This is a genomic window from Microvirga mediterraneensis (assembly GCF_013520865.1).
GTDB lineage: Bacteria > Pseudomonadota > Alphaproteobacteria > Rhizobiales > Beijerinckiaceae > Microvirga > Microvirga mediterraneensis.
In genome coordinates, this window is sequence record NZ_JACDXJ010000001.1 from 566,646 (window position 1) to 624,316 (window position 57,671).

Annotated in this window: 47 protein-coding genes and 4 tRNA genes (1 of these 51 only partly in view); 21 read left to right on the plus strand and 30 right to left on the minus strand. The window is 65.4% G+C overall.

What is annotated here, in order from left to right; genetic code table 11:
* Positions 1 to 533 precede the first annotated feature (533 nt).
* Both H0S73_RS02615 and H0S73_RS02620 read right to left on the minus strand, forming a co-directional pair.
* Positions 534 to 1,316, minus strand: a complete 783-nt coding sequence (locus H0S73_RS02615; RefSeq protein WP_181050696.1) for a DUF4145 domain-containing protein — start codon at positions 1,314 to 1,316, stop codon at positions 534 to 536.
* Positions 1,317 to 1,371: 55 nt separating this feature from the next.
* Entirely contained in the window at positions 1,372 to 2,025 is a 654-nt protein-coding gene (locus H0S73_RS02620; RefSeq protein ID WP_181050697.1) for an 8-oxoguanine DNA glycosylase OGG fold protein, read from the minus strand.
* 538 nt (positions 2,026 to 2,563) lie between these two features.
* Here H0S73_RS02620 and H0S73_RS02625 point away from each other — a divergent pair.
* From H0S73_RS02625 to H0S73_RS26045, 3 genes are all read left to right on the plus strand, one after another.
* Positions 2,564 to 2,639: transfer RNA gene (locus H0S73_RS02625), tRNA-Ala, on the plus strand.
* 334 nt (positions 2,640 to 2,973) lie between these two features.
* A complete protein-coding gene (locus H0S73_RS02630; RefSeq protein ID WP_181050698.1) occupies positions 2,974 to 4,830 on the plus strand; it encodes an ABC transporter ATP-binding protein in 1,857 nt (618 codons plus the stop codon).
* A gap of 688 nt (positions 4,831 to 5,518) precedes the next feature.
* Positions 5,519 to 6,646: a calcium-binding protein gene (locus H0S73_RS26045; protein WP_181050699.1), complete on the plus strand. Its 1,128-nt coding sequence runs from the start codon at positions 5,519 to 5,521 to the stop codon at positions 6,644 to 6,646.
* A 185-nt stretch (positions 6,647 to 6,831) separates the two neighbouring features.
* Here the strand turns inward: H0S73_RS26045 and H0S73_RS02640 are convergent, their stop codons facing one another.
* On the minus strand, positions 6,832 to 7,140 hold the full coding sequence (locus tag H0S73_RS02640; protein WP_181050700.1) for a hypothetical protein: 309 nt from the start codon (positions 7,138 to 7,140) through the stop codon (positions 6,832 to 6,834).
* A 329-nt stretch (positions 7,141 to 7,469) separates the two neighbouring features.
* On the opposite strand from H0S73_RS02640, the gene H0S73_RS02645 reads away from it, so the two are divergent.
* Positions 7,470 to 8,204 (plus strand): hypothetical protein, encoded by a 735-nt coding sequence (locus H0S73_RS02645; RefSeq protein WP_181050701.1) that lies wholly within the window; start codon positions 7,470 to 7,472, stop codon positions 8,202 to 8,204.
* A gap of 76 nt (positions 8,205 to 8,280) precedes the next feature.
* On the opposite strand, the gene H0S73_RS02650 is transcribed toward H0S73_RS02645, so the two are convergent.
* Both H0S73_RS02650 and H0S73_RS02655 read right to left on the minus strand, forming a co-directional pair.
* Positions 8,281 to 8,565 carry a hypothetical protein gene (locus H0S73_RS02650; RefSeq protein WP_181050702.1) on the minus strand — a complete coding sequence of 95 codons (285 nt, stop codon included), beginning with the start codon at positions 8,563 to 8,565 and terminating at the stop codon, positions 8,281 to 8,283.
* A 217-nt stretch (positions 8,566 to 8,782) separates the two neighbouring features.
* Positions 8,783 to 9,355, minus strand: coding sequence for a PRC-barrel domain-containing protein (locus H0S73_RS02655; protein WP_181050703.1), 573 nt, complete (start codon positions 9,353 to 9,355; stop codon positions 8,783 to 8,785).
* Positions 9,356 to 9,597: 242 nt separating this feature from the next.
* Between H0S73_RS02655 and H0S73_RS02660 the strand changes: the two genes are divergently transcribed.
* Positions 9,598 to 9,864 carry a hypothetical protein gene (locus H0S73_RS02660; protein WP_181050704.1) on the plus strand — a complete coding sequence of 89 codons (267 nt, stop codon included), beginning with the start codon at positions 9,598 to 9,600 and terminating at the stop codon, positions 9,862 to 9,864.
* A 37-nt stretch (positions 9,865 to 9,901) separates the two neighbouring features.
* On the opposite strand, the gene H0S73_RS02665 is transcribed toward H0S73_RS02660, so the two are convergent.
* The 14 genes from H0S73_RS02665 to aceA form a co-directional block, all read right to left on the minus strand.
* Complete coding sequence (locus H0S73_RS02665) at positions 9,902 to 10,240, minus strand: hypothetical protein (protein ID WP_181050705.1); 339 nt, start codon at positions 10,238 to 10,240, stop codon at positions 9,902 to 9,904.
* Between the two features lie 386 nt (positions 10,241 to 10,626).
* The gene (locus H0S73_RS02670; protein ID WP_181050706.1) at positions 10,627 to 11,022 is read right to left on the minus strand and encodes a YbaN family protein; all 396 of its coding nucleotides are present in this window, start codon (positions 11,020 to 11,022) and stop codon (positions 10,627 to 10,629) included.
* A 64-nt stretch (positions 11,023 to 11,086) separates the two neighbouring features.
* Positions 11,087 to 12,385, minus strand: a complete 1,299-nt coding sequence (locus H0S73_RS02675) for an amidase (protein ID WP_181050707.1) — start codon at positions 12,383 to 12,385, stop codon at positions 11,087 to 11,089.
* A 166-nt stretch (positions 12,386 to 12,551) separates the two neighbouring features.
* Positions 12,552 to 14,666 (minus strand): HWE histidine kinase domain-containing protein, encoded by a 2,115-nt coding sequence (locus tag H0S73_RS26225; protein WP_181050708.1) that lies wholly within the window; start codon positions 14,664 to 14,666, stop codon positions 12,552 to 12,554.
* A 24-nt stretch (positions 14,667 to 14,690) separates the two neighbouring features.
* A complete protein-coding gene (locus H0S73_RS02685) occupies positions 14,691 to 15,740 on the minus strand; it encodes a sensor histidine kinase (RefSeq protein WP_181050709.1) in 1,050 nt (349 codons plus the stop codon).
* Positions 15,741 to 15,748: 8 nt separating this feature from the next.
* Entirely contained in the window at positions 15,749 to 16,198 is a 450-nt protein-coding gene (locus H0S73_RS02690) for a response regulator (protein ID WP_181050710.1), read from the minus strand.
* Positions 16,199 to 18,439, minus strand: a complete 2,241-nt coding sequence (locus tag H0S73_RS02695; RefSeq protein WP_181050711.1) for an ATP-binding protein — start codon at positions 18,437 to 18,439, stop codon at positions 16,199 to 16,201.
* On the minus strand, positions 18,436 to 19,002 hold the full coding sequence (locus H0S73_RS02700) for a biliverdin-producing heme oxygenase (RefSeq protein WP_181050712.1): 567 nt from the start codon (positions 19,000 to 19,002) through the stop codon (positions 18,436 to 18,438). Before H0S73_RS02700 ends, H0S73_RS02695 begins: the two co-directional genes overlap by 4 nt.
* On the minus strand, positions 18,999 to 19,754 hold the full coding sequence (locus H0S73_RS02705; RefSeq protein ID WP_181050713.1) for an ABC transporter permease: 756 nt from the start codon (positions 19,752 to 19,754) through the stop codon (positions 18,999 to 19,001). Before H0S73_RS02705 ends, H0S73_RS02700 begins: the two co-directional genes overlap by 4 nt.
* Positions 19,751 to 20,689 carry an ABC transporter ATP-binding protein gene (locus H0S73_RS02710; protein WP_181050714.1) on the minus strand — a complete coding sequence of 313 codons (939 nt, stop codon included), beginning with the start codon at positions 20,687 to 20,689 and terminating at the stop codon, positions 19,751 to 19,753. The genes H0S73_RS02705 and H0S73_RS02710 overlap by 4 nt, the downstream gene beginning before the upstream one ends.
* Positions 20,686 to 21,852, minus strand: coding sequence for an ABC transporter permease (locus tag H0S73_RS02715; RefSeq protein ID WP_181054216.1), 1,167 nt, complete (start codon positions 21,850 to 21,852; stop codon positions 20,686 to 20,688). Before H0S73_RS02715 ends, H0S73_RS02710 begins: the two co-directional genes overlap by 4 nt.
* A 415-nt stretch (positions 21,853 to 22,267) precedes the next feature.
* On the minus strand, positions 22,268 to 23,182 hold the full coding sequence (gene osmF, locus H0S73_RS02720) for a glycine betaine ABC transporter substrate-binding protein OsmF (RefSeq protein WP_181050715.1): 915 nt from the start codon (positions 23,180 to 23,182) through the stop codon (positions 22,268 to 22,270).
* A 288-nt stretch (positions 23,183 to 23,470) separates the two neighbouring features.
* Complete coding sequence (locus H0S73_RS02725; protein WP_181050716.1) at positions 23,471 to 23,680, minus strand: DUF4170 domain-containing protein; 210 nt, start codon at positions 23,678 to 23,680, stop codon at positions 23,471 to 23,473.
* Positions 23,681 to 23,718: 38 nt separating this feature from the next.
* Entirely contained in the window at positions 23,719 to 25,038 is a 1,320-nt protein-coding gene (gene aceA, locus H0S73_RS02730) for an isocitrate lyase (RefSeq protein WP_181050717.1), read from the minus strand.
* A gap of 187 nt (positions 25,039 to 25,225) precedes the next feature.
* Between aceA and H0S73_RS02735 the strand changes: the two genes are divergently transcribed.
* Entirely contained in the window at positions 25,226 to 26,659 is a 1,434-nt protein-coding gene (locus H0S73_RS02735; protein WP_181050718.1) for a helix-turn-helix domain-containing protein, read from the plus strand.
* A gap of 3 nt (positions 26,660 to 26,662) precedes the next feature.
* On the opposite strand, the gene H0S73_RS02740 is transcribed toward H0S73_RS02735, so the two are convergent.
* On the minus strand, positions 26,663 to 27,403 hold the full coding sequence (locus H0S73_RS02740; RefSeq protein ID WP_181050719.1) for a glutamine amidotransferase: 741 nt from the start codon (positions 27,401 to 27,403) through the stop codon (positions 26,663 to 26,665).
* 307 nt (positions 27,404 to 27,710) lie between these two features.
* Between H0S73_RS02740 and H0S73_RS02745 the strand changes: the two genes are divergently transcribed.
* The 7 genes from H0S73_RS02745 (at position 27,711) to H0S73_RS02775 (ending at position 40,169) form a co-directional block, all read left to right on the plus strand.
* Positions 27,711 to 28,136 (plus strand): response regulator, encoded by a 426-nt coding sequence (locus H0S73_RS02745; RefSeq protein ID WP_181050720.1) that lies wholly within the window; start codon positions 27,711 to 27,713, stop codon positions 28,134 to 28,136.
* A gap of 174 nt (positions 28,137 to 28,310) precedes the next feature.
* Entirely contained in the window at positions 28,311 to 31,946 is a 3,636-nt protein-coding gene (locus H0S73_RS02750; protein WP_181050721.1) for a FecR domain-containing protein, read from the plus strand.
* A 64-nt stretch (positions 31,947 to 32,010) separates the two neighbouring features.
* On the plus strand, positions 32,011 to 33,924 hold the full coding sequence (locus H0S73_RS02755) for a CHASE2 domain-containing protein (protein WP_181050722.1): 1,914 nt from the start codon (positions 32,011 to 32,013) through the stop codon (positions 33,922 to 33,924).
* 189 nt (positions 33,925 to 34,113) lie between these two features.
* Entirely contained in the window at positions 34,114 to 35,001 is an 888-nt protein-coding gene (locus tag H0S73_RS02760) for a cation diffusion facilitator family transporter (RefSeq protein ID WP_181050723.1), read from the plus strand.
* Between the two features lie 217 nt (positions 35,002 to 35,218).
* The gene (gene trpS, locus H0S73_RS02765) at positions 35,219 to 36,262 is read left to right on the plus strand and encodes a tryptophan--tRNA ligase (RefSeq protein WP_181050724.1); all 1,044 of its coding nucleotides are present in this window, start codon (positions 35,219 to 35,221) and stop codon (positions 36,260 to 36,262) included.
* Between the two features lie 343 nt (positions 36,263 to 36,605).
* Positions 36,606 to 38,303: a methyl-accepting chemotaxis protein gene (locus H0S73_RS02770; protein ID WP_181050725.1), complete on the plus strand. Its 1,698-nt coding sequence runs from the start codon at positions 36,606 to 36,608 to the stop codon at positions 38,301 to 38,303.
* Positions 38,304 to 38,477: 174 nt separating this feature from the next.
* Positions 38,478 to 40,169, plus strand: coding sequence for a methyl-accepting chemotaxis protein (locus H0S73_RS02775; RefSeq protein ID WP_181050726.1), 1,692 nt, complete (start codon positions 38,478 to 38,480; stop codon positions 40,167 to 40,169).
* Positions 40,170 to 40,669: 500 nt separating this feature from the next.
* Here the strand turns inward: H0S73_RS02775 and H0S73_RS02780 are convergent.
* From H0S73_RS02780 to hemC, 7 genes are all read right to left on the minus strand, one after another.
* Positions 40,670 to 40,744 (minus strand) — tRNA-Gly (locus H0S73_RS02780).
* Between the two features lie 23 nt (positions 40,745 to 40,767).
* Positions 40,768 to 40,843, minus strand: a tRNA-Ala gene (locus H0S73_RS02785).
* A 114-nt stretch (positions 40,844 to 40,957) separates the two neighbouring features.
* Positions 40,958 to 41,033 (minus strand) — tRNA-Thr (locus H0S73_RS02790).
* A gap of 79 nt (positions 41,034 to 41,112) precedes the next feature.
* Positions 41,113 to 42,708: a heme biosynthesis HemY N-terminal domain-containing protein gene (locus tag H0S73_RS02795; RefSeq protein ID WP_181050727.1), complete on the minus strand. Its 1,596-nt coding sequence runs from the start codon at positions 42,706 to 42,708 to the stop codon at positions 41,113 to 41,115.
* Positions 42,709 to 42,723: 15 nt separating this feature from the next.
* Positions 42,724 to 44,394: a hypothetical protein gene (locus H0S73_RS02800; protein ID WP_181050728.1), complete on the minus strand. Its 1,671-nt coding sequence runs from the start codon at positions 44,392 to 44,394 to the stop codon at positions 42,724 to 42,726.
* Positions 44,395 to 44,566: 172 nt separating this feature from the next.
* On the minus strand, positions 44,567 to 45,265 hold the full coding sequence (locus H0S73_RS02805; protein WP_181050729.1) for a uroporphyrinogen-III synthase: 699 nt from the start codon (positions 45,263 to 45,265) through the stop codon (positions 44,567 to 44,569).
* Positions 45,262 to 46,188: a hydroxymethylbilane synthase gene (gene hemC / locus H0S73_RS02810; protein ID WP_181050730.1), complete on the minus strand. Its 927-nt coding sequence runs from the start codon at positions 46,186 to 46,188 to the stop codon at positions 45,262 to 45,264. The genes H0S73_RS02805 and hemC overlap by 4 nt, the downstream gene beginning before the upstream one ends.
* A 120-nt stretch (positions 46,189 to 46,308) precedes the next feature.
* Between hemC and tsaD the strand changes: the two genes are divergently transcribed.
* The 6 genes from tsaD (at position 46,309) to H0S73_RS02840 (ending at position 53,399) form a co-directional block, all read left to right on the plus strand.
* Positions 46,309 to 47,364: a tRNA (adenosine(37)-N6)-threonylcarbamoyltransferase complex transferase subunit TsaD gene (gene tsaD, locus H0S73_RS02815; protein ID WP_181050731.1), complete on the plus strand. Its 1,056-nt coding sequence runs from the start codon at positions 46,309 to 46,311 to the stop codon at positions 47,362 to 47,364.
* Between the two features lie 16 nt (positions 47,365 to 47,380).
* Positions 47,381 to 48,376, plus strand: coding sequence for an NAD(P)H-dependent glycerol-3-phosphate dehydrogenase (locus H0S73_RS02820; RefSeq protein WP_181050732.1), 996 nt, complete (start codon positions 47,381 to 47,383; stop codon positions 48,374 to 48,376).
* A 70-nt stretch (positions 48,377 to 48,446) separates the two neighbouring features.
* Complete coding sequence (locus H0S73_RS02825; protein ID WP_181050733.1) at positions 48,447 to 48,860, plus strand: EVE domain-containing protein; 414 nt, start codon at positions 48,447 to 48,449, stop codon at positions 48,858 to 48,860.
* Between the two features lie 288 nt (positions 48,861 to 49,148).
* Positions 49,149 to 51,107 (plus strand): acetate--CoA ligase, encoded by a 1,959-nt coding sequence (gene acs, locus H0S73_RS02830; RefSeq protein WP_181050734.1) that lies wholly within the window; start codon positions 49,149 to 49,151, stop codon positions 51,105 to 51,107.
* Positions 51,108 to 51,293: 186 nt separating this feature from the next.
* A complete protein-coding gene (locus H0S73_RS02835; RefSeq protein WP_181050735.1) occupies positions 51,294 to 51,800 on the plus strand; it encodes a L,D-transpeptidase in 507 nt (168 codons plus the stop codon).
* A gap of 213 nt (positions 51,801 to 52,013) precedes the next feature.
* On the plus strand, positions 52,014 to 53,399 hold the full coding sequence (locus tag H0S73_RS02840; protein ID WP_181050736.1) for an MFS transporter: 1,386 nt from the start codon (positions 52,014 to 52,016) through the stop codon (positions 53,397 to 53,399).
* Positions 53,400 to 53,409: 10 nt separating this feature from the next.
* Here the strand turns inward: H0S73_RS02840 and H0S73_RS02845 are convergent, their stop codons facing one another.
* The 3 genes from H0S73_RS02845 to H0S73_RS02855 all read right to left on the minus strand — a co-directional run bounded on the left by H0S73_RS02845 (position 53,410) and on the right by H0S73_RS02855 (position 55,675).
* Positions 53,410 to 53,730: a heavy metal-binding domain-containing protein gene (locus tag H0S73_RS02845; RefSeq protein WP_036346496.1), complete on the minus strand. Its 321-nt coding sequence runs from the start codon at positions 53,728 to 53,730 to the stop codon at positions 53,410 to 53,412.
* 176 nt (positions 53,731 to 53,906) lie between these two features.
* Complete coding sequence (locus H0S73_RS02850) at positions 53,907 to 54,950, minus strand: aldo/keto reductase (protein WP_181050737.1); 1,044 nt, start codon at positions 54,948 to 54,950, stop codon at positions 53,907 to 53,909.
* Positions 54,951 to 55,015: 65 nt separating this feature from the next.
* Positions 55,016 to 55,675, minus strand: coding sequence for an arylesterase (locus H0S73_RS02855; RefSeq protein ID WP_181050738.1), 660 nt, complete (start codon positions 55,673 to 55,675; stop codon positions 55,016 to 55,018).
* Positions 55,676 to 55,740: 65 nt separating this feature from the next.
* Between H0S73_RS02855 and H0S73_RS02860 the strand changes: the two genes are divergently transcribed.
* On the plus strand, positions 55,741 to 56,439 hold the full coding sequence (locus tag H0S73_RS02860; RefSeq protein WP_425488170.1) for an ABC transporter ATP-binding protein: 699 nt from the start codon (positions 55,741 to 55,743) through the stop codon (positions 56,437 to 56,439).
* 13 nt (positions 56,440 to 56,452) lie between these two features.
* Positions 56,453 to 57,671, plus strand: the beginning of a protein-coding gene (locus H0S73_RS02865; RefSeq protein WP_181050740.1) for an ABC transporter permease. 1,370 nt of this gene lie beyond the right edge of the window; the window shows 1,219 of its 2,589 coding nt (coding positions 1–1,219); its start codon is at positions 56,453 to 56,455; its stop codon lies beyond the right edge, outside the window.

A 57,671-nucleotide genomic window follows, 5' to 3' on the forward strand; every position in this document is an offset into this window, starting at 1 on the left:
TACGCTTTCCACAAAGCGAGGACAGCTTCGTGATTGAAGTCGAAAGACAGCATTGGTGCTCTGTGGCCACTCACAACACCATCTCGATCGGGCCGTTGCCTCGCTAGCGCCGATCGACCCCGCCAGCGTAGAGATACAGGAAGCGGCACGTAAAACGGAGACAGGCTGACGCCCCGTTACCTTCAGAGGTTGTGCTAACGAGGAGTGTTTATCGGGACGTGGATCAAACCCGGAGACACACTTTTCCCGTGACAGGGAAAGTGTGTCTTCAAACATGGATCAAATACTTGGATCCCAATGATGATCCTAATAACATACGTTCCCTCTAGAATATGCGAAGCAACGGCCGCAAAGCGGCCGTTTCACTAACGTGAAGGCTCAAGCCAAAGTTGATACCAGCAAGCCCAAGGCTCCTAATGAGAGTCGATCTCCAGGCCTTGATGTAGCTAGTTTATCAGCGGTTTCCGCTTGGTTCACTTCGTTCACCAAGTTTCACTCGCTTCGCTCGTTCAAAGTTCCAGTCTTACCAGGATCTATTGATCACGACGTTCAATGGACTTCCTGGCACCTTCAGGAAGTCCATTGAACATGGAGTCGATCTGATTAGGTTGGGTAATCATCTGATCGACTATCAAGTTCACAAGACCGAATAGCTTGACCGCTGTTTCCCGATCATCTCGAAGGTCAACCTGTCCAGGGTGAACGGCATTGTTCCCGATCACACGGACGATATCTAATGCTTGCTGGATTCGTTGATTCAGTCCCTTTTTCACCAATGAGGCAATATCCTCATTGATGTTGTCTCCCTTCTCGCCAAGATGCTTTAAGAGCCGTTGAATGGCGAGACGGAGGAGTGCCGCCGCTCCCCGTGGTGAGTGTTCGACAATGATTGCGGCTTCTTCAAAGTCAGCCCTTACGTCTGATGGTAGATCCTCACTCGGAGCGACTGACAACTTTACATCAGGGTAGGTGATCCTGTCCCCGACCCATACGGTAATCTCTCGACAGCTAAAGCACCTACTAGCCCAAAGATTGTGGAACTCATCTCGTGGAAATGTTGATGAGTCGTGTTTCTCTAAGAAAGGCCGTTTGGATCGAGATTGTTCAAGCCATTCCAGAAGCTGTTGCTTCCTTTCTTCGCTAAACTCTAAAGAGTGTCGGACAGTATCGGAAGTCTTTTCATCGGCTATTCGAGGACGAACGGTGCGTTCAAAAGGCTCCGCCCAAAGCTTGAGCCATTGCTGATGGGCTAATGCACCACAGTGAGGACAGTTGAAGGAATCAGCCCCTAAAGTAGGAGGCGTATGTTTACTCATCGCTTCACACCCTGAAAGCGTACTGGCTTGATGGAATTGGGCACTGATGTGGCATTCAGTTCAAAGCGAAGATAGAGCGTTCCACGTCTACGGCTCTCCAATCTCGCCTCACACCTTTGGCCTCGGACCAAGTGGCCCCCTTGGCGTTCAGTTCCGCCGCTTTGTCGATGCAAAACTTACACCATGACGTGTAAGCATTACCCTTTGATCTGGTATAGCCAAGACCCACATTCACGACTCTGGATCCCCACGTGCTATCGAGTTGAGCAAGCCGAGTGATCTTCTCACCAATTTTGCTGTCGTAGATCACAGCCTGTCTAGGGTCGAGAAACATCAGAACTTTAGAGGCAAAGGACATACCCAGGTATGGAATGTCCATCAATGCTTTGAGGGCTTGATCGAGTCGCCCCTCCTTCAGGTGAGTGCGCCCGTTTCGGATAGCTATTTCTAGCGTACTCATGGAGGGCTTCGGCCTTCCAGACTTGCCATCTACCATCCACTTGGTTCGAGCAAGGGCAAACCCATTTGGGCCTTTCTTTGGATCCGAACCGGCGTAGTTACCCCAATAAACGACGGACAGGACACCATGGAGGTTGTCCTCGAAGCTATTGGCCCACAGTAGTTCCGAGTGGAACGTGTCGAGTGTGTGCCGATCCGCCGACGGGATGAGGGAGAAATCTTTGGTAAGTGCCAAATTGGCATAACGCAATGAAGCTACGCCTTTATCGGGTGACCGAACGAGACGGGCCGGGGGATAGGCGTAACAGCCTCTTGCCCTCTCCCACTCGAGTATCCCCCATCTTTGGATGTCCATCTCTACGCCCCAGACACTGACTACCTCTGTGTAATGTAGTTCGGAGCGTGCCTATCGGTCCAGCTTCACTCACCCGTACTAAGATTACAATTTGCCACAGTTCTTGCCACACTCGTTGTGGCAAGCCTCCAAACCGGGAAGCTCTGATCGGCTCCCGATAGCTTTGTGTGATCGAAGGAATCGGGTAGTGTCAGCGCTGTGATGAACTGACTTGTTTAGAGGGGTAGAGGTCCGAAAGTCCTAGGCGCATGGGAAACCTGTCGGGGGATCGGCTTCGCTCATGTAGCGATTGAAGCGGGGCTGAACAACCCATAACCGCTTCGACCCATGGCCGAATCCCGCCGGAAAGCCCTCCCCCGCCCCGCACGGGCCGATTGACAGACCGAAGCCGAGAGGCCTAAAACGTCCGCCACTTGGCTCGATTCAATCGACCGGGGCTGTAGCTCAGATGGGAGAGCGCTGCAATCGCACTGCAGAGGTCAGGGGTTCGAATCCCCTCAGCTCCACCAAGGCCCTCTAAAAGAGCGCCTTTACTAAAAGCCGCGCGCGATCAAGAGCTTACGCTTCGCCGTGGAATACCGCAGTGGTATACACGGAGACCTAAACGACGCGGCTGATCTCCCTGGACTGAACTGCCAGCCAACTTCGCCGAGCTTCAGGGATCGCCCGCTCTGCATCGCTCGGGCCATGTCGCAGCCGAGGGCCGTCATGCCCTTGGACGAAGCGGAGTCGGCAGGGCAATGCCCTGCCCGCCTGCCCATGCCGTCGAGAACGACCCAACCTCCTGCAATCACGCCCCCATAGCCATGGTCGAGGAGGCCGTGAGCTCCCATCTTAAGGGCGATGGCCGTTTCCGTTTTTCCCTCAAGCCGTCCCCTGCGCGAGCGGGTCGGCGCCTTGCGTCATATCCCGTCTCTGTTTCGTCTTGTCTGGCAGTCAAGCCCAAGGCTCACGATCGCCAGCTTCGGGCTGCGGCTGGCCCGTTCAGCTCTGCCCATTATGGTCCTTTATATCGGCAAGCTCATCATCGATGAGGTCGTAGCCCAGCCCCAGCTTCCATCGCCGGGCGTAAGCCTCGGCGATTGGATCGGCAGCGGCCGGCTTGATGGTCTCGGTGGGCTGGTCCTTCTGGAGCTGCTCCTGGCCATCCTTGCCGATCTCCTCGGGCGAGCCAGTACCCTTGTCGACAGCCTCCTGTCCGAACGGTACAGCAACTTCGCCAGCATCCGCCTGATGGAGCATGCGACGACGCTCGATCTCGAGCAGTTCGAGAGCAGCGACCAGCAGGACCGATTGGAACGAGCCCGCCGTCAGGTGACCGGGCGAACGACCCTCCTGACCCAGATCTTCGGGCAGATCCAGGATGTGCTCACGGTCCTGTCGCTCGCCGCCGGCCTGCTCGCCTATGCACCGTGGCTCATTGTGCTGATCATCCTGGCGCTCGTGCCCGCCTTCGTCGGCGAGGTGCATTTCAATGCGCAGGGCTATCGGCTCAACTACTTCCGCACCCCGGAACGGCGCCAGCTCGACTACATCCGCTATCTCGGCTCGAGCGTCGAGACCGCGAAGGAGGTCAAGCTCTTTGGTCTCAATGCCTTCCTGGTCGAGCGCTTCAGAGGATTCGCGGACCGGATGTATGCCGACAACCGGCGGCTTGCGATCCACCGGGCCGCATGGGGCACGCTCTTCGCTGCCCTCGCATCCAGCGCCTATTACCTGGCCTATGCCCTGATCGTCTGGAAGACCGTTCGGGGAGAGTTCAGCATCGGCGACCTGACGTTCCTGTCCGGTTCGTTCCTGCGCCTGCGCGGTCTGCTCGAGGGATTGCTTCTGGGCTTTTCCCAGATCGCCGGGCAGGCGCTGTACCTGGAGGATCTGTTCTCCTTCTTCGATGTCCGCCCGAGCATCGCCTCGCCGCCCGACCCGCGGCCGTTTCCACAGCCGCTGCGCTCGGGGATCGTGTTCGAGAACGTCGGCTTCCGGTATCCGGACTCGGATCACTGGGCGGTCCGCCACCTGAGCCTGACGCTGAGAGCCGGAGAGGTCGTGGCCCTGGTCGGAGAGAACGGCGCCGGCAAGACCACGATCGTGAAGCTGCTTGCGCGTCTCTATGACCCGACGGAGGGGCGGATCCTTCTCGATGGCCATGATCTGCGCGAATACGATCTGACCGACCTGCGGCGCCACATCGGCGTAATCTTCCAGGATTTCGTGCGGTTTCACTTCACGGCTGGCGAGAACATCGGAACGGGCCAGATCGAGGCGACCGACGATCGCAACCGGATCCGGCAGGCGGCGGAGCGCAGCCTCGCCGACCGGATCATCCAACGCCTGCCTCGAGGCTATGACCAGCCGCTCGGCAAGCGGTTCCGGGAGGGGGCGGACCTGTCTGGGGGCGAATGGCAGAAGATCGCCATCGCCCGCGCCTACATGCGGAATGCCGAGATTCTCATCCTGGACGAGCCGACAGCCGCTCTCGACGCCCGCTCGGAATACGAGGTCTTCCAGCGGTTCCGGGATCTCAGCCTCGGGAAGACAGCGGTTCTGATCTCGCACCGGTTCTCGACGGTGCGAATGGCGGATCGGATTCTCGTTTTGGAGAACGGGCAGGTTGTCGAGGCCGGTTCGCACGAACAGCTCGTTGCCTCGGGAGGGCGCTACGCCGAGCTGTTCGAGCTGCAGGCCTCCGGCTACCGCTGAAAGCGCCGTGGTTCACGGCGGCCCGCAATCCCCGGGTCCGAGCATGGCCTGAATGTCGACGAGGGTTCTCGCGCGGGTCGGATTGCCTGCTCCTGCCGGTAAAGACATGGACGATGGCCTGTGCCACGCGCACCCGAACCGGGAACCGCGACGGCCTGGATCCGAGGACATTGCGTTTGAATGCAGCCCCCTACCGCCGTCGGACGCGATGCGAGGCGTCAGGGGGCTATCATGGCGGCGGCCACTATGGTGGCCGCATAGGCCGACAGGGTGACGAAGGGGACGAGCACTGTTGCAACCACGGCGAGGCCAAGGGACGTCTTGAGGGTTTGCATGAGGGGGCTCCTTTGGGGTTCGGCCTCAAGACTGCGGTCAGAAAGCTAACCCGCAGTTAACCTTGAGCATAAAATCAGGCGGCCCTTCGATGCTGCGCCTGCGGCAAGTCCTTCCGTGGCTCCCGCGCCCCCCGGAACGAGGCCCCCCCTGCGGGCCTCCCCCATGAGCCGACGATCACCGGCTGCGACGGGCGACGGATCGAGACGTCGGCATCCGTCAAGACGCCTGAAGCCGTTCCCCGGAGAAACCCTTCGATGATGATCGATGGAACTGCGAGGCGATCAACGATGTTGATGATTTCGCCGTCCCTGTCGCGGCCTCGGGATCGCCGAGTTGTTGAGGGAATTAGTCAATGCCCACTGTTATCGCCATCGAAGCCAAGCCCGTCGAGTTCGAGAACGTCGACAGCAATTTTCTTCACCTCTACCTCGTCAAGACCGAAACCGACGAACAGGGGCGTGTCCTATCCGAGAAAGTGATCCGAGGCTCCGTCAAGAACAACGACGACCTTCGAACGATTGCCGGCGCGGATCTCGCATCCTCCCCGGACCGGCGCGGCTCCGACACCCCCGAGGAGCGGCATCGCAAAGTGCTCGATCTCGGCGGACGTGATGCCAACGATGTCTGGCAGGTCATGGTCCAGCATGCTGCCAACATCGATAAGGCCGGCCTGCGTTACAGCTATGACATTGCCAAGGCTCTTCCCGGGTATGATCTCAACAGCAACTCGGTGATCGCATCCGTGCTTCATTCCGTGGGCCTGGATTTCAGCACGAGCCTCCCGAGCGACGTGAGCCGATCCGAAGTCCCGCTCTACGGCCAACTCAAGTACATGAATGTCGACGACGCTCTCTTCGGAACGGCGGGCAGCGACCAGATTCTGGGTGGTGTTGGAAACGACCGACTGTATGGTCGTGACATCAACGACCGCCTCTATGGAGAAGACGGCAACGACCGTCTTCACGGCGGGAACGGCGACGATCTTCTGAGCGGCGGCAGCGGCAACGACAACCTGGACGGCGGCGACGGCAACGATAGGCTCGATGGCGGGAGCGGCAACGATCGTCTCTATGGCAGCTTCGGCGACGATGTTCTGAAAGGCGGGAGCGGCAACGATCGTCTCTATGGCGAGTCGGGTGCGGATACCCTGAGCGGCGGTTCGGGAAAAGACGCCTTCATCTACAACACGCTTCCGAAAGTCGCCGCGGATGTGGACACCATCCGGGACTTCTCGGTTGCCGATGACACGTTCTGGCTGAACAACAAGGTGTTCACGGGCCTGGGAAGCGAAGGCCGGTTGAAGTCTTCGGCCTTCTGGACGGGAACAGAGGCCCATGACGCAACCGACCGCCTCATCTACGACCGTGCCAACGGCGTCCTCTATTACGATCAGGACGGTACCGGCGCGGCGGAGCAGACCATGGTGGTCAAGCTCTCCGCAGGCCTGAAGATGACCAGCCTGGATTTTCTGGTGACCTAACGCAGCGGACCTAAGACTGGACCGACTGTTGGGTCCGAAACGGCGCATTCAGACGTCCCAGCCGACTGATCTTCGGCTGGGACGTTTGTTGTTGCGGCGCGATGCGTCTCACATCCCTCGACAGCCCATGCGCTGCGTTCGGCATGAATTCCGGTCTGCGTCAGGCGTTCCTATCGGCAGCCGTCTCAAGCGCCGCGGCTCTCCAGGTAAACTTTCGCGGCCTTGATGGCGGCGTCGCATTGGGTCGATGTGCCGCCGAGGATCTCTTCGGGCGCGGTGCGGCCGGTCCAGACGTCGAACGTGGCCTTGACGACCCAGAGCGGGTCGGCGACCGCCCGGTCGGCCAGCTTCGGCAGTGAAGCCTCCGCGCAGGTTCGCACGTCGGCGATGACCGCCTGAGGGGCGCGGATCTGGGCCAGGCGTTCGTTCATGTCCGCCTGGAGCGGATCGACGATCAGCACGCTGACGATGGAAGCCAGGAGTTCTTGAAGCATTCTCAACCTCTGCGCCGGCAGTCGGATCGGAAAAGATCCGACATCACGCAAAGGCCGGCACGGCTCGCGTCAGAGGGGCCCGGATCGGGGTCATTCTAGGATTTAAGCATGGCAGGGCGTCGTTCAAGGCTGCGCCGCCCAGTTCGCGCGCCTGCCGGAGGATTAGGGCATCAAGGCTCATGAATTCACGAGAATCCTTAGATAAGACAACATTCCCCTGCGACCAAAGGTACTTACCCGACCGGATGCCGGAGCCTCAAAGTTGCCTGGATTGACCTTGTATGACCCGAGCATGTCTCAAACGATTTGCGGATCGGATCACCAGCCTCATGAGCAGCCCGCCTCAGCGTCGAAGTGAGTTCACCTTTCCCTGGTCCGTCGATCACCAACCGCAAAACGGCCTCATCGAAAAACTCGAGCAGTTCCAAAGGCTGAGTCTTCTGCGCTGGCGCTTTCTCGAGACGTGCAGGCAGGCGGCGCGTCCGAGGCTTGCGCATGCCGCCGCCATGCTCGACCAGACGGTTCTCGCCACGACCCTGATCGTGATGCCCAGGATACTGGTCGCCTGGGATAGGCTTCGGCCGATTCTGGCCTCTCACTCGCGAGCACTTCTGCCGTTCCTGCCGATCGCCAGCGAAGAGGAGGAGGCGCTGGCAGCCGATCCGGCCTGGGATCTCCTCGCCGAGTTCCAGACGCTTGCCCCGGACCAGCAGGACAAGGCGGCCCGGAATCTCGCGCTCCTGTGGGACCATTTCGAGCACATGTTCGGAGGCCTGAGCGGCTTCCTGGCGGAGCCGGTCATCGAACAATCCATCTACCTCGACAAGCTCATGACGGCTTCGCGGCGAATGAGGCTGGCCCGCGGGTCGGAGGTCGCCTTCCACTATGTCACGGTCGAGCTGATGCGGCTCTACGTCTCTTACCTGCAGCTCCGACGGTCGGACCGGGCCGCTCTGGCTCTGGCCGCCCATGTGGTGGCGCTGATCAGCCGTGGGCGCATGGTGACGCCCGCGATCACGTCCGGGGTGGAGTTGAACCGGACGCCGCATGCTCGGGCGGCGTAGCGCCCCCATGAGATCATGCGAAAGGCCCGAGAGACTCATGCTCCTCTCGGACCTTTCGCGGATCTGATCGTGAGACTTAACGGCAGCGGCGAATGCGGCGGGTGACGGTATCGCCGTCGTCGTTCTCCTCGCGGATCACCACGGTCCGGCAACGGTCGATGCTGCCGGTCGACAGGTCATCGCGGTCGTAGACGCGGCGGCGCTCGATGTAACGGCGCTCGTAACGGTCACGATCGGGTCCGACGCGGACGCTCGGGCCGTCGGGGCCGATGCCGAACTGTACTTGAGCAGATGAAGGCGTCGAGACGACGACGCTCGAACCGATCAAGGCGGCCGCCAGGAGCCAAACTGACTTCTTCATCATTCCATCTCCACGTATTGTCGCTGGGAAGAAAACGCGTTACTTCGCTTTACGTTTCATGGAATGAATTCGAGGGCGCTTCATCCTTACAGGGTATGGCAAAACGAAGGCATTCTTGAAAAGAACTACGACCAATGGCTGGTATCGTGGGCGAATATGCATCCGGCGCGGTCGTCAGGCCGATAAGCCGGTTTGTGCCTTCACTTGCGTGGCCATCTTAGATCGGCCCTCTCGGGATATCGTGCCAGTAATCCCGCAATTCCTGCTCACGCTTGCGGTCGGGCCAGACCTGGTCGTCGCCGTAGAAGGCGGGCGCCCCCCGGACCTGGGCCTCGGTCACGTCGGTGCGATAGCCTTCGAGATCCTTGTCGTAGGACAGCTTGTCCCAAGGGATCCTATGGTGGTGCACCCCAATCCCTAGGAAGCCGCCGAAGGTCATGTCGACATAGAGAACTTTTCCGCTCACCTTCTCGATCAGCAACCGCTTGATGGTGCCGATCTGCGTGCCCCGCGGATCGAAGACGGCGGTGCCTTCCACGCGGTCGCTCTCGATCACCGGGTGCCAGGCCGCCGTACGGTTGATCGGCCCCCAGAGATAGAAGCCGTTCTCGATGATCCCCGCGGCCACGACCGCCCGGCTCACGTCGAGATTCCATTCATCGTCGGGGCCGATCCGGTGGTCGAGAACCCAGGGCCCCTGATCGGTCGGCAGGTTCTCGCCCGCCTCGTCGTCAGCGAAGCCACGCAGCTCGGGAGTCGTGCTGGACCGGAACACATAATAGGTTCTCATGAGCGCCTCCCATCCAACAGGAATCGCTGCGAGCCCCTCATGGCGGCGAGCGCCAGTGAGGCAATTGCAAGTTCAACCTCAAGGACTTGAGCCCGGTTCCTCGCACCTGCGAAAATCCGCGCGGATGCACCCTTTTGCCGCGCGCTTTACGGCGTTGGAGCGCCGGACTTTCGGTGGTAGGCTGCTTCTCATCAGGCAAGACGCGCTTTCGGAGTCCAGGGAAAGAACCAGCGGTGGCAGACTTGGCAATATCCTTGCTCGTCGTTCTGGCCGGCGCCGTCGGGATGCTCCTGCTGCTGCTCACATGGTTCGGCGGCAGAACCATCACGCCGGAGATCGAAGACGATCTCGATCCTATTCTGGGCGCGCGGGATCCCGTGGCGATCTACGAATCCCATGGCCCTTTCATCCCCATGCCCGCACATCTGAAGACCAGCGATCAGATGGTGGATTGGATGACCAAGGAACTTCCCAAGCTGACGGCTGAAATCGCGAATCCTCGCGCGTGACATCGCATGCTGCAGTGCCCGGGAATCAGGGCGATCGTCAGTCGCAGCGGCGGACCCGCCGCGTCACGGTGCGTCCCCAATCATCCTCCTCGCGAATGATGATGTTGCGGCAGCGGCTCTCATAACCACCGTAGCGGCGCTCGTCACGCAGCGCATCCCGACGCCCCTCCTCATAGGCGCGGGCGCGATCCTCCTCGCGCCGCTCGCGCCAGCGTTCGCGACGTTCGTAACGCTCCTGCTCAGGGTCGCGCACGCCAAACTGCGGACGACCATCAGGCCCGATACCGAACTGGAACTGAGGCTGGGCCAGGGAGGGAGACGCAACGAAAAGACTCGAGCCCATTGTGGCCATGGCCAGGAAAACGATTTTTCTCATCGGATAAAGTCCTGTTCAACAATCGCATTCCAACGCCCGCCCATAACCGCGGTTCCAAAGGAGAAACCGTAAGCCCGCCAGTGATTGCCCAAATAAAAGGGAGAAACGATAAAGTTTCAGGGGAACATCAAAGCTGAAGCCAGCACGCTGACAGCATAGGCCATGGCGACCAGAAGCGGCGCAAGCATTGCGGCGGAAGCGAGCAGGAAAACTGACAGGCTGAGGCTGCGCATGATCTGGCTCCTTCAATCGTGCAGCTTGCAGCCTAACCGGAACCTGGGCCGGAACATGGCACAACCTTGGCCAAACATGACAAGTTCTGCACAGACAAGGCATTTATATAGCCTTGCAGCACATAGATTTTCTTTCGAATATCGTTTGGAAATCTATCGGTCCGGTGTTCCCGTGAACAGGACATCCGCGTCGGCACGCGGCGTCGGACGTGTTGCGATGTAGAGTGCGACTCCGCCCATAATGGCCGCGAGAACAACGGGCAGAATGCGGCTTTCCGTCAGCCACAGGATCAACGCATAGGAGAGAGCAAGCGTCGTCAGCGCATAGATCTTGGCGTGGCGCGGAATGGCCCTCTGATCGCGCCATGTGGTCAGCAGAAGCCCGAAGCGGGGATGGTTGTAGAGCCTTTCGGCCAGGGCGGGATTCGAGCGGGCGAAGCACCAGACCGCCAGGAGCACGAACGGCGTCGTCGGCAGGACCGGCAGGAAGATGCCGACGATGCCGAGCGCGAGGCTCGCATAGCCGAGGCAGAGGAAGAACAGGCGCATCGTCGTGTCTCTCGCCGGACGGATCGGAATGGGGATAACGCGCCGCTCTCCGGATTCGTGCCGCTTACAGCCCCTGAGACAGCATGGCCTCGACGCTTGCTGCGATATCCAGGAGACGCCGGTCGTGACCGTGGCGCGCCACGAGCATGAGGCCGACGGGACGCTCCGTGCCGGGGACCGGCAGGGAGATGCCGGTGAGATCGAACTGGTTGCCGAATGTCGTGTTGCGCAGGATCAGGTCGTCGGTCTTGTTGTAGAGCTTGATGTCGGCCTCCAGCGGGGCGATCAGAGGGGCCGAGATGGCGGTGGTGGGCAGCACCAGCACGTCGATCGTTGACAGGCGCTCGTCCATCGCGGCGATGAGGGCGCGCCTGCGGCGCAGCATGCGGATATAGATCGGCGCCGGCACCTTGCCGCTGCGCGCGATCCACCAATGGACGCGCGGGTCGATCTCCGCGACCTTGGCCTCGAGCCAATCCGCATGAACCTCGGAGGCTTCGATGGACGCGATGGAGCCCGTGACGATGGTCTCCGCCATGGCTCCGAGCAGATCCTCGATGCCGTGATCGACGATTCCTGCACCGGCGCCCGACAGACGCTTCAACGCGGCCTCGAAAGCCCGCTCCACCATGGGCTCCGTCTGCTCGAACAGGCGCCCGCGCGGCACGCCGACCCGCAGGCCCGCCAGAGGATGTGGATTCAGCAGGCGCGGCTCCTCGCCCGCCATGACGGCATCGGCGAAAGCGCAGTCCTGCACGTTGCGCGCGAGCGGCCCGATGGAATCGAGACTGGGCGCGAGCGGAAACGCGCCGTCGAGCGGCACGCGATGCGCGGTCGGTTTGAAGCCGACGACGCCGTTGAGGGCCGCCGGAATGCGCACGGAGCCGCCGGTATCGCTGCCGATGGAAATCTTGCTCGTGCCCTCCGCCACCGTCACGCCCGCTCCCGACGATGAACCGCCCGGAATGCGTGAGGGATCGGTCGCGTTGCCGGGCGTGCCGTAATGGGGATTGAGCCCGATCCCGGAGAACGCAAACTCCACCATGTTGGTCTTGCCCAGGATGACGGCGCCCGCCTGACGCAGGCGGCGCACGATGATCGCGTCCTTGCCGGCGGGCGGCGCATCGCGCAGGGCGATCGAGCCTGCGAGCGTCGTCTCGCCCGCCACGTCGAACAGATCCTTGATCGAAACGATGGTGCCGTCGAGCGGTCCGAGCGTGAGCCCCGCGCGAGCCCGCGCATCGGCGGCATCGGCGGCGATGCGCGCCGCGTCCTCGTAGATGCGCAGAAACACCCGCTCGTCGTCCTTGCGCCCGGCCAGGCGCGAGAGAATGGTTTCGAGCTTGTCTCGGGTCGTCGTCATGAGGGCACCGGATGAGAAGACTGTGAGAGTGTCATTCGACATGACACTTTAGCGCTTCGGTGTCATCCCCGGCGAAGGTTGCGCGGGAAGGGAGCCCATGGCGTGGAGCGTATGGGCGGATTCCCTTCCCCTCCGCTGTGCTCCGGCCGGGAATGACACACCGTCGTCACGACGCGTAACGCTCCTGGGCCTCGGGAGCGCCGGCCTGGTCCGATGTCATGGTCGAGAGCGGGAAGGTGATGACGCAGCGCACACCTGCGGGGGCGAAATCGAGCTTGATCTCGCCGCCCAGCTGCTGCGCGAGGCCGCGCTGGATCAGCTTGGACCCGAAGCCCTGGCGTTCGGGCTTCTTCACAAGCGGGCCGCCGCTTTCGACCCACTCCACGAGAAGCGCGGGCTGCCCGATTCCCGACGTGACGGCCCACATCACATGCACCTTGCCCTCCGGAACGGACAGGGAGCCGTATTTGACGGCGTTCGTCGCCAGTTCGTGGACGGCGAGCCCCAAGGCGAGAACGGCGCCCGGCTGCAGGTTGATGCGGGGGCCGCGCAGGCGAATACGTTGCCGCAGGCCGTCCTGGTAGGGCTCGAGCTCGTTCTTCAGCACGTCTTCCAGAAGCGCGCCCTGCCAATGGGTGGCGGTGAGAAGATCGTGGGTCTTCGCCATTCCGTGCAGCCGGTCCATGAAGGCGTTCCATGCGGCGGGATCGCTGTTGTCGGCGGAGCGTCTGGTCAGGGAGGCGACCGACTGAACGGTCGCCAGCGTGTTCTTGACCCGGTGATTGAGCTCATGCAGCAGAAGAGCCTGCCGATCTTCGGCCAGCCGACGCTCGGTGATGTCCTGAGACACGCCGACCATGGAAGGCTGCCCGTCCGGGCCGCTCCTCATGCGGCCGCTCACCCGGATCCAATGCTCGCTGCCGTCGGGCCAGATCGCGCGATATTCCACGTGAAGATCGGTACGGTCCGCAAGCGCCCGAGCGACGGCCTCCGCCTGCACGGCGCGGTCGTCGGGATGGATCTGCGCAACGAGATCCGCATAGGAGAACATCTCGTCCGCGCCACGCCCGAAATGGGCACGGCATATGGGCGTCGTCGTCAGGACGCCCGTGGACGGCGTATACTCCCAGGAACCGAGATGCCCCGCATTGAGCGCCAGGCGCAGGCGCGCCTCGCTCTCGGCCATGTGGGCGAGCACCTCTTCCCGCTCCCGCTCATGTTTGCGGATGCCCGCGGCCGCCTCCGCAAGCGCCTTCTTGATCGTGTCGAACTCCAGAACCCGCGTGGTGGCCGGATCGGAGACTTCGCCTCCACGGCCGAGGGCCTGGGCCGCCGCCACCAGCCGGGCGACCGGCTTGGAAATGGAGCGCGAGAGCAGAACGGCCAGGAGGATGCCGCCGAGGATGACCGCTCCGAGAATCGTGAGCCAGAAGAGGGAGCGCTGAGCCGATTTCGCCAGCTCCGTCTCCGGGATGCTGATGACGAAAGACCAGCCATAGGTCGGCGATTGGCTGAAATAGGTGCGCACCGGAATGCCGTCGAGGGTCACGCTCCGGAGAAGCCCTTCCGTCCGGGCCGCCAAGGCTTCCTGGACATTGGCGCTGGCGAGCTGCCCAACGTAGCGCTCCGGCGACCGGGAGCGCGCCACGAGCCTCCGGCTCCGGTCGAGCACCGCCGCGTTCCAGCCGTCGGCGATCCTCTGATCGCGGATGATGTCCTGGAAGACCTCCGGCGTGATCCCGAGCGACAGGATATAGGCGACCCGGCCGTCGATGATGACGGGGGCATCGATGGTGATGAGCCGCTGCCCCGTCAATGAACCCGCATAGAGATCCGACACATACGGCTTGCGGGTTTCCGCGACGCGCCGCAACGCATCGGGGCGGTTGCTGTTCGGCAGGATCACGCCGTAAGGCACGCGGGTGTTGAAGACCGCACGCCCGCCGGGTTCGAAAAGAGCCACCCAAGAGGGCTCCTCCAGACCGCTGGCTTTCGCCCGATGGTAGAATTCCTCGAAGTCTCCTCGGGCAAGGCTGGACGAGTGGGCCAGAATCTGCAGCGCCAGTACGGATTTTTCGATTTCGCGGTCGAGCAACAGACTCAAGGCGCGCGCCGTCTCCTGCATGCGCAGATCGGTGGCCTGCTGCTCGGACCGATAGGCCGAATAGAGGCCTGCCGCAGCCACCAGCATGGTCGGCAGGGCGAGAACCAGGACCAGCCCCCACAGGACCTGCCGCAATGAGGTCCGGGCGCCCTGGGACGGGTCCCCGGTCGGTCGCACGGAATATGATCTTCGGCCGATCATCTAGCCGTTGTCCTGAACCGGCATGACGACACGTACCAGGATGGCGGGATCGTCGAGCGGCCATTCCACATCCGCATCGAGCTGGCGGGCGAGGGCTTTGAGAATCGTCCCGGACGCGCTGTCCTTCGCATGCTGCTTCTCGTCCGGGCTGAAGGCATCGTCAGCGATCTGGAACACCAGCGTGCCGTCCACGACCCGCAACAGGAGCTTCAGCTTGCCTTGCCGGTCCTTATAGGCGTGGGTGAGCGCATTGACGACGATCTCGTTGAACAGGAGCGCCATGGAGGCCGCCTTGCCGGCTTCGACCTCTACGGTATCGATCTCGAATTCCGGCGTGATCCTCACGCCCGGAATCGACGAGGTCAGTTCCTCGCAAAGACCTTTCGCGAAACGCGACGCGTCGAACCGGGTCGAGCCCTGCCCATCGTAAAGGTCGCGGTGCGCGGCGGCCAGCGCCTGCATGCGCTCCTTCATGCGCCCGAGCACCTGGCGCGCGGGCCCGTCCTCGGCATGACGATACTCGATGCCGATCAGGGAGAGCAGCAGCTGGAGATTGTTCTTCACCCGATGATCGAGCTCGTGCAGGAGCGCCGTGCGCTCGTCGAGCATCCGCCGCAGGGCATCCTGCGCCCGCTTCTTCTCGCCGCGTTCGCGGGCTTCGGCCAGGGCGCGCAGCACGGTGGCGGGCAACCGGTCGAGCTTGTCCTTCAGCACGTAATCCGTCGCCCCGCGCTTCAGGGCCTCGACGGCAACCTCTTCGCCGAGGGCGCCGGAGACGAAGACGAACGGCGTCGCGCGGGACATCTCCCGGGCGATCTCGAGCGCGTGCAGGCCGTTGAAGGCGGGCAGGAGATAATCGGCGAGAATGAGATCCCAGGTCTCGTCGCGGACGGCCCTGGCGAACTCGTCCGCGGACACGACCCGCTCGACCGAGACGGACAACCGGGCATCGACCAGGGTCTCCGTCACCAGCTCGGCATCGAGCGCGCTGTCCTCCAGGAGGAGGATGCGCAGCACCCGATCGGATGGGATGACGGAAGTGCGGTCCATCGGCAGCCTTAAGCGCCGTTGCGCCGCGGCGGCGGCTCGTTGAGGATCGCCCAGAACACGCCGAGGTCCTGGATCGCGTCGAAGAACTCGCGGAAGCCCACGGGCTTCACCACGAAGGCGTTCACGCCGAGCTCGTAGCTGCGCACGAGATCACTCTCCTCCCGCGACGAGGTGAGCATGACGACCGGGGTCTGACGCAGGTGCGGATCCGCCTTGACCTTCTCCAGCACCTCGAGCCCGTCGACCTTCGGCAGCTTCAGGTCGAGCAGGACCACGGCCGGATCGCTGGTGTTGCGGCTCTCATGAGCACCGCGGCGATAAAGGAAGTCGAGCGCCTCCTCGCCGTCGCGCACCACGACGACTTCGTTGGCGAGCTGGCTCTGCTCCAAGGCGGCCAGCGTCAGTTCGAGATCCTTCGGGTTGTCCTCAACCAGAAGAATCGGCTTCAGTTCCGCCATTCACGCGGCTCCTTCGTTCTGATCCGGCAGGGCGATGGAGAAGGTCGCTCCCTTGTCGAGCGCGCCTTCGGCCCAGGCCCGGCCTCCATGTCTTTCGACGATCCGGCGGACATTGGCGAGCCCGATCCCGGTTCCTTCGAATTCTTCCATCCGGTGCAGGCGCTGGAACACGCCGAACAGCTTGTCGATGTACTTCATATCGAACCCGACGCCGTTGTCGCGCACGAAATAGACCGTCTCCCCATCCTTGCGGGTGGAGCCGATTTCGATGCGCGCTTTCTCCCGGGTGCGGGTGTACTTTACCGCATTGTCGAGCAGGTTTTCAAAGACCAGCCGGATCAGCACCGGGTCGGCATTCACCGGGGGCAGCTCTCCGACGATCCACTGGATCCGGCGGTCGCCCTGTTCCGCCGAAAGCTTCTGCCGGATCTCGTCGACGAGGCGACCCACGTCCACGGTCCGGGGCTTCAGGGCCGTGCGGCCCATATGGGAGAAGCGCAGCAGGTTATCGACCAGGGTTCCGGCCGTGTAGGCCGCCTCGATGATCGTGTCGACGTAGCGCTGGCCCTTCTCGGACATCTCGCCCGCTTCCTGCTTCTTCAGCAGCTCGGAATAGCCCACGATATGACGGAACGGGGCGCGCAGGTCGTGGGAGACCGAATAGGAGAAGGCCTCCAGCTCCTTGTTGGAGCGGCGCAGCTCCTCCGTGAGCGCCGCCATCTCTTCGGCCCGGCGCAGCACGATGCCCACGATGGCGTTGCGCAGCTCCTTGACCGCCTCGACCTCGCTTCGGTCCCAGGGCAAGGAGCGGTCCCGCACCGTCTCCTTCCAGATCTCGAAGGAGCGCCGGGGATGAAGCCGCAAGGACCCCGCCTCCTCCTGGACGGGCTTCTGCGGATTGCCGCCCCATTTGACGGTCTGCTCGACCTCGGGACGGAACCAGAGCACATAGCTCGAATGTGCCTTCGAGACGGAGATGGAGAGAAGCCCGCTCGCCCGGTCGGCGAAGGCCTTCGCCGCCGGATAGACCTCCGACAGGTTGTCGGTGGCGAAGACGTCCTCCTGATGATGTTCGGAGAGCCAGTCGAAGAGCGCCCTCACCTGCTCCTTGCCGGGGGCATGGCCGAGGCACCAGCAATGGTCCTGCGTGATGACGGCGGCGCCCTGCGCGCCGGCGAGCATCATCAGGTCGTCGGGATGGTTCACGAGGCCCGCGATGAAATGCTCCTCGGCCGCCATATGGGCGAGAAGCCGCGTCTGCACGGCGCCGAGGCGCACGCGGTTCTCGGCCAGCATCGTGTTCTCCCGCGCCTCCAGCTGCAGCGAGAAGATCTGCGTGAGGAAGTCGCAGGCGTTGCGCACCTGGAGAGAGACCCGCTTCGGCTCCTTGTTGTGGCAGGAGATCAGGCCCCACAGCTGGCCGTCGCGCAGGATGGAGATCGACATGGAGGCGAGCGTCCCCATGTTGCGCATGTATTCGAGATGCACGGGCGAAACGCTGCGCAGCACCGAGTCGCTCAGGTCCAGCGGCGCGGGATCGTGCGACTGGATGGGAACGGGCGTGTAGCCGGCATCGGGAATGATGCGCAGCCGGTTGCGGCGGTAGAGCTCCCTCGCCTGGGCCGGGATGTCGGATGCCGGAAAGCGCAGATCGAGGTAGGACGGCAGCACCTCGTTGCGGTCCTCGGCCACGACGGTGCCGTTCCACTGCTCGTCGAACCGGTAGACCAGCACCCGGTCGAAGCCGGTCATGCGGCGGATGTCCTGCGCGGCCAGGCCGCACAGGACGTCGATGGTCGACGCGCTCTGCAGCTGCTCCACGAACCGGCGCAGGGTGGGATAGAGCGCATCGATGCTGGAGATCGACCCGACGGGAGGCTCCTCCAGTTCGAGGATCGCGCACTCGCCCGAGCGGGAAATCGCCGTCTCGAAGAAGCGCTCATCCTGCGCCGTCCTGACCCGGATGGTCCGGACGAAGCGTGTGTTTCCCGCCGTCGGCGGATCGGCGAGCTGAGCGTCGAATTCCGTGCTCAGGGCCGGCAGCACCTCGGCGAAAGGCCGGCCGAGCACGTCGGCCGCCTGGAAGCCGAAGACCTCGGCGATATTGGCGCTCGCATAGGCGATCGTCCTGTCGGACAGGCGGATCGCGAGAAGGATTCCGTGCGGCTGGATGTTGCCCGGAATGTGGATCGGCTCCCGCTCGCAGGCGGTCAGGTCGATGTCTTGCGTTTGCAGGTTCATGAGGTCTCGCACAGCCAATCATGCATTACGGTGAAGGTATCTCGTGCGGCCCCGACGATCAGGTCGTCGGCCTCCGGCGACGAGGCTTCCAGGAGCACTGCGCCGAACGACTTCCACATGGCTGCAACATTTCGTCCATAGCTGCGGAAATAGGCGCAGCCCGTTTCCGCCGTCAATCCAAGCCGGTTCTCCACTTCGCGCGCGATGATGGCACCGCCGAGCGTGGAGCCCTCGACCACATACATGCTCCCCAGCACCGCCTCCGGGGCGGGCAGGGGCATGAGAGGACGGCATTGTGGCAAACCCATGATATCGTCAGATTTTAGTCCTAGAGCCTCGAGATCCCTGGCGAGAAGCCTCGTCTTGCAGCGGCTTTCGAAGAAGGCCCGGTCTGGCGCCCGCTCGGCGGCCTCGCTTTCCCAGGCCGCGTGGAATCCATGGAAGCGGATCAGCAGGTCCCTATAGGCCTCGCGCGACGAGATCCGGCCGTCGAGATCCATGGCGGCCTCGATCCGGTCGTGGGCGTCCCGGGTTTCGATCTTCAATCGTTCGAGAAGCGTCATGACACCTCGTCCGCAGGGCGGCCCAGCTTTCCGGCGACGAACCGCTCGGCCATTCCCAACCCGTCGTGGATCAGAACGGCGAGCAGCGCAACCACCAAACCGCCCTGCAGCACGAATGCAACATTGTTGGATTGAAGGCCCGCGATGATCACTTCGCCCAATCCCTTGGCCGCCACCGTCGACCCGATGGTGGCGGTGCCGAGACTGATGATCACCGAGAGCCGGATGCCCGCGAGGATCACCGGAAGCGCGAGCGGCAGCTCCACCTGGAACAAGCGCTGGCGCGGGTTCATGCCCATGCCCTTGGCGGCTTCGAGCGTCTGCGGCGACACTTCCATCAGGCCCGTGAGCGTGTTCTCGAAGGTCGGCAGGAGCCCGTAGAGAAACAGCGCGATGAAGGTCGGCTTCTCGCCGAAGCCGACGAGCGGCACGGCGATCGCCAGAACGGCGACGGGCGGGAAGGTCTGGCCGATATTCACCAGGCTGCGCGACAGCGGCAGGAACTCGCGGCCCGAGGGCCGCGTGACGAAGATGCCGAGCCCGAGCGCCAGAATGGTGCTCGCGAGCGTCGCCAGGAACACGATGCGCAGATGCGAGAGGGTCAGGGAGAGCAGGCTGCCCTGGTTGTAGATCGCCGGCGCGCCGTTCGCGGTCAGCGGCTCGAACGCGAAGGCGAACAGCTGCGGCGCCGTGATGAAGAGCGCCAACAGCACCAGCGCCGCCGCGCGCCAGAGCAACGAACGCCCGGTCATGGAACGGACCGTCCATGCGCCACGATGCCTTGCACGCTGACGCGACCCACGAGAGCGCCCGACGTATCGGCGACGGGCAGCGTCTCCCGGCCCGACCAGATCAGCCGCGAAAGCGCATCCCGCAGGGAATCGGTGACGAGGACGGGCTCTCCCTCGGCAGCTCCGGGTTCGAGGGCCTCGCGCACCTTCAGCAGGGATAGGAGACGGAAAGGCCGCTCCGCCGTTCCCACGAGCTGCTCGACGAAGGCCTCCGCCGGTCGCGTGAGCAGCTCGGCGGGCGTCGCGTATTGCAGGAGCCGTGCCTGATCCATCACGGCGATCCTGTCGCCGAGCTGGAACGCCTCGTTCATGTCGTGCGTGACGAGAACCACCGTGGTGCCGAGACGGCGCTGGATGGCGACGAGATCGTCCTGTGCCTTGCTGCGGATGACCGGATCGAGCGCGCCGAACGGCTCGTCCATCAGCAGCACCGCGGGCTTTGCCGCCAAGGCGCGCGCGACGCCGACGCGCTGCTGCTGCCCGCCGGAGAGTTCGTGCGGGAATTTCTTCGCGAACTCCACCGGGTCGAGCTGGAACAGGTCGAGCAGTTCCTCGACGCGCGCCGCGCTCTTCCGTTTGTCCCAGCCGAGAAGACGCGGCACGGTGGCGATGTTCTCGGCGACCGTACGATGAGGAAACAGCCCGTAGCCCTGGATCACGTAGCCGATCCGGTGGCGCAGCTGATCCTCAGGGATCGCCATGGTGTCCTGGCCGTCGATGAGCACGCGGCCCTCGCTCGGTTCCACGAGCCGGTTGATCATGCGCAGCAGGGTCGACTTGCCCGCACCCGACGTGCCGACCACGACGGTGATCGTGCCCTCGTCGACCCGGAGGGACACGTCGTCGACGACGATCGTGTCGCCGTAGCGCTTGGTGAGATGCTCGATCTCGATCATGGAGTGCCCCGCCGGGTCAGATCGATGATCGCATCGAGGATGATGGCGGCGGCGAACGACAGGGCGACCGTGGGTATGGCGCCCAGGAGCACGAGGTCGATCGCCGTCTGGCCGATTCCCTGGAACACGAAGGTGCCGAAGCCCCCTCCCCCGATCAGCGCCGCCACGGTGGCCAATCCGAGGTTCTGCACCAGCACGATGCGGATGCCGGCGAGGATGACCGGCAGCGCCAGCGGCAGTTCCACCAGCCACAGGCGCTGGCGCGCGGACAATCCCATGCCCCGCGCCGCATCCGTGACAGTCGCCGGCACCTGCCGCAATCCGGTGACCGTGTTGGCGACGACCGGCAGCAGCGAATAGAGGAAGAGCGCGATGAAGGCGGGCGCGGCCCCGATGCCGCGAATGCCTAAGGCCGCCGCCAGGGGCACATGGGCCGCGAGATAACCGAGCGGCGCGATCAGGATGCCGAAGAGCGCGATGCTCGGAACCGTCTGGACGATGTTGAGCACCTGCAGGATCGCATTGCGCAGCCGCGGGACACGATGGCCGAGAATGCCCAGCGGCAGACCGACGAGGCAGGCGGCGATCATCGAGCCGAACGCCAGCCACAGATGCTCGCGCGCCTCGCGCCAGAAGGTGGCCGCCCGGCTCGCATATTCCTTGAGCAGCGAGAGGTTGTCCCAGGCTCCCGAGACGAGCAGCAGCGCGATCGCGCCCGCCGCCACCGCGAGGGCGGCGAGCCGCGCCCAGGGAGAGAGGCGCAGCCGCGTCAGCGCATCGGCCGCCAGCAGCGCGAAGGCCAGGGCCAGGAGCCAGAAGCCCAGGGACGGCGAGACACGCGCGAAAGTGTTCCCGGGCGGCGTGACGAACCCGGCCGATGATCCGACGGCGGGAAAGATCACGCACAGGCCGATGGACGCGGCAGCGAGGCGGATCAGCGGCGCGCGGACCAGGGCCGCGCACAAGGCCGTGCCGAGCGCCACCGCCATCACGCCGAGGGCGCCCGAGGACGGCAGCGCATCGACCAGCATGCGCCCCTCGCCGGCCACGATGCGGTTGGCCCGGTAGATGACGAAGGGCGAAGCGAAGAGCGCAACCAGGATCAAGATGGCGATCACGCTCCCAAGCCGATCCAGGGACAGGGAGGAACGCAACGAGGACATGCCGGGCACGGTCGTTCGGGAAGAGATCGTCGTCACAAAGTTTCCGGCCCTTATCGCAGCGTCTGGGTCATGAGAATACGGTTCACAGATCTCTCCCTCATTCCGCTTCGTCATCACCGGCCTTGTGCCGGTGATCCCGATTGTTTGAAGCGTCATCAGTGTCATTCCCGGCCGAAGCGCAGCGGAGGGGAAGGGAATCCATAGCGCGACATATGAAAGTGGATCCCCTTCCCGGCCTTTCGGCCGCCGGGATGACAGCGGAGAGCCTTTCCGTATCGGGATGGCCGGCAGGAGGCCGGCCATGACATGGAGGTCTCACTTTCGAGCCGGATACCGGGAGCAGCCTGACTGCGTCTCGGAGGAGCCCCGGTGTTTCACGGGAAACGCCTTCACCGGCTGAAACCACGACCTCAGATCACTTCAAAAAGCCCTTGGACTTCAGGTAATCCGTCGCCACCGCCTTGGCGGGCTCGCCACCGACCTGGACGCGGGCGTTGAGGCCCTGGAGCGTGGTGAGGTCGAGGGATGCGAAGACGGGCTTCAGGATCTCGGCGATCTTCGGGTTCTCCTTCAGGGCGGATTCGCGGATGATCGGCGCCGGGGCATAGACCGGCTGCACGTTCTTGTCGTCTTCCAGCACCGTGAGACCCGACGGGGCGATGCCGCCGTCGGTGCCGTAGACCATGGCCGCGTTGGCCCCGTTGGTCTGCTCGGCCGCCGCCTTGATGGTGGCCGCCGTGTCGCCGCCGGAGAGCACGATGAGCTGTTCCGGCTTCATCTTGAAGTTATAGGTCTTCTGGAAGGCCGGCAGGGCCGCATCCGAGTTCACGAATTCGGCGGAGGCGGCCAGCACGACCTTGCCGCCCTTCGTGACCCACTGGCCGAACTCGGACAGGGTCTTCAGCTTGTTGGAATCGGCCACGTCCTTGCGCAGGGCGATGGCCCAGGTGTTGTTGGCCGGCGAGGGATCGAGCCAAACGATCTTGTTGGCATCGTAATCGAGCTTCTTGGCCGTCTCGAAGCCCTTGGCCGCGTCCTTCCAGACCGGATCGTCCGCCTTGTTGAAGAAGAAGCCCGCATTGCCGGTATATTCGGGATAGATGTCGATCTCGCCCGCCGTGATCGCTTTGCGCACCACAGGGGTCGCGCCGAGCTGGATCCGGTCCTGCGTCTTGATGCCGTTGGCCTCGAGGGTCAGCAGGATGATGTTGCCCAGGACCGAGCCTTCCGTGTCGATCTTCGACGAGACGACCACGTCGGCCCTGGCGGCGCCCGCCCCAGCGAGCGCCAGCGCGGCGGCAAAGGTGAGCGATGTGAGGACGGTCTTCATGCGAAACCCCTTGAGAAACCTTGCCCGGCTGGTTTTAGGACAGCCGGACCGTTAGGGCAGGGGGGAGCGTCATGAAGAATGAAGCCGGAGCACAAAAACTTCGCGGACCGGCAAAAGATCCCGCCGAAGGAATTTTCATCCTCCGGCGGGGCGACCGTTCTAGCGGCCCCGGCGTATCGTGCGGAAAAGTGGTGCCGGTTTTCCGCTCCAGACGATACGCCCAGCTAAAAGAAGCATCGGATGGATCCCAAAAGTGCAAGTCCACTTTTGGTCCGATCCTTGGGCCTCTCAGGCGCTCAGGGTCGACGGAGGCTCCTGGGCGATGGTGAAGCGGACCTGGGCCTGGGGGCGATGGTCCTCGGACAGGGTGCGCCAGGTGCGCTCGGCCTCGGTGCGGCTGTCGAAGGGGCCGACGACCCGCTCGGTGCCCTGGACGATGGTCTCGCAGTCGCAGGAGGTGTACTCGCCGCCGACCACCCAGAAACGTGACTTCATCATATCGGTCTCCATTGGTGCAAAGGGTTCGAGGTGTTGCGTTACTCGGCCGCCTGGAGCTTGGCCGATGTCTGGAACTGCGCGGTCTCGGTGGATTCCGCCATCGCCGTGGTGGAGGACTTGCCGCCGGTGATGACCACCGAGACCTGATCGAAATAGCCGGTGCCGACTTCGCGCTGGTGGCGGGTGGCCGTGTAGCCGTCGGTCTCGGCGGCGAATTCGCGGGCCTGGAGCTCGGAATAGGCGCCCATGCCCCGGTCGCGATAGCCGCTCGCCAGATCGAACATGCCGTAATTGAGCTGATGGAACCCCGCGAGCGTCACGAACTGGAACTTGTAGCCCATGGCGCCGAGTTCGCGCTGGAACCTGGCGATGGTGGCGTCGTCCAGCTTCTTCTTCCAGTTGAAGGAGGGCGAGCAGTTATAGGCCAGGAGCTTGCCCGGATAGCGCTTGTGGATCGCTTCCGCGAACTTGCGCGCATCGTCGAGATCCGGGTGCGAGGTCTCCCACCACAGCAGGTCGGCGAGTTCCGCGTAAGCCAGGCCGCGGGCGATGCAATGGTCGAGGCCGGTGCCGTCTTTCAGGCGGTAGAACCCTTCCGGGGTGCGGCTGTCGGGTTCGATGAAGGGCCGGTCGCGCTCGTCCACGTCGGAGGTGATGAGCTTGGCCGATTCCGCGTCGGTGCGGGCCATGATCAGGGTCGAGGTGCCCATCACGTCGGCGGCGAGCCGCGCCGCGATCAGGTTGCGCTCATGGGCGGAGGTCGGGATCAGCACCTTGCCGCCGAGATGGCCGCATTTCTTCTCCGAGGCGAGCTGGTCCTCGAAATGCACGCCCGCAGCGCCGGCCTCGATATAGGCCTTCATGATCTCGAAGGTATTGAGCGGGCCGCCGAAGCCGGCCTCCGCGTCGGCCACGATGGGCAGGAACCAGTCGCGCTTGGCACCGCCCTCCGCATGCTCGATCTGGTCGGCCCGCTGGAAGGTGCGGTTGATGCGCCGGCACAGTTCGGGGCCGGAATTGGCCGGGTAGAGCGACTGGTCCGGGTACATGGCGCCGGCCACGTTCGAATCCGCCGCCACCTGCCAGCCGGAGAGATAGATCGCCTCGAGCCCGGCGCGGGCCATCTGCATGGCCTGGTTGCCCGTCATGGCGCCGAGCGAATGGACGTAGGGGCGCTCGTGCAGGAGCTGCCACAGGCGCTGGGCTCCGCGCTCGGCCAGCGTGTGGGCGATGGGGAAGGAGCCGCGCAGCCGGGCCACGTCCTCGGCCGAATAAGGCCTGCGGATACCGTCGAAGCGCCCCTCGGGAGCGGCGGGGATCAGGTTCTGCAGGGAACCCGGGTTCGGCTGGCTGGTCATGGCGGTCCTTTCTTTTACATTTCTTGACAAAACTTTCCTGCGGGCCAGAATTGTTGCAGAGCAGCAGGACGTCTTGATTGCATAATCCGCGAAGAACCGATTGTTTCAACGCCGGATTTCAAAAGAAAAGTCGCCTTGTAAAGCTTTGACTCAGCTGGTCGTGTAAACTTGTAAAAAGATTTACAATATGGATGAGAGCAGAAAGCTTTTCGTAGGACCCCGCCTCAAGCGGCTGCGGCGGGAGCTCAACATGAGCCAGTCCCGCATGGCCGAGGAGCTCGGGCTCTCCCCGAGCTACCTGAACCTGATGGAGCGTAACCAGCGCCCGATCACCGCCCAGGTGCTGATCCGCCTCGCCCATGCCTATCAGCTCGACCCGCGCGAATTCGCCAACGACGATCACGAGCGCACCGTCTCGGAGCTGGAGGAGGTCTTCGCCGACCCGCTCTTCCGGTCCACCCCGGTGGCCCGGCTCGAGCTGCGCGAGACCGTGGAGAGCGCCCCGTCCCTGGTCGATGCCATCAACCGGCTCTACCGGGCCTATCAGGCCCTGCGCGGCGCCCGCGAGGCCGTGACCCCGAGCCTCAGCGACCGGGACCGGGCGGAGGACGCGCCCCAGGTCAACCCGGTCGACCGGGTCAGGGAGCTGATCCACGAGGCCAAGAACCACTTCGCCGAGCTGGACGAGGCCGCCGAGGCCCTGGCGTCGGACCTCGCCCTGACCGGCCACGAGCCCTTCTTCGCGATCGGCGAGCGCCTGCATGCCCGGCACGGGATCCGCGTACGCGTCATGCCCATCGACGTGATGCCGGATTCGCTCCGCCGCTACGACCATCACCGGCGCCAGCTCCTGATATCCGAATTGGTCGATCCCTCTGGCAGGACCTTCCAGGCCGCCTACCAATTGGCCTTCACCGAGATGCGCGAGACCATCGACGCCCTCGCGGCCCGTCTCGAGCCCATGGACGGGCCCGCCCGGCGGCTGCTGCGCGTCTCCTTCGGCAATTACTTCGCCGGCGCCCTCATGATGCCCTACGGCAAATTTCATGCGGCCGCGGAAGCACTCGGCTACGACGTGGAGGTGCTGGGCGCCCGCTTCGGCGCGAGCTTCGAGCAGGTGGCGCACCGGCTCACGACGCTGGCCCGCCCCGGCGCCCGGGGCATCCCGTTCTTCCTGGTGCGGGTGGATTCCGCCGGCAACGTGTCGAAGCGCTTTTCCTCCGGCCGTTTCCCGTTCTCGCAGTTCGGCGGCACCTGCCCGCTCTGGAACCTGCATTCCACCTTCCGGACCCCGGGGCAGGTGGCCACGCAGGTGATCGAGCTGCCGGATTCCTCGCGCTGGTTCTCCATCGCCCGCACGGTCAAGCGCGCCTTCAACCCCTGGGGAGCCCCCGATCCGCAATTCGTCGTGGGCCTCGGCTGCGAACTGAAATACGCCCACCGCCTGGCCTATGCACGGGGCCTCGACCCGTCCTCGGCGGAAGCGACCCCCATCGGCATCAATTGCCGCCTGTGCGAACGCGTCGCCTGCCCGCAGCGCGCCGCCCCGCCCCTCATGCACGCCCTGATCGTCGACGAGATGAAGCGCGGCGTCTCGCCTTTCGAGTTCGACGCGACGTGATCTTCAGGCCCGCAGACGCTTCGGCATGGGATCGTCCAGCCAATGGTCGAGGAACCGGTCGAGCCAGCGGGAGACATGGGGATCGTGCTGGAAGCGTCCGGCAATCTGACGGACCCGATCCTGAGCGCCCGGCATTTTCAGCCGCTCCTCGGCATGAACCGTCCAGCGACACATCATCGCGTGGGTGACCTCCGGATGGAACTGGAGGCCGAAGGCCTTCTCGCCGACCCGGATCGCCTGGGTCGGAAAATCGTCACCGGTCGCCAGGGTCTCGGCGCCGGCAGGGCAGTCGAAGCCTTCCCGGTGCCAATGATAGACATGGCTTGGCCAGGGCACGCCCCAATCCTCGCTCAGGGTCTCGCCGGCAGCCGTCGGCAGCAGGGGATAATAGCCGATCTCGGCCCGGCCCTCGGGATGGGCCCAGACGCGGCCGCCGAGATGCTTCGCCATCATCTGGGCACCCAGGCAGAGACCGAGATAGGGCTTGTTCTCCTTGAGCGGCACCTCGATCCAGTCGATCTCGGTCTTGAGGAAATCGTCCGGGTCGTTGGCGCTCATCGGTCCGCCGAAGATCACCGCTCCCGTATGCCCGGCCAGCGTCTCGGGCAGCGGATCGCCGAAGCGAGGGCGGCGGATGTCGAGCCGGTAGCCGCGCTCCAGAAGCAGGCGCCCGACCCTTCCGGGCGTCGAATGTTCCTGGTGCAGGACGATGAGAACGGGTGCTTTGGGAGGCCGCCTAGGCATGGCTTCGATCCGATGCGGAGGCGATCATGACGAGACAGGAGCAAACGCGCGAGAACATAAGCCGATTATTCGGGATAAGATGCCTTCTCCGCAAGGGGTGTCTGTGGCCGGTATCGTCGCAATTCCGAAGCCGGGAGACGGTCGAGTAGGACCTAGGCAAAGGCCTGCCATCGCTCTATGATCGGTCAAGAACGATATCACGGCCCAAACCGGTTTTTGCACGGATGCGCAAAAGTGATAGAAGCGCCTGATTCCAGTCTTGAAGTCTGGAAGATCCGGCGCATCTTGTTCCGTGTTTTGCTGAGTGATGAGCCAGCATCCCAGCGTGATAGAAAGTGAACCCGTGACCGACAGCGTAACGAGCGATGGAGATCTCAACGGCCTGCGTATCCTCGTCGTCGAGGACGAAGCCGCCATCTCCCTGCTCCTGGAAGACATGCTCCTCGATTTCGGCTGCGAGGTGATCGGCCCGGCAGCCCGCCTGTCGGCGGCTCTCGATGCCGTGGCGCGCGAGCAGGTCGATCTGGCCATCCTCGACGTGAATGTCGCCGGTGAGCCCATCTATCCGGTTGCCGAAGCCCTGGCGCAGCGTTCGATCCCCTTCGTCTTCTCGACCGGCTACGGCAGCGCGGGAATTCGCGACACCTTCCGCGACCGTCCCGTCCTGCAGAAGCCCTTTGCCCAGCACGATCTGAAGCAGAAACTGCTGATCGCCTGCGGAAAGACGGCTTGAAGACGGCCTTGCTTCATCGATTTGGCATCTAAATCTGTGGCGTGAATGTCGCAATCGTTCACGCTGTGCTGCAAAACACATCGTTCGCGCTGTGAATCGGCTTTGTTCCCAGGGACTTCCTGCTAAGCTCTAGTAACGTTAGAGCAGGTAACCCTTCGATCGAGCCGGTTCTCCATGTCTTTTCGATCCGTCAGGCTTCTGGCCGCCACAAGCGTCCTGGCGCTTTCCTTTGCTGCCGCGCAGGCTCAAGCTCCCCTGCCGCGTCAGGCGCCAGCAGCAGGCGCTATCGTGGCGGCCAAGGGCGGCGAGGAGATGCGCTTCGTGCGCGAGGATCTCTGGCGCGCCGCCCAGCTGCAGCAGAGCCTCGTCGGCGGCGACACCCTGCGCACCAACGCCATCGGCAACCTGGCGATCCTGTTCAACGACCAGACCCAGATCCGCGTCGGGCGCAACTCGACCCTGACCGTCAACGACGTGGCGAGCGGCCCCGCCGACGCGACCCAGCTCAGCCTCCAGGGCGGCAATATCTGGGCGCGCGCAGCTCGCGGCGGCTCGGGCGTCGACGTCAAGACGCCGGCGGCGGTGGCGGCCATCCGCGGCACCGACTGGTCCCTGGCCGTGGACGGCGCGGGCAAGACCTCCCTGGTCGTGCTCGAAGGCGTCGTCGAGATCAAGAACCCGCAAGGCGCGGTGACGGTGCGCCAGGGCGAGGGAGCCGTGGCGGCCGTCGGTCAGGCGCCGACGAAATTCGTTCTCGTCAGCCCGAACGACCGCGAGCAGATGCTCTTCTACATGTCGATGCGCGAGGTGTTCATCAATCTGCCGACGACGACGCTGGATAACAGGCGGTTCGAGGCCGAAAGCTCCAGGATCGAGGCCCTGACTTCCGCACGCCGCACGACGGAAGACTGGCTCACCCTGGCCGAGAGCCTCATGAGCGCCGGCAACAGGCGCGCGGCGGAAGCTCCTCTCGCGGAAGCCCGAAATCGCCCGATGACCAGGGCGCAGCGGGCCCGGGCCGATTATCTCGAAGCTCTCATAGCCGGCGCGGACCGCCGTTGGCAGGATGCGATCAGGCTGTTCGAGCGCGCGAAGCCGGGCCTCGATTCCCGACGGCGCGGCTGGGCCGAGTATGGCCGCTATGCGGCCGCCTCCCTGGCGGATCCGAAGCGTGTACGACCGGCCCCGAATGTTCCCGTCAGGGATCCCAGGACGGCGGAAATCAAGGCCTATCTCACGGGCTTCCGCCAGGATCTCAAAGCCGCCGCCGCCGAGGCCGCAGCGTCCGAGAAGTTGTTTCCGAAAGATGCCGGGCTGGCCATCCTCTCGGCCTCCCTGGCACAGGATCTCGACCATCGCGAGGGCATGTACGCGGCTTACGAACGCGCCAAGGCCATCGATCCCACGGATCCGGACGTGGTGGCCTTCGGAGCGACGATCAAGGCGGATTACGCCCGCGACATCGATGGAGCACTGGCCGATCTCTACAGGGTCGTGAAGACCGAGCCGAATTTCTCGCTCCTCAATCAGATCGGCCTGCTCGAACAGGGCCGGGGCGCCTTCGTCGAGGCCGAGGCGGCCTTCCGGCGAGCCATCGAGATGGAGCCGCAGAACCCGATTCCCTACGTCAACCTGGCCATCCTTCTCCTCGATCAGAGCCGGGTGGAAGAGGCAGGCACGCTCATCGACAAGGCGCTGGCGCTCGATCCGCCCACGGCCTACTCGGCCCGCGGGCGCTATCTTCTGCAGAAGGGCAAGATGGCCCAGGCCATCGAGTCCCTGCTGGCCGGATCCGCCGTCAACCCGGCCCGTTCGAACGATCAACTCATCGTGGCGGACGCCTACTTCCAGAACGGCGATTACGAGCTCGCCTGGCAGACGCTCGACAATGCCGACCGGCTCGATCCCAGGGCCCCCATCGTGCCCATCCTGCGCACGGCTTTCGCCCTCGATCTCTACATGGCCGACGACGCGATCCTCGCCGCGCGCGAGGCCCTGCGGCGCTACCGGGACCGTGGCGGGGATTATGCGGGTCTGTCGGTCACCAAGCAGACCGGCTCATACCCGGTGGAGGCCTACCGCTTCATCAACCTGCATGACTGGGCGCGCTTCTACGCCGACCGGACCTTCGACCCCTTCGAGGCGCAGGGCTATTTCGACCAGGCAATCGCCAGCAGGCCGGGCCTGTTCCCAACGGAGCCGACCCTCGATGCGGCGGAAGGCACGGACCTCAACAGCGCAGCCCTGAACCTCTCCGTTCAGGGATTGCTCCTCGACCCCCTGGCTGTGTCCGGCCGCATCGGGCGCTTTGACCCCATCCGCAGACCGTTTCTCGATATGGAGATCGGCGGCGGCCCTGTGGTGCGCGGCGGCAAGGTCGGCTGGAACGCGGGCGTGCTGGTCAACGGCTTCTCCAACGAGCCGGTGCCGACGAGCTTCAGCGTCTCCGCGAGCGGCGGCGAGGCCAAGGGCAACCTGACGGCCGACAACGAGAACGCGAAAGGCATCACGCTCAGCATCGGCTCGGCTCCGAGCGCGGCCGACCGGTTCATGTTCATGGGCTGGGCGACCGAGGGCAGGCCGGGCCTGACGGATGTGAACCGGTTCGACCTCACCCAGCATATCGAGCGCGACGAGACGACTCTTTTCGGCGTGGCCGGCTGGAGCCACACGTTCGGCTACCGGAACGTCCTCTCGACGGCGGTTTTCGCGACGCGGAATGATACTCTTGATCGTGGAGAGGAATGGGATTACCGGAAATTCCCCTCCGTTCAGACTCTCTGGCAGGAGAAGCAGCGCGTCGACGGCGTCGTCGGAGCGGTGAGTCATGCCATCGGGATCGGCGACTTCAACCTGCGTTATGGCCTGGAAGCTCAAGCAGGTCAGTTGAGATACAGCGGCGTCAGCAAGAGTTACCAATATTGGTTCTCGGGACCAGAGGATTATCTGCAGGACGCGACGGCCTTCGACAGCCCCTTCCGGGGCGGCCGTGCCTATGCCGATCTGTCGTGGCGCCCGAACGACAGGTTCGAGGCCCAGGCCGGCATCCATCGCACCTTCCTCGACGTGAAGAACGCCGACCCCGATGTCTGGGTGTCGCCCCGCTTCGGGATCGGCGTGTCTCCGTTTGAAGGGCAATGGCTGCGCGCAGCCTATATCGAGAATGCCGACACCTATCTGGGCTACTCGCTTGCGCCCACGACCACGGTCGGGCTGATCCCGAACGACACGCCCGCGAGCGGGCCGACGAAGAGCCTTGTGTTGCGCTGGGATGCGGAATGGACGCCGCACGTCTTCACGGCCCTTGAATATCAGCGCCAGAGCCTGAACGACCTCAACGTGCCAAGAATCAACACGTTGGAGAGCTTCGACGATATCGAGAAGGCCCGGGCCGAATGGCTCGCCGCCACAATCAATGTCTGGCTGGGCCATGGCATCGGCGTGTTCGGCACCGTCGGTGGAGCGACCTCGAAAATCCTCGCGACGTCGGCAGACGTGGAGGGAGGCGTGGGAGAGCCCGTGCCCTATGTGCCGGAACGCTTTGCGCGCTTCGGAATGACCTTCGTGCATCCGAGCCGCCTCCGGTTCACCCTGACCCAGAACTACATCGGCGAACGGTCCGGCTCCTATTACAATGACCGGCTGGACGCCTATTGGACGACCGATGCGGCGATCACCTGGGAGACGCCTGACAGGCGCTTCCAAGTCGGTGTGACGGCACTCAACCTGTTCGACCAGCGCTACGATTTCGGCTTCGACATTCCGGCCCCCGGCCGCACGGTCGCGGCCTCCGTCAAGGCTCGGTTCTAGAGTGAGCGGCGAAAGACCGGCATCGGCCGATCACGGGAGAGAGCCTCTCTGGCGCCATTTCGTCATGGCCGGGCTCATCGCCGCCCTGCTGATGCCGGTCCTCTATTTCCCGCCCTTTCATCTCATCGAGGAGCGGCTCTACGATATTCTCTCGGTCGTATCGCCGCCCCTACCGGCAAGGCCGGGCGCCGTGATCGTGGCTATCGACGAACCCTCCATCGGGGAGATCGGCCAGCGCTGGCCCTGGTCGCGGGAGCTTCACGCCAGATTGGTCGAGAGCCTGCGCGCTGCGGGCGCGAAGGTGATCGCCTTCGACATCATCTTCGCCGATCCGACCACCGAGGAAGCCGATACGGCCTTCGCGAAGGTGCTCGGCCCGGACGTGGTGCTGGCCGCCGACGACGTGACCACGCTCCTGCCGCAAGGCATCCAGGTGACCCGCGTCAGCCCGCTCGACCCCTTCCTCGATGCCGGCGCGGTATCCGGCGTGGCCTCCGTTGATCTCGACGGGGATGCCTATCTGCGCCGCATGCCGCAGATGCAGGACAGCCTGGCCGCCGAAGCGCTGCGCCTGAAAGGCGAACCGCAGGCGGTCGCTCCCGCCGGCGCGCTGATCCAGTTCTTCGGACCGTCCCGTTCCTACCCGACCGTCTCCTATTATCAGGCTCTCGACCCGACGAATTTCCTGCCGCCCGGCTTCTTCAAGGATCAGGTCGTGCTGGTGGGCTTGAGCCTGAAGCAGGCGACCTCCGCCGATATCGGCGCGCCCGATCCCTTTCCCACGCCCTTCACGCTGACCGAGGGCACTCTCACGGCCGGCGTGGAGATCCAGGCCACGATCCTCGACAATCTCCGCCATAATCTCTACGTGCTGCCCGTGCCTCGGCTCGTCATGGCACTTCTGGTCATCGCCGGGGCCTGGCTGGCCGCCGCCTTCTCCGCCCATGGCGTCTCCTGGCGGACAGGCCTCGCGGCAGCCTTCCTGCTCGCCTTCTTCATCGCCGGATCCTGGGTCGTGCTCCGTTTCGGGCGGGTCTGGATGCCACCAGCCATGCCGGCAGCGGCGGCGCTGGCGGTTTTCGGCGCGCGTTTCGGACTCGACTATGCCCGCGAACGCCACCTGCGCCGCACCGTGTCGGAGGCCTTCTCGCGTTATCTCTCGCCGGACCTCGTGGCGCAGCTCGCGCGCGACCCGGGGGCCCTGAAGCTCGGAGGCGAGCGCCGCAATCTCTCGATCCTGTTCTGCGACGTGCGCGGCTTCACAACCCTGTCGGAGAAGCTGAAGGACGAACCGGAGCGACTGACCACATTGATCAACCGCCTGCTCGATCCGCTGTCCGCCGCCGTGCTCGCGGAAGGCGGCACCATCGACAAATATATCGGCGATTGCGTTATGGCGTTCTGGAATGCCCCGCTGCCGAGCCCGGACCATCCTCTGCGCGCCGCCCGCGCGGCCATGGGCATGCTGGACGCGGTCAAGGCCCTGAACGCCGAGCTGCGGCGGGAGCAGGGCGAGGATGCTCCCTCCTTCGCCATCGGCGTCGGCATCAATACCGGCGATTGCGTGGTCGGCAATGTGGGCTCTCGCTGGCGCTACGATTACTCCGTCCTCGGCGATACGGTGAACCTCGCATCGCGCCTGGAAAGCCTGTCGAAGGAATACGGCGTCTCCATCGTTCTCGGTCCTGCCACCGCGAAGGCGCTGCAGGGGCATTTCGTGCTGATCGAGCTCGACCGGATCGCCGTGAAGGGGCGTGCCGAGAAGACGGCGATTTTCACCATCGTCGCGCCCGCCTCGCAGCGCCTGGATCCGGCGCTGGCGGAGCTGCTGGAGGTGCATCCCACGCTGCTCGACAGCATCCGCGCCGGCCGGCGAGTGGAAGCGCTCGAACTCGTCCGCCGCTGCCAGACGCTCGCTCCCTTCCTGTCGGCCTATTACGGGAAGCTTCTGCTCAAGGCGACGGCCATCCCGGAATGATCGACCCGCCGCGGCCGTGAGGCGCTCCGGTTCTCGCGGTTCGCTTCGGGCCGGCCTGCACAGCAACCGCTTTTGCCCCGACATGATTTTGCAAACGAATTGCAAGTAAAAACAAGGTCTTGCGCCTCGCAGAACACGGTCTATAAGGACGCCTCGTTTTCCGCAGCACTCTCATCTAAGCATCGCGCCATGGACAAGATTCAGAAACTTGCCCTGGGCAGCATATTCGTCGGAACCGTTGTCTTCGTCCTGAAATATGCCGCCTATTACATCACGGGCAGTATCGCGCTCTATTCGGATGCGCTGGAGAGCATCATCAACGTGGTGACGGCGGTTGCCGCCTTCATGGCCGTGCGCCTGAGCGCCACGCCGGCGGATGCGAACCACCCTTACGGTCATCACAAGGTGGAATATTTCTCCGCCGTTCTCGAAGGCGTGCTGATCATCGTGGCGGCGATGGCCATCCTGCGGGAGTCCTATTACGGATTCCTGTCGCCGAAGATGATCGATGCCCCCATGGAGGGCCTTGCGATCAACGCGATTGCCGGCGTCATCAATGCCTTCTGGTCCTGGCTGCTGATCAACCGCGGACGGCGCATGCGCTCGCCGGCCCTCGTGGCCGATGGACGCCATCTCTTCACGGACGTGATGACCTCGGCGGGCGTCCTGATCGGCCTTCTGCTCGTTCCCTTCACGGGATGGCACTGGCTCGATTCCGCTCTCGCGGCCCTGGTGGCCGTCAACATTCTCTGGTCCGGCTGGGGCCTGATGAAGGAAAGCATCGGCGGCCTCATGGACGAGGCCCTCCCCGAGACCACGCTCGGCCGCGTTCGCGAGATCATCGCGGTCAATGCGCAGGGCGCCATCGAGGCTCATGACCTGCGCACGCGCCATGCGGGCCGGATGACCTTCATCGATTTCCATCTCGTGGTGCCGGGCCACATGAGCGTGACCGATGCCCATGACATCTGCGACCGCCTTGAACGTGCGCTCAAGGAGGACGTGAAGGACGCGCTCATCACGATCCATGTGGAGCCCGACAACAAGGCCAAGCACGCCGGGATCGTGGTGCTCTGAGAATTTTCGGGGCTCTTGCATGAGTGCCGCCCCCGTGGCATTTCTCTGCCCATGAACGACCGTGCGACCCCGACCGCAATCCTTTGGTGGCGCTCCTGACAGGAGCGGCACGTCGTTATGTTTTTTGCAACGAACGTAGCCGCCGTGCGCGGCAGGCATCGTTCGTTGTTCTTCGATCCATTCCTTCGTCACGGCGGCTCTCATCTGGAGAAGCCCTATGTCCGTCGACATCGACCATCGCCCCGTCATCCTGACCGGAGACCGGACCACCGGTCCGCTTCATCTGGGCCATTATGTCGGATCCCTGAAGAACCGGGTCGCCCTTCAGCATAGCCACAGGCAGTACCTGCTTCTGGCCGATACGCAGGCCCTTACCGACAATGCGTCCGATCCCGCCAAGGTGCGCCGGAACGTGCTGGAGGTGGCGCTCGATTATCTGGCCGTCGGCATCGATCCGGTCCAGACGACGATCTGTGTGCAATCGGGCCTGCCGGCACTGGCCGAACTGACCCTTCTCTATCTCAACTTCGTCACCGTCGCACGCCTCGAGCGCAATCCGACGATCAAGGACGAGATTCAGGCGCGCGGCTTCGGGCGCGATATTCCCGCGGGCTTCCTGTGCTATCCGGCCGCGCAGGCGGCCGACATCACCGGCTTCAAGGCGAATGTCGTTCCCGTCGGCGAGGATCAGGCTCCGCTGATCGAGCAGACCAACGAGATCGTGCGCCGTCTCAACCGGCAGGTCGGCCGCGATGTGCTTCCCGAAGCACGGGCCTTGATTCCATCCGTCGGGCGCCTGCCCGGCGTCGACGGCAAGGCGAAGATGAGCAAGTCCCAGGGCAATGCCATTGCCCTGTCCGCCACGCCCGACGAGATCCGCGATGCCGTGCGGCGCATGTACACGGACCCCAATCACCTGCGCGCCTCCGATCCCGGCACGGTGGAAGGCAACGTCGTCTTCACCTATCTCGACGCCTTCGACGAGGATCGTGCGGCCGTCGAAGAGCTGAAGGCGCGGTACCGCCAGGGAGGTCTCGGCGACGCTTCCGTCAAGCGCCGCCTGGACGATGTCCTTCAATCCCTTCTCGCGCCGATCCGGGAACGTCGCGCAGCCCTGGAGCGCGACCCCGGTTATGTTCTGGACCTGCTGCGGGCCGGCACCTCGGCGGCCCGGGAGCGAACCCAAGCCACCTTGGACGAGGTCCGCGCAGGCCTTGGGCTGTTCACCTTCGAGGAAGCAGGGTTCGCAGCGCCTCGTTAGCGACAGAGTCTCCGGAAGTCTTCGGGGCCCATTAGCCATTGAACCTCGGTCCAACGTCCGGCCTGGACCGAGGTTGCTCAGGCAGGGAGTATGTCGACGCGACTTCGGCAAAGACGAGGCTGAGCCGAGGCATAGTCTTGAAGGGTTACAGCTCAGCGAAATATGAAAATTCTATTAACAAAACTTCAGAAAGACGTGACATTTTATTATTAAAAATGATCTTTATAAGTAATTTCCCGTAATGCGGTCCATAACATAGGACAGTTATAAATAGAGAACCTGTGTAAGCGCGTCGTGGGGGCGTGCGCCTCCCGCGGGGCTGCGGGCAGGTTGTCGAGGGATCATGCGTTTTCTGAATAACTTGAAATTGGTCGTCAAACTGGCGATTCCGACAGCCATCTTTGTCGCTATCGCCATCGGCTTGATTGCAATTGCAAAGAACGGCTTGGATTCCCTCAGCGCCGACACAAAGAGACTGGCGGATGTCCAAGCCGCGCGCCTGATCACCCTCTTGAATATCAACGCCGAAGTGAACGAGGCCGGCCTGCAGGAAAAGAACCTGATCCTGTTCTCGTCGACGGAGCAGGACCGACTCAAGAGCGCAGAAGCCGTCTATGAGCAATACAAGAAGCTGGCGCTTCAGAATGCTGATGAGCTGCTCGACCTCTCCGACTCTGCGGAACGCCGCTCCATCAACGAGAACATCAAGGCGACTCTCGTCAATTACTTCGCTCTCGTGGACAAGAGCGTTGCCCACGGAATGCAGGACGACGATTTCTCCGCCCTCCAGATCTCCAACGGCGAAGGGCGCGATCTTCGCATGAAGGTTCGCAACCTCCTGACCGAGCGCATCGCCGTCAACCAGAAGGCGCTCGATGACGCATCGGACGCCTCGGAAGCCTTGGCGTCCAAGACCTCCATGTCGCTCATCGTATCGTCGGTCATCGGTCTGAGCATCGCCATTGCGTTGCTCGGCTCCATCGTCGTGATGGCTATCACGCGTCCGCTGAACGGCGTTGCCGGTTCCATGAGCCGCCTGGCGAATGGCGACCTGTCGGTCGACGTGACCGGCACGGAGCGCAAGGACGAGGTCGGCGCGCTCGCCCGCTCGCTGCAGGTGTTCAAGGACGCGCTGATCGCGAAGAAGCAGGCGGATGAGCACGCCGCCCTGGAAGCCGATGCCAAGACCCGCCGGGCCGAGATGCTCGACCGGCTGACCCAACGCTTCGAGCTCAACGTCTCGGCCCTGACGCAGGGGCTGTCCTCGGCCGCCACCGAGATGGAGGCCACCGCCCAGTCGATGACCGCCATCGCCGGCCAGACCACCCGGCAATCCGTCACCGTCTCGTCCGCCGCCCAGCAGACCTCGGCCAACGTGCAGACGGTGGCGGCCGCCACCGAGGAGCTGTCGATCTCGATCCGCGAGATCGCCGGCCAGGTGGCGCAGTCCTCGCAGATCGCCGACCGGGCCGTGCAGGGCGCCCGCCGCACCGATGCGGCGGTGCAGGACCTGGCCGCGACCGCGGCCAAGATCGGCGACGTGGTGCAGCTGATCAACACCATCGCGGGCCAGACCAACCTCTTGGCGCTCAACGCCACCATCGAGGCGGCCCGCGCCGGCGAGGCCGGCAAGGGCTTCGCCGTCGTGGCGTCCGAAGTGAAGGATCTGGCCAACCAGACGGCGAAGGCGACCGACGAGATCTCGAGCCAGATCGCCTCGGTGCAGCAGGCCACCCAGCAGACGGTGGCGGCGATCCAGGAGATCGCCCGCACGATCACCGAGATGAGCCAGATCTCGACCTCGATCGCGGCCGCCATGGAGGAGCAGGGCGCGGCCACGGCCGAGATTGCCCGCAACGTGCAGGAGGCGGCGCGCGGCACCGAGGCGGTCACCGGCAGCATCGAGGACGTGCAGCACGGCGCCGGCGAGACCGGCTCGGCCGCCTCCCAGGTGCTCGGCGCCGCCCAGGAGCTGTCGCGCCACTCGCACGATCTCGGCCGCGAGGTCGAGACCTTCCTCCAGGGCGTCAAGGCGGCATAGGCAACAGCCCTGACCTCGCAGGATCAAAGGGCCGCTGTTCGCAGCGGCCCTTTCGTTTCACATCGAGGCCCATTTACCTCCCGGCGGTAACTCAGCCTGGCGCAAGCTCCAGGAGATAATTCCTGGAAGCCTGAAATTCCTCCGCGGGAATGCGGACAGGACAACGAGACGACGATGAGAGCGCTCAACAATCTCAAGCTGATTACCAAACTGACCATTCCGGTGGCGTTGTTCATCGCCGTGACGATCGGACTGATCGTCTTCGCCAAGTCGAGCCTCGACACGCTCGCGGGCGCGACCCAGCAGATCGTCGATGTGCAGGCCGCACGGCGCAGCACGGCGCTCAGCGCCAAGGCGAACGTCAATGAAGCGGCGATCCATGAAAAGAACCTGATCATCGAGACGCGGGTCGAACAGATCCTGGTCTATGACGAGCTCTTCAAGAAGGCGAAGGCTGCGGCTCTCAAGGACTTCGACGCTCTCATCGCCCTGTCCGATACGCCCGGGATCCGCAGCTCCAACGAGGCGCTGAAGCAGACAGCCGAAGAGTACTTTGCCGTCATGGGCCGGAGCATCGCCCACACGCAGCTCAACGAAAGCGAGGAAGCTTTCAAGCTGTCGACGGGTGAAGGACAGGCCCTGCGCGACAAGACCATGCAGGCGCTCGACCAGAGGATCGACGCCACCGTCCAGGCCCTCAACCGGGAGAAGAACCAAGCGGCCGATCTCGCCTCGTTCACATCGACGCAGCTGATCGCCGCTTCCGTCATCGGGTTGGCTCTCGCCACCTTCCTGCTGGCGGCGATCATGGTTTATGGCGTTGCCCGTCCGCTGAACGGCGTTGCCGGTTCCATGAGCCGCCTGGCGAATGGCGACCTGTCGGTCGACGTGACCGGCACGGAGCGTAAGGACGAGGTCGGCGCGCTCGCCCGCTCGCTGCAGGTGTTCAAGGACAACGCCATCGAGACTCGCCATCTCGCCGCCGCGCAGGAGGCCGAGAACCAGGCCAAGATGCGCCGCGCCGAGGTGCTCGATCAGATCACCAAGCGCTTCGAGCTCAACGTCTCGGCCCTGACGCAGGGGTTGTCCTCGGCCGCCACCGAGATGGAGGCCACCGCCCAGTCGATGACCGCCATCGCCGGCCAGACCACCCGGCAATCCGTCACCGTCTCGTCCGCCGCCCAGCAGACCTCGGCCAACGTGCAGACGGTGGCGGCCGCCACCGAGGAGCTGTCGATCTCGATCCGCGAGATCGCCGGCCAGGTGGCGCAGTCCTCGCAGATCGCCGACCGGGCCGTGCAGGGCGCCCGCCGCACCGATGCGGCGGTGCAGGACCTGGCCGCGACCGCGGCCAAGATCGGCGACGTGGTGCAGCTGATCAACACCATCGCCGGCCAGACCAACCTCTTGGCGCTCAACGCCACCATCGAGGCGGCCCGCGCCGGCGAGGCCGGCAAGGGCTTTGCCGTCGTGGCCACCGAGGTCAAGGAGCTGGCGAGCCAGACGGCGAAGGCGACCGACGAGATCTCGAGCCAGATCGCCTCGGTGCAGCAGGCCACCCAGCAGACGGTGGCGGCGATCCAGGAGATCGCCCGCACGATCACCGAGATGAGCCAGATCTCGACCTCGATCGCGGCCGCCATGGAGGAGCAGGGCGCGGCCACGGCCGAGATTGCCCGCAACGTGCAGGAGGCGGCGCGCGGCACCGAGGCGGTCACCGGCAGCATCGAGGACGTGCAGCACGGCGCCGGCGAGACCGGCTCGGCCGCCTCCCAGGTGCTCGGCGCCGCCCAGGAACTGTCGCGCCACTCGCACGATCTCGGCCGCGAGGTCGCGATCTTCCTCCAGGACGTCAAGGCGGCCTAAGGCGGAGCCTGTCCCCTCCTTTCGAACCTGAACCTCCAGAGCCCGGCCCTCGTGAGCCGGGTTTTTCTTTTCCGCTACGCTGAAACAAGCAGGGCGCGAGAGCTCTTTACCTCATGACGGGTCATCATCTCTCTTCTGGAGAAGGCCCGTCGCAGAGAGCGGAACGGCATGCTCGTTCGAGCGGGTTCCTGACCGAAGCCTGTTCCGCGAGATCGATGAGCCGGGCACCCGCCCCGGCTTGAACGGATGGAGGCTCGCATCGCGATATCGCCTGGGCTGAAGACCCCCTCCGCGTCGAGACGTTGAGCGTTGGAGGCACCCTTCAGCTCGACAATCTGGATTCCTTGACCGGCTGAGCCGGATGAACGTCAATGACGTGTGACCTCGAGTCACCGCGGACCCGCTCCATCGCTGGAACGGGTCCGTTTGGCTGCGCCGGTCCAAAACGCGAAAGGCGCCCCGAGGGCGCCTTGTCGAAGAATGACCATGGTGGAAGAAATTGGAGCGGGCGAAGGGATTCGAACCCTCGACCCCAACCTTGGCAAGGTTGTGCTCTACCCCTGAGCTACACCCGCACGCTCCATCTCTGGATCAGATTTGGTGGAGCCAGGCGGGATCGAACCGCCGACCTCTTGCATGCCATGCAAGCGCTCTCCCAGCTGAGCTATGGCCCCTAACCTGATCGAGCAGCGCCTTTATTGAGCGCCGCTCCGGTACTCCCGAACACATAAATGCAACCTGCCACAAGGGCAACCCACTTCTAAGTCCTTGTCAATCAAGGAAGAAGATGGTGCCGCAAGAGGGATTCGAACCCCCGACCCCCTCATTACGAATGAGGTGCTCTACCAGCTGAGCTATTGCGGCATCGCGACTCTGCGATCCGAGAGGCGCCCTCTTACCCGCTCCCCCGCCGCTTGGCAAGGGAGGGGAAGGCCGGAATGGCTTACCAGACCGAAAAAACGCTGCGACGTGCGGACGCCTGATCCTCGGGCTTGGGCACGTCGGGCGGCGTGGCCGGGAAAACCACGGGCTCGGGCTGATGGACAGGTGGGTCCTGCTTTGCGTCCGCCTTGACCGGCCCGGCGACGGCGGCCTCGGCCTTGGTCCCTGTTGGGAGAGGCTCGGAGGCAGGTGCGGCGACGGGCTCGCTCGCAGGGGCCGGAGCGGGTTCTTCCGTGGCCGTGATGGGCAGCGCCCTGACCTCGTCGTCGAGATCCCCCGTCACGTCGTCGTGCAGGGTCAGTTCGGGTGCGATCAGCACATCCGGAGGCGCCTGCCAGACAAAGGCGTCGAGGCGGCCCGTGACGGGCGAGACCGGCGCCCAGTGGTCGGACACGACCCCATCGGCGATCCAAGCCGGGTCGCGCGGCGCGCGGGTCGCGCGTGCAAGCCATTCGCGTCCCTTGCCGGTGGAGCCGTGCTCCGCCTGCTCCAGATCGGACATGAGCAGGCACACCCGCATGCTCGGCCGGTCCCGCAGCAGGGGCTCGAGGGCATCACGCGCCCGGTCGAACTCGCGGGCTTCGAGGGCGGACCGCGCCACGGCGAGCCGTCCTTCCGGCGCCCCGTTGGAGAGGCGGGAGAGGGTCTCGGCGCGCTTGAGACGGTCGAGGCCCGAATCGCCCGGCCGCAGGTTCAGGTAGACGTCCGCCAGATCCGGATGCGGCAGGCTGCGCCAGGCGGTCTCCACCACCTTGGCGGCCTTGCGCAGGTCACCCTTGCGCGAGAGCAGGCGGCCGGCCAGCGCCGCGGCGGGCACGAGATCGGGCGCGAGCTTCACCGCATCCTGGGCGCTTCTCAGGGCGCCGTCGGGATCGCGATCCACCCGCTCCAGCGCGTCCGCCGTGAGCAGGACGGCCTGATGGCGCCTGGCCGTCTTCTTGTCGAGAAGGCCGAGCGAGGTCCGCCGTTCCACGGTCTCCAGCGCCCCGCGCCAGTCCCCGTCGGCGCAACGCGCTTCGAGGACCGCATCGCTCGCCCAGGCGGCGGCCGGCGCCAGGCGCACGGCCTCGGAGGCATATTGATGGGCCGAGGCCGCATCGCCCCGGCGGCGGGCCTCAACGAAGAGGCCCCGCAGGCCCAGGACCCGGGTCTCGTCCTCGTCCATCATCTGCAGGAAGGCGGCTTCGGCCACCTCGCGGTTGCCGGATACCTGGGCGGCCTGTGCCTTGAGCAGGAGCGTCAGCGGCTCCTTGCCGAGAAGGCGCTCCGCCTCGTTGGCATAGCGGCGGGCCGCGATGGTGTCGCCGGCGCCGACCGCCACCATGCCCCGGGATACGGCCTGGTAGCCCCGGGAGCGGCGGCGCGCCCGCGAGGCGAAGGTCAGGCGCGAGGGAAGCTGGATGAGGCCGGTCACCAGGGACCAGAGCAGGGCCAGGGCCAGGGCCAGGCCGGCCAGCGCGATGGCCGCCACCGCCACCGACATCTGGATCTCGTACCCACCGAAGGTGATCAGGACCGTCCCCGGACGGTCGGCCAGCCAGACAGCGCCGAAGGCCGCGACGCAGAGAAGACCGATGAAAACGAGTGCGCGCCACATGCGGGGCAGATCCTTTTATTGCGTCGTACGGTTGAGGGTGGCGAGGGCGTCCGAGCTGATCGCCTGCGCGGCGCGATGCGCCTCGGCGACCGCCTTGACCTGCCGGCCCCATTCCTCGGAGAGCCGCCGCGACGGCTCGGGCAGGGCATCCCAGGCGGCTGCGGCCTCCACCACGTCGCCGCGCTCCAGGGCCTGCCGGATGCGGACGACGAGAGCCGAAACGCCCGTGGTGCCCTGTTCGTTCACCGGCTTGACCGTCACCACCCGGTCGGCCATGCGCAGGAGCCGGTCGGACCAGCTGTTCGTCGGACCGCGGCTCTCGCGCAGGATCGCCGTTTCCACCGGATCGAAGCTGCGCGCGAGCGCCGCCGCCGTCGGGGCGCCCTGCTGGGCGAAGGGTTCCAGGGGAGCGACGCGGCTTGCATCGGCCCCGGCCTTCTTCACGCCGTCGAGCACCTCGGCATAGGGCGTGCCGCTGTTCAGGGCGTCGTTCAGCCGCCCGGCGAGGACGACCTTGGTGCCGGTCTGGCTCGCCGCCTCGGCGTTCCGGGTGCTCTCCTGTGCCTGCTGCGAGAGAGCCGCAAGGCGTTGTTCCTGTTCGGAAAAACGGCGGTCGGTATCCGTGAACCGGCGTTCCGTCTCGGAGAAGCGCCTTTCCGCCTCGCTGAAGCGACGGTCCTGGTCGGCGAGACGCCGGTCGAGGTCCGCGATGCGACCGTCGAGCTGCTGGGCCGCATTCGCGGCATTCGTCGCGCCCTGGGCGTTCGCCTTGACCTGCTCCTCCAGACCCGCCAGACGGCCCGACAGACCATTGGACAGCTCGGTCAGCCGGTTGGACAGGTCGGTCAGCGCCGCCTCGTTCTGGGGCGGTGGCTGGGGCGCTTCGGGCATGGGACGGTTCAGGGCTGCCTCGGCCTGGCTTGCCGCCTGCCGGGCCGTGTCCTGGATCGCCTGGAACCGCTGGTCCAGGTCGCCCCGGGCCGATTCGAGCGCCTTGAGCCGATCCTCCAGCGCCTGCGTGTCGGCCTGCGGCTGCCCGGACGGAGCCGGCTGCCGGAGGGCGCCGACGCGCTGTTCGAGCTGAGCGAGGCGCAGTTCCATCGGCTGATTCTGTCCCGGTGGTTCCTGCCAGGTCTGCACCCCATAGAGAACGCCTGCCCCGATGAGGCCGCCGAGCAGGCCGGAGCCGATCAGGGCGCCGACGGAGCCGCTGCGCTCGGGAACCGGACGCGGGGGCACGGTCTCTTGGCCCGCCTGCGACGTGGGAGGCTCCTGGTAGGAGCTGTCGGATGAACTGGCATCCGACCTTCCAGGCTCCCCGTCGGAGGCTCCGGGCGGGAGCGTATCGGTGCCTGCTCCCGAATCGAGCGTGGCTTCCGACGAGGCGACCAGGTCCTCGGCCGGAGGCTCGCTGCCGGCCGCGATGGTCTCGGCGGGCTTCGTCTCCGGGGCCGCGCCCGCGACGATCGTCTCCTGGGCGGGAGCCTCGGCCGCGATCGTGTCCGGTCCCATGGTCTCTTGCCCCATGGTTTCTTGCCCCATGCTTTCTCGGGCCTCGGCGCCCGGGCTGGTGGCCGGGGCGGCGCCTTCGTCGATCACGGTCGCTTTCAGGTCGATGGTCGCCGGCTCACGCGAGGGCTTCTTGCGGGACGATTTCGGACGTCGGGGATCAGATGAATCGGTCACGGGTCACTCTTGCACGGGTCGCGTCGGGCGCGGGATCTTCAAAAGGTCAATGTGAAATGCAATTGAGGCAAGCTTGGGCGCAGCGTTTCGTTCCCTCCCTGTGCGATCCAAAAACGAACGGCCCATCGGACCACGATCCGCCTCGTATGGCAAAGCTTCCGGACACCGGCCCTCATCGGGGCGGATCGAGGAGCCTGAGAAGCGCATCCTCGGACGGGTCCTCCGCCGTCCGGACCTCGGCCCCGACCGCCAGCAGGGGCGCAGCCACATCGGCCGACAGGCAGAAATGCGGAAAGGCCCGGAGGCTGGAGGCCGGTCCCGCCTCCTCGACCAGCCGGACGACGAGATCGGCGCTCCGCCGTGAATAATGGAGCGCGGCGCCGATTTGGCCAGTGCGGAGGGCCTCGACGGCGGCCTCGGGCAGAGCCTCGACGGCCTGCGCCTCATAGGCCTCCCATTGCACAACCGTGAACCCGGCCCGACGCAGGGACAGGGCCGGCTCCTCCTTGTGGTGCCGGGCCGTCACGTGGAGCAGGACGAGGCCCGGCGGCAGCTGCTCGCGAATCAGCCGCGACAGGGACACCGCATCGCCGTCCGCCACGGAGATCCGGGAGAACCCTTCGGCCCTGACCACCTCGGCCGTGTGCTCGCCGACGGCGAAGACGGGCTTCTGCCGGTCCAGGTCCGCGAGAGCATCCGCCGCATGGGCGCTGGTCACGATGAGGGCATCGTAGGGCATGGCGGGAGCGGGATCGCCCGTCGGGACGATCCGGGTAACGGGCGCGAGGCAGGAATCATGCCCCAGCGCCGCGAGCCTCTCGGCGGTGCGCGCCGCATCCTCGGCCGAGCGCGTGACAAGGATCCGCGTCATGATTTCAGGAAGTCCGGCGGCATGCGGGAGCGCAGCTCCGATCCGGCGTCGCGCCCGAGCGCCACCGCATCGTCCGGCGAGCCGCGACGGATGGCCTCCAGGCATTCGGAGCCGTCCGGACGCAGCACGAGGCCACGGATTTCGAGCTCATTGCCGATCAGCCGCGCATGGCCCGCGATGGGCGTGCGGCAGGAGCCGTCGAGGATGGTGAGGAAGGCCCGCTCGGCCGCGGGCGCGTGGGCGGTCGACGCGTCGAGGATGGGCGCGAGCGCCGCGCTCACCCGCTTATCGTCGGCGCGGATCGCGACCGCGATGGCGCCCTGCCCCACGGCCGGCAGGAAATCGTCCGTTTCGAGCACGGTGGTCACGTGATCGGTGAGCCCGAGACGGCGCAGTCCCGCCATGGCGAGCAGCGTCGCGTCGACCTCGCCGCGCTCGAGCTTGGCGAGCCGCGTCTGCACGTTGCCGCGCATGAGCGTGACCTGGAGGTCCGGCCGCAGGCGGCGAATTTGGGCCTGCCGCCTCAGGGAAGCCGAGCCGACGACGGCGCCCTGCGGCAGGTCGTCAAGGCTCTTGTAGCGATAGCTGATGAAGGCGTCGCGCACGTCTTCGCGCGGCAGGAAGCCCGCGATGACGATCCCTTCCGGCAGGGCCGTCGGCAGGTCCTTGGCGGAATGGACCGCGAGATCGATGGAGCCGTCGAGGAGCGCGATGTCGAGCTCCTTGGTGAAGAGCCCCTTGCCGCCGGCCTCCGACAGGGGCCGGTCCTGAATGGCGTCGCCCGTGGTCTTGATGATCGACAGGGGCAGGTGCTCCACCGTCCAGCCATGGGCGGCGACCAGCCTGTCTTGCGTCTCGTGGGCCTGGGCGAGGGCCAGGGGGCTTCCTCGCGTACCGATGACCAGGGTGGGTGATGAGGCCATTCTGCCTGAGTGCTCCTGTCTTGAACGATCTGGTTTGATCTTGTGCGGCGCGGCGGACTATAGGGGGAGGAGCGCCGGGCCGGAAGCCCGGACAACACCTTAATCGAGCGGCCCCCGATCATGCGCATTCTAGGCATCGAGACCACCTGCGACGAGACCGCGGCCGCCGTGGTCGGCGTCGGCTTCGACGGACGCGGCGAGATCCTCTCCAACGAGGTCTTGAGCCAGATCGCCGAGCACGCCCGCTATGGCGGCGTCGTGCCCGAGATCGCCGCCCGCGCCCATGTGGAGGTGATCGATCGGCTCGTGGCCCGGGCGCTGAAAAGCGCCCAGTGCTCCGTGAAGGACATCGACGGCATCGCCGTGGCGGCGGGGCCCGGCCTGATCGGCGGCGTGCTGGTGGGACTGACCACCGCCAAGGCCATCGCACTCGTGACCCGCAAGCCCCTGATGGCGGTGAACCACCTCGAAGCCCACGCGCTCACCGCGCGGCTCACCGACGGCATCGGCTTCCCCTATCTGCTGCTGCTCGCCTCCGGCGGCCACACGCAGCTCGTGGCGGTGCGCGGCGTCGGCGATTACGTGCGGCTCGGCACCACCATCGACGACGCCATCGGCGAGGCCTTCGACAAGGTCGCCAAGATGCTGGGCCTCCCCTATCCCGGCGGCCCGCATGTGGAGCAGGAGGCCGCGAAGGGCAATCCGGAGCGCTTCGCCTTCCCGCGCCCGATGCAGGGAAGGGCGGAGCCGAATTTCTCGCTCTCCGGCCTCAAGACCGCCGTGCGGATCGAGGCGGAGAAGATCGCGCCGCTGACGGCGAGCGACATCGCCGATCTCTGCGCCGGCTTCCAGGCCGCCATCGTGGACGTGGTGGTGGACCGCACCCGGGTTGGGCTTCGCGCCTTCCGGGAGATCGCAGGACACCCGACCGCCCTCGTGGTGGCGGGCGGCGTCGCGGCCAACCAGGCCATGCGCCAGGGGCTGCAGCGCCTCGCGGTCGAAGCCGGCCTCAAACTCGTGGCCCCGCCGCTGGCCCTGTGCGGCGACAACGGCGCCATGATCGCCTGGGCGGGCCTCGAGCGCATGCGCCCCGGCCTCATCGACGACATCACGGCCCCGGCCCGCGCCCGCTGGCCCCTCGACCCGAGCCGTGACGAGGCCGGGGCGAAGGCGTGACAGGGGCGGTCCTGACATGACCGCACAGGCTCAAACCATCGGCATCGCCGGAGCGGGTGCCTGGGGAACGGCGCTCGCCAACGCGGCCGCCATCGCGGGCAACGACGTGGTGCTCTGGATGCGCTCGCCCGAACACGCGGCGGCTCTGGCGCAGCCGCGCGCCACCGACCGCTGCCTCCCCGGCGTGAGGCTCCATGCCCGCACCCGGCCGACCGCCGCTCTCGCCGATCTGGCTTCCGCCCACGCCGTGCTGCTCGTCACGCCCGCCCAGACCACCCGCGAGATGGCGGCGGCCCTCGGCGTCGTCCTGCCCGCGGCGACGCCCCTTGTGCTCTGCGCCAAGGGAATCGAGCGGGACAGCCGGGCCTTCCTTTGCGACGTGGTGGAAACGGTTCGCCCCGGCGCGCCCATCGGGGTGCTCTCGGGCCCCAGCTTCGCCGACGACGTGGCGCGCGGCCTGCCCACCGCCGTGACGCTCGCCTGCCGGGACGCGGCGCTGGCCGAGGCGCTGGCCACCGCCCTCTCCGGTCCGACACTGCGGGTCTATCACCGCACCGATCTGCGCGGCGTCGAGATCGGCGGCGCGGCCAAGAACGTGCTCGCCATCGCGTGCGGGGCCGTGGCCGGAAAAGGTCTCGGCGAGAGCGCCAAGGCGGCCCTGATCGCCCGCGGCTTCGCGGAGCTCCTGCGCTTCGCCCGCGCCTATGGCGGCGAGGCCGAGACCCTGATGGGGCTCTCGGGGCTCGGCGACCTGGTGCTCACCTGCTCGTCGGCCCATTCCCGCAACTTCGCTTTCGGCCAGCGCCTCGGGCAAGGCATGAGCGTCACGGACGCCGCCGGCGGCAAGCTGGTGGAGGGTGCCGCGACCGCGAGCGCCCTCGTGGCTCTGGCGAAGGCGAAGAACGTCGACATGCCGATCGCGGAAGCGGTCGAGCAGGTCCTGTCCGGCGCATGGTCTCTCGATCAGGCGGTCGATGCGCTGATGAACCGTCCTGTCAAATCCGAACACTGAAGCATGATCCGGAAAAGTGGATACCGGTTTTCCGATAAGATCATGCACTATCCAAAAAGAGTAAGCGTCGATGGCCCATTGGCTCTACAAGTCCGAACCCTCCGTCTGGTCCTGGGACCAGCAGGTCGCCGAAGGCGACAAGGGCACCCATTGGAACGGGGTGCGCAACCACGTGGCCAAGCAGAACCTGATGGCCATGAAAAACGGCGAGCAGGGCTTCTTCTACCATTCCAACGAGGGCAAGGCGGTCGTCGGCATCGTCGAGGTGATCCGGGAATATTACCCCGACCACACGGACGAGACGGGCAAGTTCGGCATGGTCGACATCAAGGCCGTGAAGCCGTTCAAACGTCCCGTGACCCTCGACGAGATCAAGCAGCAGCCCGGACTCGAAAAGATGATCCTCGTCAACAACTCCCGCCTCTCGGTACAGCCGGTGACCGACGAGGAATGGGCCATCGTGTGCCGGATGGGCGGGCTGTAGGACCGTCCCCCGCTCGCGGTGGCCGAAGGGCGGCGAGCGATACCCGCCACGTCATGGCCGGGCTTGTCCCGGCCATCCCGATCAGGTGGAGCGCCGCACCTTCTCGGATCGGGGATCACGGGACAAGCCCGGTGATGACGCGAGAGAAGACCGTTTCCGGACAACACCCGCTCCCCTCCCCGAAAGAAGCAGCGACCAAAGTCCGACCATCGTTCCGCTTGCCCCGCCCCTCTCTCTTTCCGTAAACCTAGCTCTAAATCCATCATGGGAGCATCTGGGAGAAGCGCCATGGACGAGAAGATCTACGACGTGCCGGCGGAATGGCGGCATCGGGCCTATCTGGACGATGCGGGCTACCGCGCGAAGTACGAGGCCTCGGTCAGGGACCCGGAGGCCTTCTGGGCGGAAGAGGCGAAGCGCATCGACTGGTTCAAGCAGCCGACCCGGATCAAGAACACCAATTTCGGTCCCGACAACGTGGCGATCCGCTGGTTCGAGGACGGCGTCACCAACGTGGCCTATAACTGCGTCGACCGACATCTCCACACCCGCGGCGATCAGGTCGCCATCATCTGGGAGGGCGACGACCCGTCCGAATCCAAAAAGATCACCTACCGCGAGCTGCACGCGGAGGTCTGCCGCATGGCCAACATCATGCGCAACCGCGGCGTCGCCAAGGGCGACCGGGTGACGATCTACATGCCGATGATCCCGGAAGCGGCTTACGCCATGCTAGCCTGCGCGCGGCTGGGCGCCATCCACTCGGTGGTGTTCGGCGGCTTCTCGCCGGATTCGCTGGCGAGCCGCATCCAGGACGCGAAATCCGCCTTCATCGTCACGGCCGACGAGGGCCTGCGCGGCGGCCGCAAAGTGCCCCTGAAGGTGAACGTGGACGCGGCTCTCGAGACCGTCGGCCCGGGCGTGGTCGACCACGTGCTCGTCGTGCGCCGCACGGGATCCGCCGTGAACATGGTGCCGGGCCGGGACGTCTATTACCACGAGGCGGCCGAGCTCGTGTCCGACGAATGCCCCTACGAGGAGCTGAACGCGGAGGATCCGCTGTTCATCCTCTACACCTCCGGGAGCACCGGAACCCCGAAGGGCGTGCTGCACACCACGGGCGGCTATCTCGTCTATGCGTCGATGACGCACCAATACGTGTTCGACTACCACGACGGCGACGTCTATTGGTGCACGGCCGACGTGGGCTGGGTGACGGGCCATTCCTACATCGTCTACGGGCCGCTGGCGAACGGCGCCACGACCCTGATGTTCGAGGGCGTGCCCACCTATCCGACGATCTCCCGCTTCTGGGACGTGATCGACAAGCACCAGGTCAACATCTTCTACACCGCCCCGACGGCCATCCGCTCGCTCATGCAGGCGGGCGAGGAGCCGGTGAAGAAGACCTCGCGCAAGTCGCTGCGCCTGCTGGGCTCGGTCGGCGAGCCGATCAACCCGGAAGCCTGGGAATGGTACCACCGCGTGGTCGGCGACGGCCGCTGCCCGATCGTCGACACCTGGTGGCAGACCGAGACCGGTGGCATCCTGATCACGCCGCTGCCGGGCGCCACGAAACTGAAGCCGGGCTCCGCCACGCGGCCGTTCTTCGGCGTGAAGCCGCAGATCGTGGACGCGGACGGCAAGGTGCTGGAGGGCGCCACCGAGGGCAATCTCGTGATCGCCGATTCCTGGCCGGGCCAGATGCGCACGGTCTACGGCGACCACGAGCGCTTCGTGCAGACCTATTTCTCGACCTATTCCGGAAAATACTTCACCGGCGACGGCTGCCGGCGCGATGCGGACGGCTATTACTGGATCACCGGCCGCGTGGACGACGTGATCAACGTGTCCGGCCACCGCATGGGCACGGCGGAAGTCGAGTCGGCGCTGGTGGCGCATCCGAAGGTGTCGGAGGCCGCCGTGGTCGGCTACCCGCACGACATCAAGGGCCAGGGCATCTACGCATACGTGACCCTGATGGCCGGCGAGGAGCCGTCCGAGGACCTGCGCAAGGAGCTGGTGGCCTGGGTGCGCAAGGAGATTGGCCCGATCGCCTCGCCGGACCTGATCCAGTTCGCCCCCGGCCTGCCGAAGACGCGCTCCGGCAAGATCATGCGCCGCATCCTGCGCAAGATCGCCGAGGACGAGTTCGGCTCGCTCGGCGACACCTCGACGCTCGCCGACCCCGGCGTGGTCGACGACCTGATCGACAACCGGCAGAATAAGCGCACGCGGGCGGCGTGAGCCGGTCGCCTATCCTCCACCTCATGGCCGGGCTTGTCCCGGCCATCTCGATACGGAAAGGCACCGTGCTTCATGCGATCGAGATCACCGGCACAAGGCCGGTGATGACGTGAGAGACGAAAGCGGAACCGTAGCCTTATCTTTCGCGTCTCACCCTCGTGCATCACTCGCAGGAGGGTTCGGGACATGGGCGCGCGCGCCGCATTCGCCATCGCGGCCGTCATCGGCATCGCTTTCACCGCAACGGTCGCTTCGGCCCGCGAGATCGTGCCCTTCGAGGGGCGCGTGTCGCCGGGCACCATCGTGATCAAGACCGGCGAACGGAAGCTCTATTACGTGCGCGGCGACGGGACCGCCCTGCGCTACCGGGTGGCGGTCGGCAAGCCCGGCAAGCAATGGTTCGGCGAGGCGCGGATCGACGGCAAATACGTCCGTCCCGCCTGGGCCCCGCCCGCCGAGGTCAAGCGGGACAACCCGCGCCTGCCCGACGTGATCCCCGGGGGCGCGGCGAACAACCCCATGGGCGCCAGGGCGCTGACGCTCAACCTCGACGAATACGCCATCCACGGCACCAACCGCCCGAGCTCCATCGGGACCTATGCGTCCTACGGCTGCATCCGCATGCTCAACGAGGACATCGTCGATCTCTACGAGCAGGTGAGCGTGGGGACCCGGGTGGTGGTGGAGCGGTAGAAGGCGATCATCTGCGAGAGGGTGTCATTCCCGGCCGGAGAGGGCGGAGCCATCGGAGGGGAAGGGAATCCATCGCTCGGCGCTTGACCGTGGATCCCTTTCCCTCGCCTTCGGCTCGCCGGGGATGACACCGACAAGGAAACGGAACGGCAAGGCCTCCTCCGGCAGGGTGCTTTGGTGATAGAAGACCACCGAGCCTCAGCCGGGAAACCCATGCCTTTGAAAACCATCGATCCTCTTGCGCCTTCGCGGAATGCCTCGCGTCCGGCGATTCTCGGCTGGCTGCTGTTCGACTGGGCCTGCCAGCCCTTCTTCACCCTCGTCACCACCTTCGTGTTCGCGCCCTATTTCGCCTCCGCGCTCGCGCCCGATCCGGTGAGCGGGCAGAGCCTTTGGGGCTATGCCACGGCGGCGGCCGGGCTCGTGCTGGCCTTTCTCTCGCCGGTCCTCGGCTCCATTGCCGACGCGACGGGGCCGAAGAAGCCCTGGATCGCATCCTGCGGCCTGGTGCTGTTCGTCGCGTCCTTCGCCCTGTGGTACGCGGCGCCGGGACAGCCCTTCGCCATCGCGGTCGCGCTCGTCGGCTTCGCCTTCGGGACCGTCGCCGTGGAGGTCGCGGCGGTGTTCAACAATGCCATGATCCCGCACCTCGTGCCGCCGGAACGCTACGGCCGCCTCTCGGGCACCGGCTGGGCCATGGGCTATCTGGGCGGCCTCGTGTCGCTCGTGATCGTGCTCGGTTTTCTCGCAGCCGATCCGGTGTCGATGAAGACGGTCTTCGGCCTCGATCCCCTGTTCGGCCTCGATCCGGCGACGCGCGAGGGCGACCGGGTCACGGGACCGTTCTCGGCCCTGTGGTTCCTCGTCTTCGTGCTGCCGCTCTTCCTCGTGACGCCGGATATCCCGCGCTCGGCCATGAGCCTCGGCCAGGCGGCCCGGAAGGGGATCGACCAGGTGAAAAGCACCATCGCGGACGCGCGGCGGCACGAGAGCGTCGGCCGCTTCCTCCTCGCCAACATGGTCTACCAGGACGCCCTGGTGGCGCTCTTCGCCTTCGGGGGCATCTACGGGGCCGGGGTGTTCGGCTGGCAGGCCATCGAGCTAGGCATCTTCGGCATCCTGCTCACGATCACCGGCACCCTCGGGGCGCTCGTCGGCGGACGGCTCGACGACCGCATCGGGGCGAAGCCGGTGATCCTCGGCGCGATCCTGATCCTCGCCCTCGTCTGCATGGGCGTGCTGTCGCTCGGGCGCGACCACATCCTGTTCGTTGTGCCGACCGCGCCGCCCGCGCCGGACGACGGTCTCTACGGCTCCGCGCCCGAAAAGCTGTTCGTGCTGCTCGGCCTCGTGATCGGGGCCGTGGCGGGACCGCTCCAGGCCTCCTCGCGCAGCCTGCTGGCGCGGCTCGTCCCGGCCCGGGAAGCGGGCCGCTATTTCGGCCTGCTCGCCCTGTCGGGAAAGGTCACATCGTTCATGGCGCCGCTCGCGGTCGCCGTGGCGACGGCATTGTTCCAGACGCAGGCCGCCGGTCCGGCGGTGCTGATCCTGTTCCTGCTCGCAGGGTTCTGGCTGTTGAGCGGCGTGAAGCGGGTGTGAGCGCTGCCGCTCACTCCAGCGTCACGGCCGTGCCGCTGACCGACACCATCATCATGCCCTCGTTCTTGCCGAGGGCGCCGTAATCGAGGTGAACGCCGACGATGGCGTGGGCGCCGAGGCGCTGGGCCTCCTCGATCATCTCCTGCAGGGCCGTGTCGCGCCCGTCGCGCAGCACGCGCTCGTAGGAGCCGGCCCGTCCGCCGACCACGTCGCGGATGGACGCGAAGAAATCGCGGAACACGTTGGCGCCGAGGATCGCCTCGCCCGAAACGATGCCGCGATAGGAGGCGATGCGGCGGCCTTCGATGGTCGGCGTGGTGGTGATGATCATCAATGTCTCCTTCTGCTCCGCTTCATATGGGAAGGGGCAGGAGGAACGTCATCAGGGATGCACCCGCCACGTCATGGCCGGGCTTGTCCCGGCCATCCCGATTGCTTGGAGCGTTGCGCTTTTCTGATCGAGATCACCGGCACAAGGCCGGTGATGACGTGAAGGGGAGAGAGTGCTTACGGGCACGGATTGCAGTGCTCGACGTGGATCGCGTTGATGCGCTCTTCCAACTCCGGCGTGATCGTCACGTCGATGGACGCGATGTCCGTCTTCAGCTGCTCCATCGAGGTCGCGCCGATGATGTTCGACGTGAGGAAGGGGCGGGAATTGACGAAGGCGAGCGCCATCTGGGCCGGATCGAGGCCGAATTCCTTCGCGAGCGCGATGTACTTGCGGATGGCGGCCTCGGCCGTGGGGTTCTCGTAGCGCTGGCCGCGGTTGAACAGGGTCGTGCGCGATCCCGCGGGGCGTGCGCCGTCGAGATACTTGCCGGTAAGATACCCTTGAGCCAGCGGCGAATAGGCGAGCAGGCTCACGTTCTCGCGCATGGAGACCTCCGCCAGCGCCACCTCGTAGGTGCGGTTGAGGAGGTTGTAGGCGTTCTGCACCGACTGCACCCGGGCCTGTCCTTTGGCGTCCGCGTGCTTGAGGAAGGTCATGGTGCCCCAGGCGCTCTCGTTGGAGAGGCCGAAATGGCGGATCTTCCCGGCCTTCACCAGGTCGGTCATGATCTCGACCGTCTCGTCGATGGGGTGGGACGGCCCCTCCATGTGCCGGTAGATCGTCGGGTTCGAGCCCCAGGGCATGGGGCGGTCGGGCCAGTGGATCTGGTAGAGGTCGATGTAGTCGGTCTGGAGCCGCTTCAGGCTCTTGTTCACCGCCTCCTCGACCTGGGCGCGAGAGAGTTCGCCCTTCGAGCCGTCGTCCCGGAACCAGGTGTTGTCGGAGCGGCCGATCACCTTGGTGGCGAGGATCACCTTGTCGCGGCTGCCCCGGGCCTTGAACCAGGAGCCGATGAACCGCTCGGTGGACCCTTGTGTCTCCGCGCGGGGCGGGATCGAGTAGAGCTCGGCGGTGTCGAAGAAGTTGATGCCCTGGTCGAGGGCGTAGTCCATCTGCGCGTGGCCGTCGGCCTCGGTGTTCTGCTGGCCCCAGGTCATGGTGCCGAGGCAGATGAGGCTGACATTGAGATCCGTGCGGCCGAGGCGGCGGTATTCCATAGGGTTAAGCTCCTCGCGGCGAAGGGGTCCACCGCGTTCAGGCGAAAATGAGGCGCTGAAGGGTCTCAGCGTTGGGCAAGGCGGGCGAGAAAGCTCTCGACGCTGGGCAGGATGCGCTCGACGATGACCTCGACGCCCTTGGCCGTCGGGTGCATCCCGTCGGGCAGGTTGAGGGATTTCTCGCCGGCGACCCCGTCCAGGAAGAAGGGATAGAGCACAAGGTCGTACGTCTTCGCAATGTCCGGATAGATGCTGTCGAATTTCTGCACATAATCCGGCCCGAGATTGCGCGAGGCGTACATGCCCGCGAGCATCACCTGGATGTTGCGGCTCTTGAGCCGCTCGACGATCGCCACCAGGTTCCTGCGGGTCCCGGCCGGATCGAGGCCGCGCAACATGTCGTTGGCGCCGAGCTCCAGGATCACCCCGTCGGTGCCGTCGGGCACCGACCAGTCGAGCCGGTCGAGGCCGCCCGAGGAGGTGTCGCCGGAGACGCCCGCATTGGCCACCTCCACGTTGTGGCCCCGGGCCTTCAGGGCCTTTTCCAGCACGACCGGGAAGGCCGCCTCCTGCGGCAGGTTGTAGCCGGCGCTCAGGCTGTCGCCCAGGGCCACGAGCCGGATCGGCCGGGTTTGGGCTTGCGCCGGGAGGGCGGCGCCCAGGGCGGCCAGGGCCGCCGCACACGCAAAAATGATCGTCATGAATGGGCCGGATTGGCGCTTCATCGATAGGCTTCCCATCTAGGCAGAACTACACAGACGTCTCTGAAGGTTTCCAACAGATCGGGTGAATGGGGATGCAGGACAAGGCCATCGCGCTGCACGATGTCGATTTGAGCCTCGGGCGCGGAGCCGCGCGGGTGCATATCCTCAAGGGGATTTCCCTCGGCGTCGACCGGGGTGAGGCGGTCGGGCTGATCGGCCCCTCGGGCTCGGGCAAGTCGACCCTGCTCATGACCATGGCCGGGCTCGAGCGCCCGGATTCGGGCAAGGTGATCGTGGACGGCACCGACCTGTCGGGCCTGGACGAGGATGCGCTCGCCCGTTTTCGCGGACGGCGGATCGGCATCGTGTTCCAGTCCTTCCACCTTGTCCCCACCATGACGGCCCTGGAGAACGTGGCCCTGCCCCTGGAGCTCGCCGGTGAGAACCACGCCTTCGAGCGGGCCGAGGCCGAGCTGCAATCCGTGGGCCTGGGCCATCGCCTGCACCATTACCCGGCGCAGCTCTCGGGCGGCGAGCAGCAGCGGGTGGCGATTGCCCGCGCCATCGTGCCCAATCCGGCGATCCTGGTGGCGGACGAGCCCACCGGAAACCTGGACGAGACGACCGGCCAGTCCATCGTCGACCTGCTCTTCGCCCTGAAGCGCGACCGGGGCGCGACGCTCGTTCTCGTGACCCACGACCTCGCCCTCGCCCGCCTCTGCGACCGCATGGTGCGCCTGCGCTCCGGGCAGGTCGAGACCGGCGCGGCCTCGGCCGTGGCCTGAGGGACCATCCATCATGCACGGCTCCCTTCCCGCCACGCCCCAGCGCCGCCCCGCCGCCCCGTCGCGCCTGCCGCTCCTGCTGCGCCTCGCCTTCCGCGAGCTGCGCGGCGGCCTGAGAGGCTTCGGCATCTTTCTCGCCTGCATCGCGCTCGGCGTCGCGGCCATTGCCAGCGTCTCGTCCCTGTCCCGCTCGCTCACCGAGGGCATCTCCCGCGAGGGCCGGCGGATCCTCGGCGGCGACATGGCCTTCTCCCTGCTCCAGCGGGAGGCGGCGGCACCCGAGCGGGCCTTCCTCGAATCCAAGGGCCGGGTCAACGTGATCGCCACCATGCGGGCCATGGCCGTGGCCGGCGAGAAGGGCTCGGGTCTGGTGGAGATGAAGGCGGTCGACGGGGGCTACCCGACGGTCGGAGCCTTGGAGACCGATCCGCCCCTGCCCGCCGCCGACCTCTTCGCCGAGAAGAACGGCGCCTTCGGGGCCGCCGTCGATCCGGCCCTCCTCGCGCGCCTCGACCTGAAGGTGGGCGACCGGGTAACGGTCGGGGCCGCCAACGTGGAATTGCGGGCGAGCCTCGTCTCCGAGCCGGACAAGATCGCCGACGGCATCGGGTTCGGCCCGCGGCTCCTGCTCTCCCAGGAGGCCCTGAAGGCCACCGGCCTCGTCCAGCCCGGCAGCCTCGTGCGCTGGACCTACCGGCTGACCCTGCCGCCCGAACAATCGACCGAACAGACCCTGACGCAGATCGAGGCGGACGCGAACCGCGTCCTGCCGGAGGCCGGCTGGAACATCCGCACGCGCCTCAACGCCGATCCGCGCTTTGCCCGCAACATCGAGCGCTTCACCCAGTTCCTCACCCTGGTCGGCCTCACGGCGCTGCTCGTGGGCGGCGTCGGCGTCGCCAATGCGGTGCGGGGCTTCGTCGACCGCAAGCGCGCCTCGATCGCTACGCTCAAGAGCCTCGGCGCCCCGGGCGGGCAGGTGGTGCTGCTCTACCTCACGCAGGTGATGCTGATCGCGCTGGTCGGCATCGCCATCGGGTTGGCCTTCGGGGCCGCCCTGCCCTTCGTGGTCACCGGGCTCTTCGGCCATCTCCTGCCGATCCCGATCCAACCGACGCTGGCCTGGAGCGAACTCGGCATCGCGCTGCTCTACGGGATCCTGACCGCCCTGGTCTTCGCGCTGGCGCCTCTGGGCCGGGCCCATGACGTGCCCGTGTCGGGGCTGTTCCGGG

Coding starts and splice junctions, on each gene's coding strand:
- H0S73_RS02615 (WP_181050696.1), bottom strand. CDS start 1,316: ATGAGTAAACATACGCCTCCTACTTTAGGGGCTGATTCCTTCAACTGT.
- H0S73_RS02630 (WP_181050698.1), top strand. CDS start 2,974: ATGGCCGTTTCCGTTTTTCCCTCAAGCCGTCCCCTGCGCGAGCGGGTC.
- H0S73_RS26045 (WP_181050699.1), top strand. CDS start 5,519: ATGCCCACTGTTATCGCCATCGAAGCCAAGCCCGTCGAGTTCGAGAAC.
- H0S73_RS02640 (WP_181050700.1), bottom strand. CDS start 7,140: ATGCTTCAAGAACTCCTGGCTTCCATCGTCAGCGTGCTGATCGTCGAT.
- H0S73_RS02645 (WP_181050701.1), top strand. CDS start 7,470: ATGAGCAGCCCGCCTCAGCGTCGAAGTGAGTTCACCTTTCCCTGGTCC.
- H0S73_RS02650 (WP_181050702.1), bottom strand. CDS start 8,565: ATGAAGAAGTCAGTTTGGCTCCTGGCGGCCGCCTTGATCGGTTCGAGC.
- H0S73_RS02655 (WP_181050703.1), bottom strand. CDS start 9,355: ATGAGAACCTATTATGTGTTCCGGTCCAGCACGACTCCCGAGCTGCGT.
- H0S73_RS02665 (WP_181050705.1), bottom strand. CDS start 10,240: ATGAGAAAAATCGTTTTCCTGGCCATGGCCACAATGGGCTCGAGTCTT.
- H0S73_RS02670 (WP_181050706.1), bottom strand. CDS start 11,022: ATGCGCCTGTTCTTCCTCTGCCTCGGCTATGCGAGCCTCGCGCTCGGC.
- H0S73_RS02675 (WP_181050707.1), bottom strand. CDS start 12,385: ATGACGACGACCCGAGACAAGCTCGAAACCATTCTCTCGCGCCTGGCC.
- H0S73_RS02685 (WP_181050709.1), bottom strand. CDS start 15,740: ATGGACCGCACTTCCGTCATCCCATCCGATCGGGTGCTGCGCATCCTC.
- H0S73_RS02690 (WP_181050710.1), bottom strand. CDS start 16,198: ATGGCGGAACTGAAGCCGATTCTTCTGGTTGAGGACAACCCGAAGGAT.
- H0S73_RS02695 (WP_181050711.1), bottom strand. CDS start 18,439: ATGAACCTGCAAACGCAAGACATCGACCTGACCGCCTGCGAGCGGGAG.
- H0S73_RS02700 (WP_181050712.1), bottom strand. CDS start 19,002: ATGACGCTTCTCGAACGATTGAAGATCGAAACCCGGGACGCCCACGAC.
- H0S73_RS02705 (WP_181050713.1), bottom strand. CDS start 19,754: ATGACCGGGCGTTCGTTGCTCTGGCGCGCGGCGGCGCTGGTGCTGTTG.
- H0S73_RS02710 (WP_181050714.1), bottom strand. CDS start 20,689: ATGATCGAGATCGAGCATCTCACCAAGCGCTACGGCGACACGATCGTC.
- H0S73_RS02715 (WP_181054216.1), bottom strand. CDS start 21,852: ATGTCCTCGTTGCGTTCCTCCCTGTCCCTGGATCGGCTTGGGAGCGTG.
- osmF (WP_181050715.1), bottom strand. CDS start 23,182: ATGAAGACCGTCCTCACATCGCTCACCTTTGCCGCCGCGCTGGCGCTC.
- H0S73_RS02725 (WP_181050716.1), bottom strand. CDS start 23,680: ATGATGAAGTCACGTTTCTGGGTGGTCGGCGGCGAGTACACCTCCTGC.
- aceA (WP_181050717.1), bottom strand. CDS start 25,038: ATGACCAGCCAGCCGAACCCGGGTTCCCTGCAGAACCTGATCCCCGCC.
- H0S73_RS02735 (WP_181050718.1), top strand. CDS start 25,226: ATGGATGAGAGCAGAAAGCTTTTCGTAGGACCCCGCCTCAAGCGGCTG.
- H0S73_RS02740 (WP_181050719.1), bottom strand. CDS start 27,403: ATGCCTAGGCGGCCTCCCAAAGCACCCGTTCTCATCGTCCTGCACCAG.
- H0S73_RS02745 (WP_181050720.1), top strand. CDS start 27,711: ATGAGCCAGCATCCCAGCGTGATAGAAAGTGAACCCGTGACCGACAGC.
- H0S73_RS02750 (WP_181050721.1), top strand. CDS start 28,311: ATGTCTTTTCGATCCGTCAGGCTTCTGGCCGCCACAAGCGTCCTGGCG.
- H0S73_RS02755 (WP_181050722.1), top strand. CDS start 32,011: ATGGCCGGGCTCATCGCCGCCCTGCTGATGCCGGTCCTCTATTTCCCG.
- H0S73_RS02760 (WP_181050723.1), top strand. CDS start 34,114: ATGGACAAGATTCAGAAACTTGCCCTGGGCAGCATATTCGTCGGAACC.
- trpS (WP_181050724.1), top strand. CDS start 35,219: ATGTCCGTCGACATCGACCATCGCCCCGTCATCCTGACCGGAGACCGG.
- H0S73_RS02770 (WP_181050725.1), top strand. CDS start 36,606: ATGCGTTTTCTGAATAACTTGAAATTGGTCGTCAAACTGGCGATTCCG.
- H0S73_RS02775 (WP_181050726.1), top strand. CDS start 38,478: ATGAGAGCGCTCAACAATCTCAAGCTGATTACCAAACTGACCATTCCG.
- H0S73_RS02795 (WP_181050727.1), bottom strand. CDS start 42,708: ATGTGGCGCGCACTCGTTTTCATCGGTCTTCTCTGCGTCGCGGCCTTC.
- H0S73_RS02805 (WP_181050729.1), bottom strand. CDS start 45,265: ATGACGCGGATCCTTGTCACGCGCTCGGCCGAGGATGCGGCGCGCACC.
- hemC (WP_181050730.1), bottom strand. CDS start 46,188: ATGGCCTCATCACCCACCCTGGTCATCGGTACGCGAGGAAGCCCCCTG.
- tsaD (WP_181050731.1), top strand. CDS start 46,309: ATGCGCATTCTAGGCATCGAGACCACCTGCGACGAGACCGCGGCCGCC.
- H0S73_RS02820 (WP_181050732.1), top strand. CDS start 47,381: ATGACCGCACAGGCTCAAACCATCGGCATCGCCGGAGCGGGTGCCTGG.
- H0S73_RS02825 (WP_181050733.1), top strand. CDS start 48,447: ATGGCCCATTGGCTCTACAAGTCCGAACCCTCCGTCTGGTCCTGGGAC.
- acs (WP_181050734.1), top strand. CDS start 49,149: ATGGACGAGAAGATCTACGACGTGCCGGCGGAATGGCGGCATCGGGCC.
- H0S73_RS02835 (WP_181050735.1), top strand. CDS start 51,294: ATGGGCGCGCGCGCCGCATTCGCCATCGCGGCCGTCATCGGCATCGCT.
- H0S73_RS02840 (WP_181050736.1), top strand. CDS start 52,014: ATGCCTTTGAAAACCATCGATCCTCTTGCGCCTTCGCGGAATGCCTCG.
- H0S73_RS02845 (WP_036346496.1), bottom strand. CDS start 53,730: ATGATCATCACCACCACGCCGACCATCGAAGGCCGCCGCATCGCCTCC.
- H0S73_RS02850 (WP_181050737.1), bottom strand. CDS start 54,950: ATGGAATACCGCCGCCTCGGCCGCACGGATCTCAATGTCAGCCTCATC.
- H0S73_RS02855 (WP_181050738.1), bottom strand. CDS start 55,675: ATGAAGCGCCAATCCGGCCCATTCATGACGATCATTTTTGCGTGTGCG.
- H0S73_RS02860 (WP_425488170.1), top strand. CDS start 55,741: ATGGGGATGCAGGACAAGGCCATCGCGCTGCACGATGTCGATTTGAGC.